The following is a 56,106-nucleotide window of genomic DNA, read 5'->3' as shown; positions in this document are numbered from 1 at the left end:
CCACCGTCCGGCTCGACGCCGAACAGTTCGGCGAACGCGGCATGCAAGCCCTCCTCGCCGTCCTGGAAGGCCGCGAGCCCGACGGCGGCGACATCCCGGTGGAACTCGTCGTCCGCGCCTCCACCGCCCCACCACGGGCCCACTAGACACCCACACACGCCGTGTGCCCCGGCCGCAACGGCGGCCGGGGCACACGAACAGAACAGAGCAGCGGACCACTCCCGGGCTACTCCTCCTCGGACTCCTCCGAGCCCTCCGCCTCCACCGCCGCACCGTCCGCCTCCAGCAGACGGCCCAGCCGACGCCCCACGATCCGCTTGAACTTGCGCTTCTGCGGACGCGTACGGTCCAGCACCGCCACCTCCAGGCGCTCCGCGGGGATCTCCCGCTCACTGCCGTTGGTGTCCCGGGACAGCGCCTGCACCGCCAGCTTCAGCGCCTCCGCCAGCGACATCCCGTCCCGATGACGCTGGTCCAGGAAACTGCTGATCTGCTCCGCATTGCCACCCACCGCGACCGAGCCGTGCTCGTCCACGATCGACCCGTCATGCGGCAGCCGGTAGATCTGGTCGCCCTCCGGGGTCTCCCCGACCTCGGCCACCACCAGCTCCACCTCGTACGGCTTCTCCGCGGCCGACGAGAAGATCGTGCCCAGCGTCTGCGCGTACACGTTCGCCAGACCCCGCGCGGTGACGTCATCACGGTCGTACGTGTAGCCACGCAGATCCGCGTAGCGCACACCACCGATCCGCAGATTCTCGTACTCGTTGTACTTACCGGCCGCGGCGAAACCGATCCGGTCATAGATCTCGCTGAACTTGTGCAGCGCACGGGACGGGTTCTCACCGACGAACACGATGCCGTCGGCATACTGCAGCACGACCAGGCTGCGGCCCCGGGCGATGCCCTTGCGGGCGTACTCCGCCCGGTCGGCCATGGCCTGCTGAGGTGAGACATAGAACGGCGTCGACACCGGTTATCCGTCCCTTTCTGTCATGGTCACTGGATCACCTTGAAAAGAACCGGGGGCCCGCCCTCAGAGCAGGGCGGCCTTCGGACCGTCGGGCTCCTCCAGACGCCGCTGGAGCACCGCACGCGACAGCTCGGAGGACTCCTCCTCCGTCAGCCGGCGGAAACCGTCCTCGGTGATCACGGTGATGATCGGGTAGATCCGGCGGGCGACATCGGGACCACCGGTCGCCGAGTCGTCGTCAGCCGCGTCGTACAGAGCCTGGACCACCAGCGTCGTGGCCTGCTCCTCGCTCAGATCCTCACGGAACAGCTTCTTCATCGCACCACGCGCGAAGATCGAGCCGGAACCCGTCGCCGCGAAGTTGTGCTCCTCCGAACGGCCGCCCGTGACGTCGTACGAGAAGATGCGCCCCCTCTCCCGGTCCACGTCGTACCCCGCGAACAGCGGCACCACGGCCAGACCCTGCATGGCCATGCCCAGGTTGGAACGGATCATCGTCGACAACCGGTTCGCCTTGCCCTCCAGGGACAGCTGAGCACCCTCGACCTTCTCGAAGTGCTCCAGCTCCAGCTGGAAGAGCTTGACCATCTCCACGGCCAGACCGGCGGTGCCGGCGATACCCACCGCCGAGTACTCGTCCGCCGGGAACACCTTCTCGATGTCCCGCTGGGCGATCATGTTGCCCATGGTGGCCCGACGGTCACCGGCGAGCACCACGCCCCCGGGGAACGTCACGGCCACGATGGTCGTGCCGTGCGGCGCCTCGATCACCCCCTGCGTGGGCGGAAGCTGCCGCTTGCCGGGCAGCAGCTCGGGCTGGTGCTCGGAGAGGAAGTCCATGAAGGAGGAGGATCCTGGCGTCAGGAAGGCAGCTGGTAGACGCCCGGTGCCACGAGTATTGGCTTCCACGAGTTTCCTTCCAGGTAAGAGGCGGCCCGGCGAACGGCGTCGGGATCGTCCCCCAACTTGCCGATGGCCGAATTGCAGTTGAAGCACAGTACGCCACGGACCCTACCCGTCTCGTGGCAGTGATCCACATGTACGGCCGGAGCATTCAGGCAGATCACACAGAGTCCGCGCTGGGCGGCGACCATGGCGTCACGCTCGGCTTCGGTGAGGCCGTAGTTCCGCTTCAGGTGATCGGCACGCCCCTGGGCCGCACGGCACGCCTTGCATCGCGTAGCGAGGCCGTCGGACGCCGTCGCGTTCTTGTGCCACTCGCTGTGAGGCTTGACCTCGCCGCACGTCCGACAGAGCTTGTGCCCGGCCGGGACGTCGACCTTCTCCCGGACCGGCTTACCCACGGTCTCCCGGCGGCGCCGGTAGTGCGCGGCGCTGTACGCCGCCACGCACTTCCGGCAGTACACCTGGAGGCCGTCACGCCGATTCCTGTCCCGCGCGAATGCCTCACGAGACTGGGCTCGCCCGCACTTGCCGCATTCCTTCGCGTCCGGTTCCTCAGCCACCGAATCCCCCCGCGACTTTCAATTCGAAGGCAAAGTGACCGATTCGCCTTTACTCCCCGCCTTTTTGCACGAATGAGCGCACGAAATCCTCGGCATTTTCCTCGAGTACGTCGTCGATCTCGTCCAGCACCGAGTCCACGTCGTCCGACAGCTTCTCGTGCCGTTCCTTCAGGTCCTCCGAGGCCTGCGCGTCCTGCGTCTGCTCCTCGACCTGTTCCGTCGAGTGCGTGGCCTTCTGCTGACCGCCGCCGGTGTCCTTGGTTGCCATAACCCTCACCCCGCTCAGTTCGCCTGCCGATCGGTGATGATCAGACCCTACAAGCCGGGTCCGACATCGGCCCCGCAGTTTCCTCAACCTGCGGGGGCCACCTCGATGATTCCCGGGCGGCGGGATTTCCACCCTGCCCGCCCGGGGCGGTACGAGTACCCGCTGATCGCGCTCATCCGCCCGACAGGACCCTGACCAGGTCTTCCGCGGTGCGGCAGCGGTCCAGCAGCTCCTTGACGTGATTTCGCGTTCCGCGTAGCGGTTCCAGGGTTGGGACGCGCTGGAGGGAGTCCCGGCCCGGGAGGTCGAAGATGACGGAGTCCCACGAGGCCGCGGCGACGTCGTCGGCGTACTGCTCCAGGCAGCGGCCGCGGAAGTACGCGCGGGTGTCCTCCGGTGGCTTCGTGCGGGCCCTGTCGACCTCGGACTCGTCCAGGAGGCGCTTGATGCGTCCGCGGGCCGCCAGGCGGTTGTAGAGGCCCTTCTCGGCGCGTACGTCGGCGTACTGGAGGTCGACGAGGTGGAGGCGGGCGGCGTCCCAGTCGAGGCCGTCGCGGCGGCGGTAGCCCTCCATGAGTTCCCGCTTGGCGACCCAGTCCAGTTCGCCGGCGAGGCTCATGGGGTCGTTCTCCAGGCGGGTGAGGGTGTCCTCCCAGCGGGTCAGGACGTCCTTGGTCTGGTCGTCGGCGTCGGCGCCGTAGCGCTCCTCGACGTACTTGCGGGCGAGCTCGAAGTACTCCATCTGCAGCTGGACGGCGGTGAGTGTGCGTCCGCTGCGGAGGGTGACGAGGCGCTGGAGGGAGGGGTCGTGGGAGACCTGGTGGAGGGTGCGGACGGGCTGGTCGACGGCGAGGTCCACGGCGATGAAGCCGTCCTCGATCATGGACAGGACCAGGGCGGTCGTGCCCAGCTTGAGGTAGGTGGAGATCTCGGAGAGGTTGGCGTCGCCGATGATCACGTGGAGGCGGCGGTACTTCTCGGCGTCGGCGTGGGGCTCGTCGCGGGTGTTGATGATGGGGCGCTTGAGGGTGGTCTCCAGGCCGACCTCGACCTCGAAGTAGTCCGCGCGCTGGCTGAGCTGGAAGCCGTGTTCGTGGCCGTCCTGGCCGATGCCGACGCGGCCTGCGCCGGCGAAGACCTGGCGGGAGACGAAGAAGGGCGTGAGGTGGCGCACGATGTCCGAGAAGGGGGTTTCCCGCTTCATCAGGTAGTTCTCGTGCGTGCCGTAGCTGGCGCCCTTGTTGTCGGTGTTGTTCTTGTAGAGGTGGATGGGCTGGGCGCCGGGGAGCTGGGCGGCGCGTTCGGCGGCCTCGGCCATGATGCGTTCGCCGGCCTTGTCCCAGAGGACGGCGTCGCGGGGGTTGGTGACCTCGGGGGCGCTGTATTCGGGGTGGGCGTGGTCGACGTAGAGTCGTGCGCCGTTGGTGAGGATGACGTTGGCGAGGCCGATGTCCTCGTCGGTGAGCTGGCTGGCGTCGGCGGCTTCCCGGGCGAGGTCGAAGCCTCGGGCGTCTCGCAGCGGGTTCTCTTCCTCGAAGTCCCAGCGGGCCCGGCGGGCCCGGTGCATCGCCGCCGCGTAGGCGTTGACGATCTGGGACGAGGTGAGCATGGCATTGGCGTTGGGGTGGCCGGGGACGGAGATCCCGTACTCCGTCTCGATGCCCATTACTCGCCGTACGGTCATGCGGCCCTCCTTGCCCGGCGGCACCCTCGGTCGTGGGCGCCGCTCGCGTACCGCTGGCGCTCCGGTGCGTGTGCGGTGCCCGTCCCCGCACTGCGCGTTTCGGCGGTAGGACGAGCCTAGAACGCCTTTGCGCTGGTGGGGAGATCATTTGCGTCATTGGCTGCTCCGGTCGTGGCCGGAAAAACAGTCGGCTGCGGGTACCCCGGTGAGGGCACCCGCAGCCGCCCTGCTTTTACAGGTACTGACCGGTGTTCGCCACCGTGTCGATGGAGCGTCCGGTGTCCGCGCCCTGCTTTCCGGTGATGAGGGTACGGATGTAGACGATCCGTTCGCCCTTCTTTCCGGAGATTCGGGCCCAGTCGTCCGGGTTGGTGGTGTTGGGGAGGTCCTCGTTCTCCTTGAACTCGTCCACGCAGGCCTGGAGGAGGTGGGAGACGCGGAGGCCCTTCTGGCTCTTTTCGAGGAAGTCCTTGATGGCCATCTTTTTGGCACGTCCGACGATGTTTTCGATCATGGCGCCGGAGTTGAAGTCCTTGAAGTAGAGGACTTCCTTGTCGCCGTTGGCGTAGGTGACCTCCAGGAAGCGGTTCTCCTCGGATTCGGCGTACATCTGCTCGACCGCGGTCTGGATCATGCCCTGGACCGTGGTGGACTTGTCGCCGCCGTGTTCGCCGAGGTCGTCGGCGTGCAGGGGGAGGCGTTCGGTGAGGTACTTGCCGAAGATGTCCTTGGCCGCTTCGGCGTCGGGACGCTCGATCTTGATCTTCACGTCGAGCCGGCCCGGGCGCAGGATGGCGGGGTCGATCATGTCCTCGCGGTTGGAGGCGCCGATGACGACCACGTTCTGCAGGCCTTCCACGCCGTCGATCTCGGCGAGGAGCTGGGGGACGATGGTGTTCTCCACGTCCGAGCTGACGCCGGATCCGCGGGTGCGGAAGAGGGATTCCATCTCGTCGAAGAAGACGATGACGGGGGTGCCTTCGCTGGCCTTCTCGCGGGCGCGCTGGAAGACGAGGCGGATCTGCCGCTCGGTCTCGCCGACGTACTTGTTGAGGAGCTCGGGGCCCTTGATGTTGAGGAAGAAGCTCTTGCCGGCGGCCTGGCCGGTGACCTCGGCGACCTTTTTGGCGAGCGAGTTCGCGACGGCCTTGGCGATGAGTGTCTTGCCGCAGCCGGGGGGGCCGTAGAGCAGGACGCCCTTGGGCGGGCGCAGCTCGTGCTCCCGGAACAGGTCGGGGTAGAGGTAGGGCAGCTCGACCGCGTCGCGGATGGCTTCGATCTGGTTGCCGAGGCCGCCGATCTGCTCGTAGCCGATGTCGGGGACTTCTTCGAGGACGAGTTCTTCGACCTCGCTCTTGGGGACGACCTCGTAGACGTAGCCGGAGCGGGGTTCGAGCAGGAGGGCGTCGCCGGGGCGGATGGTGACGTCCAGCAGCGGCTCGGCGAGCCGCACCACCCGCTCCTCGTCGGTGTGCCCGAGGACGAGGGCGCGCTCGCCGTCCTCGAGGATCTCCTTGAGGGTGACGATGTCGCCGACGCTCTCGTATTCCATGGCCTCGACCACGTTGAGCGCTTCGTTGAGCATGACTTCCTGGCCGCGCCGGAGGTCGTCGAGCTCGACGCTCGGGCTGACGTTCACCCGGAGTTTGCGTCCGCCGGTGAAGATGTCGGCGGTGCCGTCCTCGTTGGCCTGCAGGAAGACTCCGAAGCCGGCCGGTGGCTGGGCGAGCCGGTCGACTTCTTCCTTGAGGGCCACGATCTGGTCGCGGGCCTCGCGGAGGGTGTTGGCCAGTCGTTCGTTCTGGGCGGACACGCCGGCCAGGTTCGTCTGCAGCTCGACGATCCGCTCTTCGAGAATCCTCGTGTGTCGCGGAGAGTCGGCGAGCTTGCGGCGCAGGACGGCGATCTCCTGCTCAAGGTAGGCGATCTGCCCGGCCGGGTCGTCGGACCCGCGTCCCGGGCGGATGCCGCGGTTCATGTCGTCGTCGTGGGCTGCCACGGTCCTCACCTCCTCCAAGGGGAGCTGGACGCTTCCAGACCCTACCTGGGTGGGTGTCGATTGAAACCCCTAGATCACCAAGACTGTCAAGGTGTGTCGTCGGTCACCCGGTGCGCTCTCCCTCGCACGGAGGGAATACCCACTCAACGTCTTGCGGAAGCAGCTTGTTCCATGCATGGCGTGGTCGAATCCCTTCGGGAGTGGCCGGAGTTGTCGGTTCCGGGGTGCGGGGCCGGTGTGCGGGCAGCCCTGTGGGACGCTCGTGCGATCATCACGCAGAGCGATGGTTCGGGCGGCTTGTGTCACTCCGGGTGCGGCCGGTTCCGGTCGTCCGCGTGCCGGGTGCCCCCTGTTCCGGTCGAGCGCTCGTACCCGAGGGGGTGGGGGTGGAAACCCGGGAGCGGTCGAACGCGGGCGGAATGTGGGCGGAGGTAGGGTCGGGGGTGTTCAACCGCCGCTGGTGCGGACCCGGCTGGCCCGTGTGGCGCCGGGCCGTCCGGCGAACCGACGGCAGGAGAGGTGACCGTGCAGCAGGAGGCCCCGGGCGGCGAGGCGCTGGAGGTCTGGATCGACCAGGACCTGTGTACCGGCGACGGGATCTGTGCCCAGTACGCGCCGGAGGTGTTCGAGCTGGACATCGACGGGCTGGCCTATGTGAAGGGCGCGGACGACGAGCTGCTGCAGGCGGCGGGGGCGACGGCGCCGGTGCCGCTGCCGTTGCTGGCGGACGTGGTGGACTCGGCGAAGGAGTGTCCGGGTGAGTGCATTCATGTGCGCCGGATCGCGGACGGGGTAGAGGTGTACGGGCCCGACGCGGACTGAGTGCGTCGCGTCCCGGTCAGACGCTGTGGGTGTCGTCGGTGGTGGAGCGGAGGAATGCGGTGCCGTTCCATCGCCAGGTGACGGGTGTCTTCAGGTCGGGGCAGCAGTTGGGTACGGCGTCCGAGGAGTAGCCGAGCAGGGTTGCGTGGACCGTCTTGGCGCGGACGGTGAAGTCGGTGACGGTGAGCCGGTCCTTGGGGTCGACGAGGGTGGCGACGATGCGTGGGGTGCCGCCGTCGGTGGGGCGGGTGAGGATGTAGACGCCGTCGGGTGGGGTGCCCATGGCGGAGTCGCAGTGGACGATGGCGGCGGTTTCCGGTCGGCCGTCGCCGTCGAGGTCTCCGGTGGCTTTCTTCGCGACGACGGCTTTGACGGGTCCGCATTGCAGGGGGAAGGCCACGCCGGTGGTGCCGGGGGGTGCGACGGCGGCGGGGGCGGGGGTGGTGCGCGGGCCGGTGGCGGTCTGGGCGGCGGTGGCCGGGCTTGGCTGTACGACGGAGGAGAGGGCCACGACGCCGGCGACGGCGGTGGCGGTGGCGGTGGCGACCCAGTGGATGGGCCGGGTGTGGGTGTGGGCGAGCTCCGGAACGGCGGATTGCTGCACTAGGAGTTTCTCCTGTGAGGGCTGTGCCGGTGGGGTGGCCAGCATGGTGCCACACGTCACAGTGCGGGGGAACGGCGGGGTCCGGGATTTCCGCAGGCTGTGCGCCGTGTCGGGGTGTTCGGGAGCACGGGTGGGCGGGGTCCTGGTGCTCTGTCAACGGACGGGCGCCGTGCCCGGGTTCCCGTGGGGGGTGGGGAACTCGGGTACGGCGCCCGTGTGTTGTGTTCGGTGGGGGCCGGTCAGCGGCCGGCGCCGCCTTCGGCGTTGGGTCCGGCGTAGTCCTCGCCGTAGGCGCCCTTGGCGGGGCGGCGGCGGCGCATGGGCGGCTCGACGCCGTCGGCGAGGCGGCGGGCGGTGAGCAGGAAGCCGGTGTGGCCGATCATCCGGTGGTCGGGGCGGACGGCCAGGCCCTCGATGTGCCAGTTGCGGATCATGGTTTCCCAGGCGGTCGGCTCGTTGAAGCAGCCGATCTCGCGGATGGACTCGACGGTCCGGGCGAGCTGGGTGGTGGTGGCGACGTAGCAGCAGAGGATGCCGCCGGGGACGAGTGCCTTGGAGACGGCCTCGAGGCATTCCCAGGGGGCGAGCATGTCGAGGATGACGCGGTCGACGTCGGTGTCGGACAGGTTGTCCTGGAGGTCGCCGACGGTGAGCTGCCAGGCGGGGTGGGGGCCGCCGAAGTAGCGCTCGACGTTGGCTTGCGCGATCTCGGCGAAGTCCTCGCGGCGCTCGTAGGAGTGCAGCATGCCCTGGTCGCCGATGGCGCGCAGCAGGAAGCTGCTGAGCGAGCCGGAGCCGACGCCGGCCTCGACGACGCGGGCGCCGGGGAAGATGTCGGCGAAGGCGAGGATCTGCCCCGCGTCCTTGGGGTAGACGACGGCTGCCCCGCGGGGCATGGACAGGACGTAGTCGGGGAGCAGGGGGCGCAGCGCGAGGTAGGCGACGTTGCCGGTGGTGCGGACAACGCTGCCCTCGGGAGCGCCGATCAGTTCGTCGTGCGGGAAGGAGCCCTTGTGGGTGTGGAAGTTCTTCCCGGCTTCGAGCGTGAACGTGTAGTGGCGGCCCTTGGGGTCGGTCAGCTGTACCTGGTCCCCGACCTTGAAGGGCCCGCGCCTGCGGGCGGCACCGGTCGGTTCGGACATGTGACCAGCCTACCGGCAGCCGGGCGGGCCGCCGACCACTAGCTGGGGCGGGCCATGGCCCTCACGAAGGCGCGCTCGACGTCGGCGGCGGAGAGGACGCCGTAGATCTCGCCGGTCTCCTCGACCACCAGGTATTCGGTGGCGGGGGTGGCTCGCAGGGCGTCCAGCAGGTCTTCTCCGGCGAGCTCCGCGGAGACGCGCATGCCGTCGGTCAGTTCCTGGGCGAGGCCGCTGACGTCGACCCAGGGGCGGCGGTGCTCGGGCACGCCGACGATGGCGGATTCGCGGACGAGGGCGAGGGGGTGGCCTTCGGCGTCGACGACGACGAGGGCTCGGGCGCCGGCGGCGTTGGCGCGGCGCAGGGCTTCGGAGAGCGGGGTGTCGGTCTCTACGGGTACGGCGCGCCGGGTGAGGGTGCGGGCGCGCAGTTCGGGGAGGTGTTCGCGCAGCCGGGCCATGCGCAGGCTGTTGCCGGCGCCGGTCCAGATGATGGCGGCGAGGATGGCGGCGAGCAGGGCGTCGGTGACGGTGTCCATGCCGCCCGTGTCGGCGTTGTTGCCGCCGAGGGCGCCGGACTGGTTGAGCAGGGGCAGGCCGATGAGGACGGAGACGGCGAGGGCGCGGCCGACCCAGGCGGCGGCGACGGTGCCGCTCATCGGTTTGCCGGTGATCTTCCAGACGACGGCGCGGAGCATGCGGCCGCCGTCGAGGGGGAGGCCGGGCAGGAGGTTGAAGATCGCCACGATGAGGTTGGAGATCATCAGGCCGGCGAGGAGGACGCCGGGGACGGTGCCGGGCTCGACGGGTTTCATGGCGAGGTAGAAGAGGCCGGCGAGGACGAGGGAGAGCAGGGGGCCGACGAAGGCGAGCACGAATTCCCGGCCGGGTGTCTCGGCCTCCTTCTCGATCTCCGAGACGCCGCCGAAGAACTGCAGCTGGATGCGGCGGACGGGGAGCTTGAAGCGGATCGCGGCGACGGTGTGGGCCAGCTCGTGGACCAGGACGGAGGCGTAGAAGGCGACCGCGAAGAACAGGGAGACGAGGTAGCGGGCGGCGCCCAGTTCGGGCAGCACCCGGTCGAGCTGGCCGCCGAAGACCCAGGTGATCAGTGCGGCGACGAGGAACCAGCTGGGGGCCACGTAGACCGGTACGCCGAAGGGGCGGCCCATGAGGATGCCGCCGCCGGGTTCCCTGGGCCTGGGCTGCGGGGGTTCGCCTTTGGCGATGCCGGAGTGGGCGAGGGAGCGGTGTTCGTGTGCGGGTTCGTCCGGGGGCCGGTGTGCGGAGGGGGCGCGGTGGGGGGCGTCGGTGCCGGTGCCGGTGTCGTCGGTGTCCGGGGCGGGGTCGGTGTGGGGGGTGTCTTCGGGGGGTTCCGGGGTGTCGGGGGGCGTCGGCCCGGGATGGCCGGTGGGTCCGGTCGCCGGGGTCGTAGGACCTGCGGGGTGCTCGGCCGGCTCGTCGTTGCCGGACCGCGGCTGCCCGCTCCCGCCGCTCACGTCCACGGTGTCCCCTCGTTCGAAGCGTCTTCCGTGCCTGCCGGACGGAAGGGTCTCTGGTCGATGGTATGCGGCGGTGGTGGCGTGTTTCGCCCCGGCACCCCTTGTGTTCGCCCTGTGGTCGTGCGGTGGGTGCGGGCCGGGGACTGGGTGACTGTCAGTGGTGGGCCGTAAGGTCTGTGGTCATGGACAGCAGCATCGAGGACACGGAAGCCGTGGAGGACGGGGCCGGGCGGCCGGACCCGGCTGCCCGGCCGCAGCCGACTCCCTCAGGGCCGGTGTCGGTACCGGGCCCCTCGATGGCCGCGCCGACAGAGGTGGTCGAGCGGGGGGAGGCCGCTCCCGGAGCGGAGGGGCCGGCCCGCGGGGGGCGTGGCGCCGGTGCGCCCACCTCGCTCTCGCCCTCTCGGGCCAGTGACTTCATGCAGTGTCCGTTGCTGTACCGGTTCCGGGTGATCGACCGGCTGCCGGAGAAGCCGAGCGAGGCGGCGACCCGGGGCACGCTGGTGCACGCGGTGCTGGAGCGGCTGTTCGACGCGCCGGCCGGGGAGCGGACCGCGCCGCGGGCGAAGGCGCTGATCCCGGGGCAGTGGGACCGGCTGCGGGAGAGCAGGCCCGAGGTGGGCGAGCTGTTCGCCGACGATCCGGACGGTGAGCGGCTGGCCCGGTGGCTGACCGAGGCCGAACGGCTGGTCGAGCGGTGGTTCACGCTGGAGGATCCGACGCGTCTGGAGCCGGCCGAGCGGGAGCTGTTCGTCGAGGCGGAGCTGGAGTCGGGGCTGCGGCTGCGCGGGATCATCGACCGGGTGGACGTGGCGCCGACCGGCGAGGTGCGGATCGTCGACTACAAGACGGGCAAGGCGCCGCGGCCCGAGTACGCCGAGGGTGCGCTGTTCCAGATGAAGTTCTACGCCCTGGTCGTCTGGCGTCTGAAGCAGGTGATCCCGCGCCGGCTGCAGCTGGTCTACCTGGGCAGCGGGGACGTGCTGACGTACGACCCGGTCCCGGCCGATCTGGAGCGGGTGGAGCGCAAGCTGCACGCGCTGTGGCAGGCGATCGGGCAGGCGACGGAGAGCGGGGAGTGGCGGCCGCGGCCGACCAAGCTGTGCGGCTGGTGCGACCACCAGGCGCACTGCCCGGAGTTCGGCGGCACTCCCCCGCCCTATCCGCTGCCGGTGAGGGCGGCGGAGTCGGGCGGTGCGGCGCAGGGCAGAATGGGGCCGGACTAGCGAAGGAGTGTCACGTGGCCATCCGCGTCCTACTGGTCGACGACCAGCCCCTGCTACGTACGGGTTTCCGGATGATCCTGGAGGCGGAGCAGGACATCGCGGTCGTGGGCGAGGCCGGTGACGGCCTGCAGGCCCTCGATCAGGTACGGGCCCTGCAGCCGGACGTCGTCCTGATGGACATCCGTATGCCGCGGATGGACGGGGTGGAGGCAACCCGGCAGATCACCGGTCCGGACCGGTCGGGACCGGCGAAGGTGCTGGTGCTGACCACGTTCGACCTGGACGAGTACGTGGTGGAGGCGCTGCGGGCGGGGGCGAGCGGCTTCCTGCTGAAGGACGCGCCCGCCAATGAGCTGGTGCAGGCGATCCGGGTGGTCGCGGCGGGCGAGGCGATGCTGGCGCCGAGTATCACGCGTCGGCTGCTGGACAAGTACGCCACGCATCTGCCGTCCGGTGAGGAGCCGGTGCCGGACACGCTGAACACGCTCACCGACCGTGAGGTGGAGGTGCTGAAGCTGGTGGCGCGCGGGTTGTCGAACGCCGAGATCGCGGCGGATCTGTTCGTGAGTGAGACGACGGTGAAGACGCATGTGGGGCATGTGCTGACCAAGCTGGGGCTCCGCGACCGGGTGCAGGCGGCGGTGTACGCCTATGAGAGCGGTCTGGTGCGCCCCGGCGCGCAGTAGGCCGGGCCGGTACGGGCGAAGGGCGCCCCTCCCGCGTGGGAGGGGCGCCCTTCGCCGTCGTACGGGCCGGGCCGTGTCCGGTGTCAGCTCTTGCTGAGTTCCCAGAACCGGAACACCGTCGAGGCGTCCAGGCAGTACTCCAGGCCGTAGACGCCGTCGCGGGCGACCGCGTACTGCTTGGCCTGCCAGACCGGCAGGACGGGCAGTTCGGCGGCGACGATGTTCTGCAGCCGGCCGAAGTCCTTGTCGGTGGCGGCGCGGTCGCTCTGCGCGGCCGTGCCGGGGATGAGGGAGCCGGTGATGGTGCTGTTGCTGTAGCGGTTGTCCAGCACGTTGCCCTTGCCGAAGAAGGGGGCGGTGAAGTTGTCGGCGTCCGGGTAGTCGGGCACCCAGCCCTTGACGTACACGCCGTACTTGCCGGCCGCGATGTCCTTCTCGTACTGGTCGAAGGCGACGGACTTCACGTCGGCGTCGAACAGTCCACTGGCGTTGAGCTGGCCGGCGATGGCCTTCAGTTCCTCGTCGGTGGCGGGGCCGTAGCGGGACGGCGTGGACCACAGGGTGAGCTTGGCCTTGCCGGTGACGCCGTCGGCGCGCAGTGCGGCGGCGGCCTTGGCGCGGGAGGGGCGGGCGCCGTAGGTGTCGAAGAAGGCCGTGTTGTGGCCGACGATGCCCGCCGGGATGATCGAGTACAGCGGGGTGGCGGTGCCCTGGTAGACGTTCTTGATGAGGGCGTCGCGGTCGAGGAGATAGGCGATGGCCTTGCGGACGCCGAGCTTTCCGGCGACCGGGTCCTTCATGTTGAAGACCAGGTGCTGGACCTCGGCGCTGCTGCCCTCGATGACGTCGACGCCCTTGCTGTCGTCCTGCTTGTCGAGGCCGGCGATGTCGGAGGCGGACAGGCCTCGGTAGGCGATGTCGACGCTGCCGTCGAGGAGGGCCTTCTTCAGGGCGGTGCGGTCGCCGTGGAAGAACTTCAGGGTGACGCCGGAGTTCTTGACCTTGGCGGTGCCCTTGTAGTTGCCGTTGACCGAGAAGACGGCCTGGTCGTCGTCGAAGGAGTCCAGCTCGTAGGGGCCGGAGCCCACGGCCTTGTGGTCGGCGCGCAGGCCGTTCGCGTCGTACTGGCGGTGGTCCACGATGGAGCCGGCGCCGGAGGCGAGCTTGCTGGGGAAGGTGGCGTCGGGGACCTTCAGGTGGAAGACGACCGTCTTCGCGTCCGGTGTCGCGACGTCGCCGAGCATCGGGAACATGATCGCGGGCCCGGCGGGGTCGTTGATCTTCAGCATGCGGTCGAAGGAGAACTTGACGTCCGCGGAGGTGAGGGCGTCACCGTTGCTGAACTTCAGGCCGTCCTTCAGCTCGCACTGGTAGACCATGGCCCGGGTGTCGGTGAAGGTGCACTGCTTCGCCAGTTCGGGCTGGGGTTCGGTGCCGCCCTTGGGGAAGCTGAGCAGCGACTGGAAGACGTTGTCGAACAACAGCCAGGAGCCGGGGTCGTAGCCGGACGCCGGGTCCGTGGCGAGGACGTCGTCGGACATCCCCAGCACCACGGAGGAGCCGGTACCCCCGGAATCACCGGTCTCCGAGCCGCAGCCGGTCAACAGGCCGGAGGCCAGTCCCGCCACGATGGGCAGGACTGGCCACTGGTTGCGCATGTTCACTTGAAATGTGCCTTGTCGTCGGTTCGTCCTCCCGGGGCCACCGTCCTGGCCCCGGGTTCCGGGGCAGCCGTCCCTGTTCCCCGGATGAGAGAGCCGTCAGCCGCTCACACCGCGGCCGAGCTCCCACAGCTGAAGCGTCGAGGAGGAGTTGAGGGCGTAGGCGGTGCCCGTGATGTCGTCCCTGGCGGCGACGTACTGCTTGCCCTGCCACAGCGGCAGGACCGGGACGTCCTCTGCGACGGTGTCCTGGATGGCGGTCAGGCTCTTGGCGGCGCTGAGCCGGTCGGCCTCGCGGCGGGACTGCGGGATCAGCGTGCGCTGGATGGTGCTGTTGGAGTACGGCGAGCCGAGGAAGTTGTCCTTGTCGAGGAAGGGCGCGAGGAAGTTGTCGGCGTCCGGGAAGTCGGGGAACCAGCCCATGCCGTAGACGTCGTACTGGCCCTTCTGCTCGGCGGGCCGGAAGGTTTCCCAGGGGTGGCCCTGGATGGAGACGTCGAACAGGCCGCTGCCGTTGAGCTGCTTCTGCAGGATCTCGAACTCCTGCTTGGTGGCCGAGCCGTAGTGGTCGGTGGTGTAGTGCAGGGTCAGCTTCACCGGGGTGGTGATGCCGGCCTTGGTGAGCAGGTCCTTGGCCTTGGCGGCGCTGGGGTTGCCGTACTTGTTGAAGAACGAGTTGGAGTGGCCGGTGACCGTGGCCGGGACCAGCGAGTACAGCGCCTCGGCCTGGGTGCCGTAGACCTTGGAGACCAGTTCGCCGCGGTTGATGAGCTGGGCCATGGCCTGGCGCACGGCCTTGGACTTCACGGTGGGCGCGTTGGTGTTGAAGGCCAGGTAGCGGATCTCGAGGCCCGGCATGTCGACCAGGTCGGCGTTCTTGTCGGTGCCGGCGTCCAGCTTCTGGATCTGGGCGGGCGACATGGTGCGGGTCATCACGTCGATGTCGCCCTTGTCGATGGCGGTGCTCATGGCCTCGGCGCTGTCGAAGGAGCGCAGCACGACCTTGTCGTTGTTCACCGTCACGGAGCCCTTGTAGGAGGGGTTCTTCGTGAAGGTGGCGTCGACGATCGCGTTGCCCTTGACGTCCGCGTGGAAGGTGTAGGGGCCGGAGCCGTCCACGTCGAAGCCGTCGCGCAGCTTGTCCTTCTCGTAGTCCTGCGGGTCGATGATGCCCGCGACCGGAGTGGACAGCTTGTACGGGAAGGTGGCGTCGGCGGTCTTGAGGTGGAAGATGACCTCGCGGTCGCCCTGCGTCTCGATGGTGTCGATGGTGTTCAGCAGGGCCGACACGCCACTGTCGGCCTTGATGCGCAGGGCACGCTCGATGGAGAACTTGACGGCCTGCGCGGTCACCGCGTCACCGTTGGCGAACTTCAGTCCGTCGCGGAGCTTGCAGGCGTAGCGCTCGCTGCCGCTGTCGGTGAAGGAGCAGCTCTCGGCGGCGTCCGGGACGGGGTCGCCCTCGCCCTTGGGCTGGGCCATCAGGGTCTGCACGGTCTGGCGCAGGATGTTCCAGGTGCCGACGTCGTAGGCGTAGGCCGGGTCGACGGGCGCGGGGGCGTCCTGGGTGGCGGTGAACCGGTCCGTGGTACCGACGACGATGGCGTCGCCGCTCTTGCTCCCGCTGTCGGATCCGCCGCACGCGACGAGAACCGGGGTGAGCAGGCCGGCCACCGCCGGCAGCACCAAAGTCTTGCGGTTCATGCGGGAGTTTCTCCAGAGCTGTTCGGGTCCGTGTAACCGGCATGCAGGGGTGGTGCGGCGGCTCACGGGAGGTGCGGCGATGTTCTCGCGATGAGATTAGTCCGCGTCCGCAGGGGGGTTCACAGCCCCGTGAGTTGACCCCTCATCACGCAGAGAAACCGGTTGCGGACACACCGAAAACCCGACAGCGGCAGGATTAGTGCAGCATCCCACCAATCGGGACACAAGGATCCACCGATCCCGCACGAACGGGATGCTTCAGCACGCCCGGACCGGCCTTGTCGAGCCCGGTCGGCGTGGGAAACGTCACACTTCCAACTGTGCGGCCGGTCAGTGGAATTCGGCCGGGCGGCCCGCCGGGCATTTCCCCCGGGTGTACTTCCCCGGAAATGTGTCCGACTCCGCCGATGAACGCTTCGTACGCTGGGTGAACGGCTAGCCCATTTCCGTCATCAGGCCGCGCAGGAATGCCAGGTCGACCTCTTCCAGGGAGGTGACCACGGTGCGCCCGGCGGCCGGGCTGATGGGCGCAATGGAGGGGACGGCGACGACCCGGCAGCCCGCGGCCTCGGCGGCGGCGACGCCGGTCGCGGTGTCCTCGACGACGGCGCATCTGGCGGGGGCCGCACCGAGCTTGGCGGCGGCGAGGAGGTAGGGGTCGGGGAAGGGCTTGGTGCGTGAGACCTCGTCACCCGCGATGGAGAGGTCGAAGTGGTGGGGACCGAGCACGGTCAGCACACGGTCGATGATGCGCCGGTGGGAGGCGGAGACCAGGGCCGTGGGGATGGCGTGCTCGTGCAGCTCGGCGAGCAGCCTGGCGGCGCCCGGCATCAGCGGCAGGGCCCGGCCGATCCGGTCCTCGAACCCGTCGTTGAGCAGCACCGTGAGGTCGGCGAGGGTGATGTCGGCACCGGTGGCCTCGATGAGGAAGCCGGCGCTGCGGGTCATGGGGCCGCCGACCACGACGTGCCGCCAGGACTCGTCCAGGGCGTGGCCGAGCGCCCCGAAGACCTCGACCTCGACGTCCCACCAGAATCCCTCGGTGTCCACCAGGGTGCCGTCCATGTCGAGGAGCACCGCCTCCAGGGCGGAGCCTTCGGCCGTACGGGTTCCGAGCGCGGGGACCGTACTGGTCATCCGGGCGCACCTCCTCAAGGGACGACCAGGCCGGTTCCCGTGCGGGGAACCGGCCTGCAGTGGACCGACCAGTGTACGACGTCGCCGCCCGAAGCGCCTCGTTTATCACTCGCGCCCGGGGGTACCCCTTGGAACACCCCCGGCGCAGGCCAGAGGCGCGTCGGTGTGCCCCCGGGGCCCATGCCGTGAGGGCCCGGCACCGCGGACGGCGCCTCCGCCCCCCGAAGGGCTCAGAGGGCTCAGCGGGCGTTGAAGTACTTCGCCTCCGGGTGATGGATCACGATCGCGTCCGTGGACTGCTCCGGGTGCAGCTGGAACTCCTCCGAGAGGTGGACGCCGATCCGCTCCGGCTCCAGCAGCTCGGCGATCTTGGCCCGGTCCTCCAGGTCGGGGCAGGCGCCGTAGCCGAGGGAGAAGCGGGCGCCCCGGTACCTGAGGGCGAACATGTCCTCCATGTCGGCCGGGTCCTCGCCGCCGAAGCCCAGTTCGGCGCGGACGCGGGCGTGCCAGTACTCGGCGAGCGCCTCGGCCAACTGGACGGACAGGCCGTGGAGTTCGAGGTAGTCGCGGTAGGCGTTGGCCGCGAAGAGCTGCGCGGTCTCCTCGCCGATGCGCGAGCCGACGGTGACGACCTGGAGGCCGACCACGTCCGTCTCGCCCGACTCCTCCGGGCGGAAGAAGTCGGCCAGGCACAGCCGCCGGCCGCGGCGCTGGCGCGGGAAGGTGAACCGGGTGCGCTCGTTGCCCCGCTCGTCAAGGATGATCAGGTCGTCGTCCTTGGACACGCAGGGGAAGTAGCCGTAGACCACGGCGGCTTCGAGGAGGTTGTCGGTCTGCAGCCGGTCGAGCAGACCCCGCAGGCGCGGGCGCCCCTCGGTCTCCACCAGTTCCTCGTACGTGGGCCCCTCGCCGGTGCGGGCCTGCTTCAGCCCCCACTGGCCCTTGAAGAGGGCGCCTTCGTCCAGCCAGGACGCGTACTCCTTGAGCTGGATGCCCTTGACGATCCGGGTCTCCCAGAACGGCGGGACCGGCACCGGGTTGTCGACGGCGACGTCGGAGCGGACGTGTCCCTCCTCCGGGCGCTCCTCGATCTCGACCGTGGCCGCGGGCCGTACCCGGCGCTGCTTGAGTTCGGGCAGCTGCGCGCCGGGCACGCCGCGCTTGACGCCGATGAGGGCGTCCATCAGGCGCAGGCCCTCGAAGGCGTCGCGGGCGTAGCGGACCTCGCCCTCGTAGATCTCGTGCAGGTCCTGTTCGACGTAGGCGCGGGTGAGGGCGGCGCCGCCGAGGATGACCGGGAAGCGGGCGGCCAGGTTGCGCTGGTTGAGCTCCTCCAGGTTCTCCTTCATGATCACCGTGGACTTCACCAGCAGCCCGGACATGCCGATCACGTCGGCCCGGTGTTCCTCGGCGGCCTCCAGGATCGCCGAGACCGGCTGCTTGATGCCCAGGTTGACCACGTTGTAGCCGTTGTTGGACAGGATGATGTCGACCAGGTTCTTGCCGATGTCGTGCACGTCGCCGCGCACCGTGGCCAGCACGATCGTGCCCTTGCCCTCGGCGTCCGACTTCTCCATGTGCGGCTCGAGGTAGGCCACCGCGGCCTTCATCACCTCGGCCGACTGCAGGACGAACGGCAGCTGCATCTGGCCGGAGCCGAACAGCTCGCCGACCACCTTCATGCCGTCGAGCAGGGTGTCGTTGACGATGTCCAGGGCCGGACGGTCCTCAAGGGCCGCGTCGAGGTCGGCTTCGAGGCCGTTGCGCTCGCCGTCGATGATCCGCCGCTTCAGCCGCTCCTCCAGCGGCAGCGCCGCCAGTTCCTCGGCCTTGCCCGCCTTCAGCGACTTCGCCGTGGCGCCCTCGAACAGCTGCATCAGCTTCTGCAGCGGGTCGTAGCCCTCGCGGCGGCGGTCGTAGATCAGGTCGAGTGCGGTGGTGACCTCTTCGTCGCTGAACCGGGCGATGGGGAGGATCTTGGAGGCGTGGACGATCGCGGAGTCCAGGCCGGCCTTGACGCACTCCTCCAGGAACACGCTGTTGAGCAGGATGCGGGCGGCCGGGTTCAGGCCGAAGGAGATGTTCGACAGGCCCAGCGTGGTCTGCACCGCCGGGTGGCGGCGCTTGAGCTCGCGGATCGCCTCGATGGTGGCCAGGCCGTCCTTGCGGGACTCCTCCTGACCGGTGCAGATGGTGAAGGTCAGGGCGTCGATGAGGATGTCCTCCTCGCGGATGCCCCAGTTCCCGCTCAGGTCGGCGATCAGCCGCTCGGCGATCTCCACCTTCTTCTCCGGCGTGCGGGCCTGGCCCTCCTCGTCGATGGTCAGCGCGATCAGCGCCGCCCCGTGCTCCCGCGCCAGCCGCGTGACCTTGGCGAAACGGGAGTCGGGGCCGTCGCCGTCCTCGTAGTTCACCGAGTTGATCACCGCACGGCCGCCGAGCTTCTCCAGGCCCGCCTCGATGACGTCGACCTCGGTGGAGTCCAGGACGATCGGCAGCGTGGAGGCGGTCGCGAAACGCCCCGCCAGCTCCTCCATGTCGGCCACCCCGTCGCGGCCGACGTAGTCCACGCACAGGTCGAGCATGTGCGCGCCCTCGCGGATCTGCTCCCGGACCAGTTCCACGCAGTCGTCCCAGCGGCCCTCCAGCATGGCCTCGCGGAACTTCTTCGACCCGTTGGCGTTGGTGCGCTCGCCGATGGCCAGGTAGGAGGTGTCCTGCCGGAACGGCACCGACTGGTACAGCGACGCCGCCCCCGGCTCGGGCCGCGGGTCTCGCTCGCCCGGGGTCAGGTCCCGGACGCGCTCGACGACCTGGCGCAGGTGCTCGGGGGTCGTACCGCAGCAGCCGCCGACCAGCGACAGGCCGTACTCGCGGACGAAGGTCTCCTGGGCGTCGGCCAGCTCGGGCGCGGTCAGCGGGTAGTGGGCGCCGTCCTTGCCGAGGACCGGCAGGCCCGCGTTGGGCATGCAGGACAGGGGGATGCGGGCGTTGCGGGCGAGGTAGCGCAGGTGCTCGCTCATCTCGGCCGGGCCGGTGGCGCAGTTCAGGCCGATCATGTCGATGCCGAGCGGCTCCAGCGCGGTGAGCGCGGCACCGATCTCCGAGCCCAGCAGCATCGTGCCGGTGGTCTCGACGGTCACGGACACGATCACCGGCAGGTCCAGGCCGAGTGCGGCCAGGCCGCGCCGGGCGCCGAGCACGGCCGCCTTGGTCTGCAGCAGGTCCTGGGTGGTCTCGACGAGCAGTGCGTCGGCGCCGCCGGTGACCAGGCCTTCGGCGTTGCGCTGGTAGGCGTCGCGCAGGGTGGTGTAGGGGGCGTGGCCGAGGGTGGGCAGCTTGGTGCCGGGGCCGATGGAGCCGAGGACCCAGCGGGGGCGGCCGTCCTTCGCCGTGAACTCGTCGGCGACCTCGCGGGCGACCCGGGCGCCGGCCTCGGACAGCTCGTGCACCCGCTCGGGGATGTCGTACTCGCCGAGCGCGGAGTGGTTGGCCCCGAAGGTGTTGGTCTCGACGCAGTCGACGCCCACGGCGAAGTACGCCTCGTGGACGGAGCGCACGATGTCGGGGCGGGTGAGGTTGAGGATCTCGTTGCAGCCCTCGAGCTGCTGGAAGTCGTCGAGGGTGGGGTCCTGGGCCTGGAGCATGGTGCCCATGGCTCCGTCGGCCACCACCACTCGGGTGGCGAGTGCGTCTCGGAGCGCGGACACGCGGGTCCGGCTGTCGGTCGTGGGGGACGTGGGCAACGAGGCCATGAAGGGGCTCCCTGGGCTGCGACGGCTGTCGGCTATGCGGCTTCCCCGTCGGCCGGGGATGCCGCACGGCGCCAGAGTAACCGGGAGTCGGCTTGGATGGGCACCGGCGTCCACGAGGCGGACGGGGGTGGTCCGCGCGATCACCCGCCGGCGTGGCCCGGGGGTGGCCCGCGCGCCACGTCCGGGCCACGTGTGATGTAACAGGTGTCGTCCGACCATTAGCGGGAGGTCGGCATGGACCGGTAGTGTTCGACATTGCCGAACGGCGGGTAGCGGGACGCGGGACGGTGCACGACAGGGGTCGGCACCGGCGGGCGGCGCGCACCGGCGTTCGCCGGCAGTCGATGGAGCGGAGGCAGAACGGCGATGGCACGGAACATCCAGTCGCTCGAACGGGCGGCCGCGATGCTGCGGCTGCTCGCGGGCGGCGAGCGGCGGCTCGGCCTGTCGGACATCGCCTCCTCGCTCGGCCTCGCCAAGGGCACCGCCCACGGCATCCTGCGCACCCTCCAGCAGGAGGGGTTCGTGGAACAGGACGACGCCTCCGGCCGCTACCAGCTGGGCGCGGAGCTGCTCCGGCTCGGCACCACGTATCTGGACGTGCACGAGCTGCGCGCGCGGGCCCTGGTGTGGACCGACGACCTGGCCCGGTCCAGCGGGGAGAGCGTGTACCTGGGCGTGCTGCACCAGCAGGGCGTGCTGATCGTGCACCACGTCTTCCGGCCGGACGACAGCCGGCAGGTGCTGGAGATCGGGGCCATGCAGCCCCTGCACTCCACGGCGCTGGGCAAGGTGCTCTCCGCCTACGACCCGGTGGCGCACAGCGAGGTGATGGAGGCGGACCGCAAGCCCTTCACGGACCGCACGGTGTGCGACGCCGGGGACTTCGAGCACGTCCTGGACGTCACGCGCGCGCGTGGGTACGCGGCCGACGTGGAGGAGACCTATGAGGGCGTGGCGTCCATCGCCGCGCCGATCCACGACCGGCGCCGCATGCCGGTGGGCGCGGTCGGCATCTCCGGCGCCGTGGAGCGGCTGTGCCGCGACGGCGAGGTGCGCCCGGAGCTGATCGCGGCGGTGCGCGACTGCGCCCGCGCGGTGTCCAGGGACCTGGGCGCGGGGCGCTTCTGAGGCCTGTGGGGCCCCTTCGGGGGGCGACCGGGACGCCGGGCGGCGTTCCGGTTCTCGCCATACCCTGAAGTGGACATAACGGGCGAGTAGGTACGTCAGCGAGCGAAGAGTGATAACCGGCAGCGATCAATAACGATCCTGTTTTCGATAACAGAACCCTTGACGCATGCGTAACGCCGAAGCAAGACTCCCGTCCATCGGTCGGCATTGTCGAACACCTACCGGCAATACGCGCTAGAGTGTGACAACGCCAAGGGCCGGCCATCGCTCTCACCCCCGAGGGCAGCCAGAACCCCCGGCGGGACCCGGGGTTCGGTAACCCTGGACGAAGGACAAAGGAGTCGCGGGTGTCCAGCTCCGACATCTTCATCGGCGAGACCATCGGTACCGCCGTACTCATCCTGCTCGGCGGCGGCGTCTGCGCCGCCGTGACCCTGAAGGCCTCCAAGGCGCGCAACGCCGGCTGGCTCGCCATCGCCTTCGGGTGGGGCTTCGCCGTCATGACGGCCGTGTACATCTCCGGACCCCTGTCCGGTGCCCATCTCAACCCGGCCGTAACCGTCGCCCTCGCCATCAAGAACAGCGACTGGAGCAACGTTCCGGTCTACTTCGCCGGACAGCTCCTCGGCGCGATGATCGGCGCGGCCCTGGTGTGGGTGGCCTACTACGGCCAGTTCCACGCGCACCTGACTGACAAGGAGATCGTCGGCGGTCCGGGTGCGCAGGCCACGACGGCCAAGGCCGTCGAGGCCCAGGAGAAGGGGGCCGGCCCGGTCCTCGGCGTCTTCTCCACCGGCCCGGAGATCCGCAACGCGGTGCAGAACCTCGCCACGGAGATCATCGGCACCGTCGTGCTGATCCTCGCGGTCCTCACGCAGGGCCTGAACGACAAGGGCAACGGCCTCGGCATCCTCGGCGGTCTGGTCACCGCACTCGTGGTGGTGTCGATCGGTCTCTCCCTCGGCGGCCCGACGGGCTACGCGATCAACCCGGCCCGTGACCTGGGCCCGCGCATCGTGCACGCCCTGCTGCCGCTGCCCAACAAGGGCGGTTCCGACTGGGCTTACGCCTGGATCCCGGTGGTCGGCCCGCTGATCGGCGGCGCCATCGCGGCAGGCATATACAACGTCGCCTTCGCTTAGACAGCACTTCCGAGCACGCGCCGTACGTAAAGCCCCTCACCACGGATCTCTCAGGAGCACACAGTGACCGACGCCCACACCGCAGGCCCCTTCATCGCCGCGATCGACCAGGGCACCACCTCGTCCCGCTGCATCGTCTTCGACCGGGACGGCCGGATCGTCGCCGTCGACCAGAAGGAGCACGAGCAGATCTTCCCGAAGCCGGGCTGGGTCGAGCACAACGCGAACGAGATCTGGACCAACGTCCAGGAGGTCGTCGCCGGAGCCGTCCAGAAGGCCGGCATCACCCGGGACGACATCAAGGCCATCGGCATCACCAACCAGCGCGAGACCACCGTGCTGTGGGACAAGAACACCGGTGAGCCCGTCCACAACGCCATCGTGTGGCAGGACACCCGCACCGACGCCCTCTGCCGGGAGCTGGGCCGCAACGTCGGCCAGGACCGCTTCCGCCGCGAGACCGGTCTCCCCCTGGCCTCCTACTTCGCCGGGCCCAAGGCCCGCTGGCTCCTCGACAACGTCGACGGCCTCAAGGAGCGCGCCGAGGCGGGCGACATCCTCTTCGGCACCATGGACACCTGGGTCATCTGGAACCTGACGGGCGGTGTCAACGGCGGCAAGCACGTCACCGACGTCACCAACGCCTCCCGCACCCTCCTGATGAACCTGCACACGATGCAGTGGGACGACAAGATCGCCGAGTCCATCGGCGTGCCGCTGCAGATCCTGCCCGAGATCCGCTCCTCCGCCGAGGTCTACGGCGAGGTCACCGGCGGCAAGCTCGGCGAACTGCTCGGCGGCATCCCCGTCGCCTCCGCGCTCGGCGACCAGCAGGCGGCCCTGTTCGGCCAGTGCTGCTTCTCCGAGGGCGAGACGAAGTCCACCTACGGCACCGGCACCTTCATGGTGATGAACACCGGTGACAAGATCATCAACTCCTACGCCGGTCTGCTGACCACGGTCGGTTACAAGATCGGCGACCAGCCGACGGTCTTCGCCCTCGAGGGTTCGATCGCCGTCACGGGCTCCCTGGTGCAGTGGATGCGCGACCAGATGGGCCTGATCTCCACCGCCGCCGAGATCGAGACCCTCGCGCTCTCGGTCGAGGACAACGGCGGCGCCTACTTCGTGCCGGCCTTCTCCGGTCTGTTCGCCCCGCACTGGCGCTCCGACGCCCGCGGTGTGATCGCCGGCCTGACCCGGTACGTCACCAAGGCGCACCTCGCGCGCGCCGTCCTGGAGGCCACCGCCTGGCAGACGCGGGAGATCGCCGACGCCATGGTGAAGGACTCCGGTGACGAGCTGGTGGCGCTCAAGGTCGACGGCGGCATGACCGCCAACAACCTGCTGATGCAGACGCTCTCCGACGTCCTCGACGCGCCGGTGGTGCGCCCGATGGTCGCGGAGACCACCTGCCTCGGCGCCGCCTACGCCGCCGGCCTCGCCGTCGGCTTCTGGTCCAGCACCGACGAACTGCGCGCCAACTGGCGCCGGGCCGCCGAGTGGACCCCCCGCATGGACGCGGAGACCCGCGACCGTGAGTACAAGAGCTGGCTCAAGGCCGTCGACCGGACCATGGGCTGGATCGAGGACGAGAGCTGAGCGGTCCCACCGGCTCAGACATCTCTGACGAGGAGTAAGTACCCGACATGACCAGTCAGTCCACCCTGAGTTCCGTGCCTGCCCTGGGGACGCACCCGGCCTCCGGCTCGAACCCGAGCCGGGCCGAGACCAGGGAGCAGCTCTCCAAGGCGTCGTACGACCTTCTTGTGATCGGCGGCGGCATCCTGGGCATCTCCACCGCCTGGCACGCCGCGCAGTCCGGGCTCAGGGTGGCGCTGGTCGACGCCGGCGACTTCGCCGGCGCCACCTCCTCCGCCTCCTCCAAGCTGCTCCACGGCGGTCTGCGCTACCTGCAGACCGGCGCGGTCAAGCTGGTGGCGGAGAACCACTTCGAGCGCCGTGCGGTCTCCCGCCAGGTGGCCCCCCACCTGGCGAACCCGCTCACCTTCTACCTCCCCGTGTACAAGGGCGGGCCGCACGGCGCGGCGAAGCTCGGCGCGGGCGTCTTCGCCTACTCCGCGCTCTCCGCGTTCGGCGACGGCGTCGGCCACCTGCTCTCCCCCGCCAAGGCGGCGCAGGACGTGCCCGAGCTGCGCACCGAGAACCTCAAGGCCGTGGCCGTGTACGGCGACGACCAGATGAACGACGCGCGGATGGCGCTGATGACGGTCCGCGCGGCCGTCGAGGCGGGCGCGGTCGTCCTCAACCACGCCGAGGTCAGCGGGCTGCGCTTCACGAACGGCCGCGTCACCGGCGCCGACCTCAAGGACCGGGTCTCCGGCGAGGAGTTCGGGGTGAACGCCCGCCTGGTGCTGAACGCGACGGGCCCCTGGGTCGACCACCTGCGCCGGATGGAGGACCCGGACGCGGCGCCGTCCATCCGCCTGTCGAAGGGCGCGCACCTGGTCCTGAAGCGGACCTCCCCGTGGAAGGCCGCCCTGGCGACCCCCATCGACAAGTACCGCATCACCTTCGCCCTCCCCTGGGAGGACATGCTGCTGCTCGGCACCACCGACGAGGAGTTCGAGGGCGACCCGGCGGACGTGTCCGTCACCGAGAAGGACATAGCCCAGATCCTGGACGAGGCCGCGTTCTCCGTCCGGGACCAGCAGCTGAAGCGGGACCTCATCACCTACGCCTTCGCCGGTCTGCGGGTGCTGCCGGGCGGTCCCGGTGACACCGCCAAGGCCAAGCGCGAGACGGTCGTGACCGAGGGCAAGGGCGGCATGCTGTCCGTCGCGGGCGGCAAGTGGACCACCTTCCGGCACATCGGCCGTACGATCATGCAGAAGCTGGAGGCGCTGCCGGGTCACCCGCTCGGCGACGACTTCGAGCCCATCTCCTCGCTGCCGAAGAAGCTGCCGCTGCCCGGTGTCGCCAACCCGCGCGCGGTCGCGCACCGCCTGCTGGTGGACAACCCGGCGCCCGGCCCGCGCATGGCCGCCGACACCGCCAAGCACCTGGCCACCCACTACGGCTCGCTGGCCTTCGACATCGCCCGCCTGGCCAACGACGACCCGGGGCTGGCCGAGCGCGTCCACCCCGACGCCCCGGAGATCTGGGCGCAGGTCGTCTGGGCCCGTGACCACGAGTGGGCCGAGACCCCGGACGACGTGCTGCGCCGCCGCACGACGCTGACCATCCGGGGCCTGGCCACGGACGAGGTCCGGGCGAAGGTGCGGGACCTGCTCGACAAGAAGTAGACCCGTGCGGCGGCCGGCCCCTCCCCCTGACCGGGACCGGCACCGCCCGCACGCCGGAACCCGCCGCACCGGGTCCGGAACCGCGGAAGGGGCGGTCGTCGCCGGATGAGGCCGCCCCTTCCGCCTGCCCCGGGACCGTTGTCGGTGCCGGGTGCTTCCATGGGGTCATGAACGACGACCAGGCCGATCCGGCGGAACTCGCGCTGGTGCGGGAGGCGTTCGGTGTCGACGACGGGGGCGGTCCGGCGCTGGGCCGGGAGGCGGTGCGGGCCTTCGCGGCGGAGCACGGCGGGGTGCTGCCCGAGCCGTACCGCACGTGCGCGGCGGAGGTGACCGACGGCTCGTTCGAGGAGCCGCCCACGCAGGCCGGACACCCGCACCGCGGTCACCTGTGGATGATCACCGGCGAGGGCGCGGCCCTCTTCGGCTCGGAGGCCGGCGGACGGGGGTGGTTCGGCGAGCGGCAACCGGACGCGTCGTCCGACCGGTTGGACGCGCCCGTGGCCGAGCCGCCGGTGGAGGAACCGGCCGCCGCCGATCCGGAGCCCCCGGTGCCCAGTTCGCTGCTCGACGGCTCCCCGCGGACGGGGGGTGTCCCACGGTGGCGAACGGGGCAGTGATCCGGTCACTCCCCCGTGCAAGGGGGCTGCGGGCGCCCCCGCCGGACGCCGTAAGGTTGGTGAGTCAAGCGAGGGCACGTCGGAAGGAGGCACTGGGTGATCGAGCTGGAGGGGGTTCCCGAGCTGATCGACCCAGTCATGGTGGCCGCGTTCGAGGGCTGGAACGATGCCGGTGACGCCGCCTCCACGGCGGTCGCGCATCTGGAACGCGAGTGGAAGGGCGAGGTGTTCGCGGCGCTGGACGCCGAGGACTACTACGACTTCCAGGTGAACCGCCCGACCGTGTTCATGGACTCCGGTGTGCGCAAGATCACCTGGCCGACGACCCGGCTGTCGGTGGTCCGTGTCGGCGGCGAGAAGCCGCGCGATCTGGTGCTGGTCCGCGGGATCGAGCCGTCCATGCGCTGGCGCTCGTTCTGCAACGAACTGCTGGGTTTCGCGCACGAGCTGGGCGTGGAGCTGGTGGTCATCCTGGGCGCCCTGCTCGGTGACACCCCGCACACGCGACCGGTGCCGGTCAGCGGGGTCACGTCCGACGCGGACCTGGCCCAGCGGATGGACCTGGAGGAGACCAAGTACGAGGGTCCGACGGGCATCGTCGGCGTCCTGCAGGAGGCGTGCACGCACGCCGGTGTGCCGGCGGTGTCGCTGTGGGCGGCCGTGCCGCACTACGTCTCGCAGCCGCCCAACCCGAAGGCCACGCTGGCGCTGCTGAACCGCCTGGAGGACCTGCTCGACCTGCGCATCCCGCAGGGCGAGCTGCCCGAGGACGCGCGCGCCTGGCAGGTGGGCGTGGACCAGCTGGCCGCCGAGGACAGCGAGGTCGCCGAGTACGTGCAGACGCTGGAGGAGGCCCGGGACACCGCGGATCTGCCGGAGGCGTCGGGTGAGGCGATCGCCCGCGAGTTCGAGCGGTATCTGCGGCGCCGGGACGTGGGGCCTCCGGGCGGTAAGCAGAGGCCTCCGGCCGCCGGCGGGGGGCCCAGGGAGGACGACGAGGACGGCTCGTCGGAGGACTGAGGGTACGACGAAGGGGCGCCTCCCGTGACCGGAAGGCGCCCCTTCGTCCTGCTGTCGATGTGATGCGGCTGCGGCCGCCGCGGCGGCCGGTCGTGCCCACGCGGCGGCAGCCGTACGTCAGAAGCGAAGCGGCCCCGCGCGCGCTGCGACGGGGCCGCTTCCCGGCGCCTTAGAGGGCCACCCCGAGCAGCGCGTCCACCGCGCGGGTGACCACGCCCGGGGCGCCCGTGTCGGTGCCGCCCTGCTCCTCCTGGCGGGCCGCCCAGCGGTCCACCGCCGCGAGGGCCGCGGGGGCGTCCAGGTCGTTCGCCAGGGCCTCGCGGATCTCCTCCACGAGCGCGTCGGCGGACGGGCCGTCGGGCCGGGAGACGGCCGCGCGCCAGCGGCCGAGGCGGGCCACGGCGTCCGCGAGAACCTGGTCGGTCCACTCCCAGTCGGCACGGTAGTGGTGGGCGAGCAGCGTGAGCCGGACGGCGGCGGGGTCGACGCCGTCGCGGCGCAGCCGGGAGACGAAGACGAGGTTGCCCTTGGACTTCGACATCTTCTCGCCGTCCAGGGCGACCATGCCGGCGTGGACGTAGGCCTTGGCCATGGGGAACTCGCCGGTGAGCACCTGGGCGTGCGAGGCGCCCATCTCGTGGTGCGGGAAGGCCAGGTCGGAGCCGCCGCCCTGGACGTCGAAGCCCATGCCGAGGTGGTCGAGGGCGATGGCCACGCACTCGATGTGCCAGCCGGGGCGGCCCCGGCCGAGCGAACCGCCGTCCCAGCTGGGCTCGCCCTCACGGGCCGCCATCCACAGCATCGGGTCCAGCGGGTTCTTCTTGCCCGGGCGGTCCGGGTCGCCGCCGCGCTCGGCGGACAGCAGCCGCATCGCGGCCGCGTCGAGGTTCGAGACTCCGCCGAAGTGCGGGTCGGACTCGACGGAGAAGTAGATGTCGCCTTCCAGCTCGTAGGCCGCGCCGAGTTCGCGCAGCCGCTCCACGAGCGGGACGATGCCGGGTATCGCCTCGACGGCGCCTATGTAGTGCTGCGGCGGGAGCATCCGCAGGGCGGTCATGTCCTCGCGGAAGAGGGCCGTCTCCTTCTCGGCGAGGGCGACCCAGTCGACGCCGTCCCGCTCGGCCCGCTCCAGCAGCGGGTCGTCGACGTCGGTGACGTTCTGGACGTAGTGGACCTGCCGCTTGGTGTCGAGCCACACGCGCTGAACGAGGTCGAACGCGTTGTAGGTCGCCGCATGACCCATGTGGGTCGCGTCGTACGGCGTGATGCCGCAGACGTAGATGCGGGCGACGGGACCGGGGTCGAGGGTGACCAGGCCGCCGGTCGCGGTGTCGTGGATCCTCAGGTCGCGGCCCTGACCAGGCAGGGCGGGGACCTCGGAAGCGGGCCAGGCATGCATGTACATGAGCCTAACCGGCGTCGAGCTGCGGATACGAACGGGATCGCGCCGGATGGCCGGTCAGGCTCTCTTGTGGATCGCCGGCCGGTGTGCTCAGACCGGTGGCCAGGGGATCGCCGGCCACTCCCCGCCCGGCTCCGGGTGCAGGCCCGAGGTGAGCAGGGCGTCGACACGCGCGCGTGTGGCGTCGATCTCGCCCCGCGTGATGAGTGCGGCGAGCCGCTCGCCCAGCGCCCCGCCGAGGCCTTCCCGCAGCCCTTGGAGGGCGTCGACGGCCTCCGGCGTGAGCGGTTCCCCGGCCCAGCCCCACAGCAGGGTGCGCAGCTTGTCGTCGACGTGGAAGGTGACGCCGTGGTCGATGCCGTAGAGGCGGCCGTCGGCGGCGGGCAGCAGATGGCCGCCCTTGCGGTCGGCGTTGTTGATCACGGCGTCCAGGACGGCCATCCGACGGAGCCGCTCGTCGTCGGCATGCACCAGCAGTGCCGTACGCCCCTCGCCGACCTCGGCGAGGCCGATCGCCTTCCAGCCGGGCTCCGGTTCCTCGCCGTCGGTCAGGGCGAGCAGCTCGGCCTCGGCGAGGACGTCGATCCACAGCTGGCACATGCCCTCGCCGTACGGCCCCTCGCGCAGCACGGTCGGCGGTACGAGCCCCCAGCCGGTGGCCTCGGAGACCTGGTAGGCGGCCACCTCGCGGCCCGCGAGGGTGCCGTCGGGGAAGTCCCACAGCGGGCGTTCCCCGGCCACCGGCTTGTAGATGCAGGAGGCTTCCCGGCCGTCGTACGCGACCGTGCAGAACAGCGCCGCGTTGGACGCCTCGCGGATCCGGCCGCGCACGGTCAGCTCACCGTGCGCGAGCAGCTCGGCGGCTGCCGCGTCGGTGAGCGTCACGCTCCTCGGCGGTATCCGTTCTGGCGCGGACATACGTGTCCTTCCGGGTCGAGCGGGAGACTGCACAGCGGGCACGGCGGCCGCCCGGCGTTGACGATGTCGAGGGCGCGCTTGGCGAAGGCCCTGGCCTGCGCGCCGGTCAGCCGGACCCGCAGCATCGGGGGCCCGTTCTCCTCGTCCTGGAGCAGCCGCTCCTCGGCCTCGGCGAGGTCCTCCTCGGTGTCGGCCTCCAGCTCCACCAGGGCCTGCGCCTCGACGATCATGCGCTGTTCCTCGCCGTCCCAGGCCAGCGCCATGGTGCCGACCCGGAACTCCTCCTCGATGGGGGTCTCGAGGGGGGCGCTGTCGGAGATCTCCGTGGGCGCCACGGCGGGGACGGCCGCGCTGCCGCCGCTGCGCCGTACGACCTCGTCGAGCAGTTCGTCCATGCGCTCGGCGAGCGCGGCGACCTGGGTCTTCTCCAGGACCACGCTGGTCACCCGGGGGCCTGCGGTGGCCTGGAGGAAGAACGTACGGCGCCCGGGCAGTCCGACCGTGCCGGCGACGAAACGGTCCGGCTGGTCGTAGAGGAACACCTGACGGGACACGTCCTGTCTCCATTGGATTCGAGAGTCTGTGCGGTGCGGGCCATGCTGGTACGCCACGGGGTGGACCGCTTCACCCTACTGCGGGCGACGATCACGGTGCGCCCGCACCACCCCCGACCGGTGCGTCGCCCTCGCCGGGTTCCTCGCGCGGGGCGAGCGAAGCGAAATCGCCGGTGTCGCCGAGGCGAACGAGAAAAGGCCGCAGACGGGTGTAACGGATCGCGGTGACGGAACACGGCTCCACGGAGATCCGCTGGAAGAGGTCGAGATGGAGTCCGAGGGCGTCGGCGACGAGGGACTTGATGATGTCCCCGTGGGAGCACATGAGGTAGACGGCGTCGGCGCCGTGGTCGCGCTCCACGCGCGCGTTCCACTCGCGTACGGCCTCGGCGGCGCGGGTCTGCATGGCCCGCATGGACTCCCCGCCCGGGAAGGCGGCGGCCGAGGGGTGCGCCTGCACGACGTCCATCAGCGGCTCGTCCTTCAGCTCGGCGAGCTTGCGGCCGGACCAGTCGCCGTAGTGGCACTCCCCGATCCGCTCGTCGGTGTGGACGCGCAGGTCCGGGCGGGCCTCGAGCAAGGGGCGTACGGTCTCCTGGCAGCGCTGCAGGGGGCTGGTGACGACCTCGGAGAGCGGCAGGCCCGCGAGCCGGCCGGGCAGCGAGGCGGCCTGAGCGGCGCCGCGATCGTCCAGGGCGACGCCCGGCGTCCAGCCGGCGAGCACGCCCGAGGTGTTGGCGGTGGAACGTCCGTGCCTTACGAGGATCAGCGTGGGCATGCGGCCCAGGGTAGGCGTATCGAGGAATGCACCGGTGAACGGGCGAAAGGAGAAAGCGCTCTGTGATCGTGGACTGCGCCATCTACCGGCATGGCCATCGCACCGAGGGACCCGAGGACCTGTCCGACGCGCTCGCCGAGGCGCGGGCGGCGGGCGGGTTCGTGTGGATCGGGCTGCACGAGCCGTCGGAAAGGGAGTTCGACCTGGTCACCCGGGAGTTCGGGCTGCATCCGCTGGCGGTCGAGGACGCGCTCAAGGCGCATCAGCGGCCCAAGCTGGAGGTGTACGACGACTCGCTGTTCGTGGTGCTCAAGCCCGTCGTGTACGAGCCGGAGAGCGACACCGTGTCGGCCGGCGAGGTCATGGTGTTCACCGGCGACTCCTTCGTGGTGACCGTCCGGCACGGCGAGGGGTCACCGCTGGCGGCCGTACGGCGACGGCTGGAGGACGAGCCGGAGATGCTGGACAAGGGGCCGACCGCCGTGCTGTACGCGATCTCCGACGCCATCGTGGACCACTATCTGGAGGTGGCGACGGAGCTGGGGACGGACCTGGAGGAACTGGAGGCCGAGGTGTTCCGGCCGGAGGGCGGCGGCTCGCGGAACACCGCGTCGCGGATCTACGGCTTCAAGCGGCAGGTCCTGGAGTTCCGCCGGGCCACCGTCCCGCTGGCGCTGCCGCTGACCCGGCTGGCGGGGAGCGGCCCGACGGGCGGCGGGGTGCCGTTCGTGCACGACAAGGCGCGGCCGTTCTTCCGGGACGTGGGCGACCACCTCATGCGGGTCAACGAGTCCGTGGAGGCCCTGGACCGGCTGGTGTCGGACATCCTGTCGGCGCATCTGGCGCAGATGAGCGTGCGGCAGAACGACGACATGCGGAAGATCTCCGCGTGGGCGGCGATGGCCGCCGTGCCCACGATGATCGCGGGGATCTACGGCATGAACTTCGACCACATGCCGGAGCTGCACTGGCTGTGGTCGTACCCGGCGGCGATCCTGCTGATGGCGCTGCTGGAGGTGCTGCTGTACCGGCTGTTCAAGCAGCGCGGCTGGCTGTGAGGAGGCATACCGGCGGTCCGTTATCCGCGACATACCGCAGAGACCGGGTCGAATGCGGACGGGGAAGGGGCGCGACAGGGGTGCGGGCCGGCTCGGCCGAAAGAGGGAAGGGCGGGGTCGTAACCCCGGGGCCGCCGGAGCGTTGTTCCCCGTGACGGCCGTGGCGGGGAAGACCCCCCGAGCCCCCACCACGGCCGCAGGACTTCCTTCTTCCTCAGGCGAGCCCGGCACGCTCCAGGGCCTCGCTGCCGGCCCGCAGGGAGGCGATCCGCTCCTCCAGCGTGAAGCCGGCCGGGGCCAGACTGAGGGTGGTGACCCCGGCTGCGGCGTAGGCCTTCATCCGGTCGGCGATGCGGTCGACGGAGCCGAGCAGCGCGGTCTTGTCGATGAGGTCCTGCGGGATCGCGGCGGCGGCGCCCTGCTTGTCGCCGGCCAGGTACTTCTGCTGGATGTCGGCGGCCTCCTTCTCGTACCCCATGCGCTGGGCGAGCTGGTTGTAGAAGTTCTGCTTGGCGCTGCCCATGCCGCCGACGTACAGGGCGGTGTAGGGGCGGAAGGTGTCCGCGAGCCGGGCGACGTCCTTGTCGTCGCCGACGGCGAGCGGCAGCGTCGGGCACACGTCGAACCCGTCGAGGGTCAGGCCCGCCTTCTCGCGGCCCGCACGCAGGTACTTCAGGGTCGTCTCCTCCAGGTGCTCGGCGGAGGGGAAGATCAGCAGCGCGCCGTCGGCGATCTCGCCGGTCTGCTCCAGGTTCTTCGGGCCGATCGCGGCGATGTACAGCGGGATGTGCTCGCGCTGCGGGTGCACGGTCAGCTTGATCGGCTTGCCCGGGCCGCCGGGCAGCGGCAGGGTCCAGTGCGCGCCCTCGTACGACAGCCGCTCCCGGGTCATCGCCTTGCGGACGATCTCCACGTACTCACGCGTGCGTGCCAGCGGCTTGTCGAACTTGACGCCGTACCAGCCCTCGGAGACCTGCGGGCCGGAGACGCCGAGGCCGAGCCGGAAGCGGCCCCCGGAGAGGGAGTCCAGCGTCGCCGCGGTCATCGCGGTCATCGCGGGCTGCCGGGCCGGGATCTGGAAGATGGCGGAGCCGACGTCGATGCGCTCGGTCTGCGCGGCGACCCAGCTGAGCACGGTCGCCGCGTCGGAGCCGTACGCCTCGGCCGCCCAGCACACGGAGAAGCCGAGCCGGTCGGCCTCCTGCGCGACGGCCAGATTGTCCCCGTCCATTCCGGCACCCCAGTAGCCGAGGTTGAGTCCGAGCTTCATGGCCGAATCCCCTTACCCGTGAGTAACGTCGCTGTCGGGGCTGACCATAGCGCGGATACGCGGCCACGGCAGTTATCCACAGGCAACCCACCGCACCGGCTCTGGCCAGTAATCTCGCCCGCATGGAGCAGAGGCATCTCGGCCGTACCGGCCTGCGTGTGTCCCGGATCGGACTCGGCACCCTCACCTGGGGCCGGGACACCGACGAGCACGACGCCGCGGACATGCTCAAGGCGTTCTGGGAAGCCGGCGGGACCCTGGTCGACACGGCGGACGTGTACGCCGATGGCGAGGCGGAGTACCTGCTCGGACAGCTCATGGACGGGCTGGTCCCGCGCCGCGACCTCGTCATCTCGACGAAGGCGGGCAGCGTCCCGGACCCCGAGCGCCGCGTCGACGGCTCGCGCGGCCATCTGCTCGCCGCGCTCGACGCCTCCCTGGCCCGCCTGGGCACCGACCACGTCGACCTGTGGCACGTCCACGCCTACGACCCCGGGACCCCGCTGGAGGAGACGCTCCAGGCCCTCGACATAGCGGTGAGCAGCGGGCGCGCCCGCTATGCCGGTGTCTCCAACTTCTGTGGCTGGCAGCTCGCGAAGGCGGCCACCTGGCAGCTCGCGGCGCCGGGCACCCGCACCCGGCTGGCCGGCACGCAGCTGGAGTACTCGCTGCTCCAGCGCGGCGCCGAGCGTGAGGTGCTGCCGGCCGCGCTCGACCTCGGCGTCGGCCTGCTGCCCTCCTCCCCGCTCGGCCGGGGCGTGCTCACCGGCAAGTACCGGCACACCACTCCCCCGGACTCGCGCGGTGCCTCCGAACACCTGGCGCCGTTCGTCGAGCCGTACCTGGACGACACGGCGACCCGCATCGTGGACGCGGTGACGACGGCCGCCGACGGGCTCGCCGTCACCCCGCTCCAGGTGGCCCTCGCCTGGGTCCGGGACCGGCCCGGGGTGACCGCGCCGATCGTCGGCGCGCGCAACGCGCAGCAGCTCACGGCAGCGTTGTCAGTGGAGGCCCTTAGTCTTCCTGACGAGATCTGCCGGGCGCTGGACGATGTGTCGGCGCCCGTGCACCGCTATCCCGATCACGACTGGAGCACGCTGTGAGCACGGAGCCGGAGACCACGGAGGAAGCCGGGCCGGGGACGCCGGACACACCCGAGGCGCCCGCGCGCGACACCGCACCCGAGGAGGGCCGGGCGGACGGCAGCGCCGCGCCGGAGGGGACCGAGGAGCGCGACGGCACCGGGGACGAGGCCGAGGCGGGCGGCGACGAGCACGCTGCCACCGAAGGCGGCGACGGCGACGGCGACGGCGACGGCGACGGCGACGGGGCGAGTCTCTCCGAGGCGCAGGCCGAGCTGGCCGCGCAGCGGGTCGAGCGGGAGCGGATCGAGCGGCGCAAGGCCGAGCGGCACGGCCCGATCGCGAGCGGCACCAAGCTCAGCGGCACGGCGGCCGATCTGCTCGCGGCGGTACGGGCCGTGGAGAGCGGCGAGAAGCCGACGGCCACGGCGTTCGACGAGCCGGCGCCGGCCCCGCGCCGACCGGCGCCCGAGCCGGTCCGGCGACCGCAGCCCGCCCCCGCCCCGGCCCCGGTCGCGGCCGGCGTTCCCGCGCCGGAGGCCGTCGCCGCCGTCCGCCAGGCGCTGACCGAGGGCGGCGCGCCCGAGGCCCTGGCCCCGCAGGTGGCCGAGGCGCTCGGTGAAGGCGCCGACGGCGCGCTCCGCGACGACCCCTGGCAGCTGCTCAGGGTCCCCGGCGTACGGCCCGAGCAGGCGGACGGCTTCGCCCGGGCCCTGCTCGGCGCGGACTGCGGCCCGGACGACGAACGGCGCGCCCGTGCGCTGACCGTCTGGCTGCTGGAGCAGGCGGCGTCGGCGGGACACACCGCGCTGGAACTGGCCACGCTCACCACGGCACTGGCCCGGCAGTCCGTGCCGGACCCGGACGCGGCGGTGCAGAGCGCCCTCGCGGAGGGTGAGGCACTGATGTTCCAGGACGCCCTGGAGGAGCCCGGGGCCGCTGCCCCGCGGGCGGCGGAGGACGCCGAGGACGAGGACGAGGGCGAGGAGGAGCGGCCGGTCCGCGTCCTCGTCGGCCTGGAGCGGTACGCGCTGGCCGAGGAGAGCCTCGCCGACGGACTGGCCCGGCTGGTCAACTCCCTGTCCAAGGAGACCGATCAGGCCTGGCAGACGGCCGCCGCCGCACTGAAGGGCGGGGCGGCCGAGCTGGCCCGCGCGGTCGCCGGGCACGGCCTGGTGCTGCACACCGGCGGGGAGGCGGCCCGGGCCGAACCGGCCGCGCTGCTCGGTGCCGCCCGAGCCGCCGGCCTGCGCGCCTTCGCCGTCTGCCACACGGCCGACGGACGGCACCGGCTCGCCGCGCTCGCGGACGCCGGACCGGCGGAGCGGAGCGTGGGCACGGTCGCCGGTCTGCTGGCGGGCGCCGAAGGTCCGGACCGGGACGCGGACGGCGCCCTGGAGCTGGACCTGCTGATCGTGCCGGACGCCCCGCAGCTCGACGTGGAGAGCGCCGCGATGCTGGTGGAGTCGCTGCCCGACGGGGCCCGGCTGGTGTTCAGCGGCGACCCGGCGGTGCTGTGGTCGGCAGGTCCGGGCCGGGTCTTCGCCGACCTGCTCGCGGCCCGCGCCTGCCCGCAGGTCGCCTCGCGCCTACCCGACCCCGGCCCGATCGGCGAGCTGGTCTCCGGCATCGGCATCGGCGAGCTGAACCAGGTCGAGGCACCCGGCAAGGAGATCGTCATCGTCCCGGTGCGGGACGCGGGCGAGGCCGTGCACCGGACCGTGCAGCTGGTCGCGGACTCGGTGCCGCGGGCGATCGGCGTCCCGGCCGGCCAGACCGTGGTGATCACTCCGGGCCACGGCGGCGCCGCGGGCACCCGCGCCCTCAACTCCGCGCTGAAGGAACGCCTCAACCCCGGTCCCGGCCGGTTCGGCGGCTTCGACCCCGGCGACCGGGTCGCCTACTCCCCCGCTCCGGGCCGCACGGTACCGGGCGAGGTGGTGAAGGCCGACGCCGAGGGGCTGCACCTGTCGTGCGCGGGCGCCGCCGTCGTCGTGCCCCGGGAGCGGGTGGAGAGCCGGGTGCGGCACGGCTGGGCCCTGACCGCGCACCAGGCGGTGGGCACCCGCTGGCCCGCGGCGGTCGTGGTGCTGCCCGGCGATGCCGCTCAGGCGCTGAGCAGGCCCTGGGTGTACACGGCGTTCGGCCGGGCGGAGCGGCACCTGTCCGTCGTGCACGGCGTGGAGCAGGCGCTCCCGAGGGCGGTGGCGGAGACCACGGCCAAACCCCGCACCACCCGCCTGCAGACCCTGCTGCGCACCCTGGTGCCGGCGTAGGCGGAATCCGGCGGTGCCGTACCGGCCCCGGGCCCGCACGGCACCGCCGGCCACCTCACTTCTCGGCGTCCATCGGCTCCAGGTCGTCGTCCTCCTCGACGAACTCGAGATCGTCCTCCTCGTCGGAGTCGTCCTCGTCGTCGAAGACGGCACTGACGTCGAACCGGCACACCACCTGCTGCGGATCGATGTGCTCGAACGGCGTCTCCAGCCACTCCCCCGCCTCGGGGGCCTCGTCCGCCGCGGTGACCCAGAGCGTGGAGTCGCCCTCCTCCAGGCCGAACTCCTTGTGCCGGGAGGCGATCTCGTCGGGTTCGAACTCGCCGAAGAGCACGCCGAGCGCCCCGGGGACCGTGGCGGCCGCGCCCTCGCCCGCGCCGGCGTCCTCCTCGTACTCCGCCGCCTCGACCCGCTGGGCCTGCGCCAGCAGCCGCTGGGGTTCGGCCACGGCGTAGTCGCGGCGGATCAGGACGCTGATCGCGTTCGGTTCCTCGGGCCCGGCGTACGGCGGCAGCGCGTCCTCCGCGCCGGGGATCTCGAAGGGCGTGACCTCGTCGTAGCGGTCGTAGAGCAGCTCGTCGTACACCTCGGCGACCGCGGCCAGCTGGTTGAACGCCTCGAAGACGGCCGGATCGTCGTCTCCGGACCTGCGTTCGACCGCCGCGAGATGACGGTCGAGCGCGGTCTTGACCGCCTCGGCGGCGGCGCGTACCTCGGCAGCGGTGGGCTGCGCAGCATCAGACATAGTGCAGACGCTATCCGTACCGGGCACCAGCCCGCACAATAGATGCGATGCCGGAATACGAATTTGTCGACGTGTACGTGCCTCGCGGGGTCTCCCGCAAGGAGGCCACACGTCTGCTGACGGACCATGCCGAGTACGGACACTGGGAGTTGGACCGACTGAGCCTGCTGCGCGACGGCAGCCGCAGGGTGCGGTTGCGCCGGCGGATCATCCGTCAAGTGCGGGCCACGTGGTGAGACAGGACAACTGAACGGAGCGGGCCCGCCGGCATGGCAGGGCCCGCTCCGCTCACGGCCGGCGGTCCGCCCGGTTACGCCGCGGCCCGTGCCTTGCGGTAGAGCACGGCGCCCGCGAGCAGTGCACCCGCACCGACGGGCAGCGCGAGGCCGATCGGCAGGTCACTGCCGGTGTGCGCGAGCTGCGCGGTGCCGGGCGCCTGGCCGGAGCGGCCGCCCTGCTGCCCGACCTGGGCGCCGCCGTGCGGCGTGTGCCCGCCCCGGGTGGGCGGCGTGGTCGGAGTTCCCGGGTGCCCCGGCTTGCCCGGCTTGCCCGGCTGACCCGGCTTGCCCGGCTGACCGGGGTGCCCAGGCTGACCCGGGTGACCAGGGTGGCCCGGGTGACCGGGGTGACCGGGGTGGCCCGGGTGGCCCGGGTGACCAGGGTGACCCGGGTGACCGGGCTGGCCCGGGTTGCCGTGCTGACCGCCGCCGTTGGCGCAGTCGTTGCCGGTGGTGGCGTTGCCGATGCCGATGACGTTGACGCTGTTGCCGCACACGTTCACCGGGACGTCGATCGGCGCCTGCACGGTGTTGCCGGAGCCCACACCCGGCGAGCCGCCGGTGTGGCCGCCCGCGTGCGAGCCGCCGGAGCCGGTGTGGCCGCCCGGCCTTCCGCCCGAGTCGTTGGCGCACTTGTTGCCCGCCGCCGGGTTGAGCAGCCCGACGACATTCACGGTGTTGCCGCAGATGTTCACCGGCACGTGCACCGGCGCCTGTACGGTGTTGCCGGAGAGCACACCGGGTGAACCGGTTGCGGCTCCGGCCGCGCCTGCATCGGCGTGGGCGTAGCCGCTCGCGGCGGCGATCACACCGGTCGCTGCGGCCATGGTGATCAGGCCCTTACGGGTGCCCTGTCGCATGGTGAGTTCCCCCCTGCCTTCGGTTTCCGAGGTAAAGACCGGTCGGCCCCGGAGCGCATGGCGCGCGCTCCGAGGCCGACGGCTCGTAAAAGACGCCCCCTCAGGGCAGCCGCCCCTCCAGGGGCGGGCGTCACTTGTTGACGCAGGCGTTGCCGAAGGCGGGGTTCAGGAGCCCGATCACGTTGATCGTGTTGCCGCACACGTTCACCGGGACGTGCACGGGCACCTGGATGACGTTGCCGGAGACGACGCCCGGCGAGTGCACGGCGGCACCCTGGGCACCGGAGTCGGCGACGGCCAGGCCCGCGCCCGCGAGAACCAGCCCACCCGTGGCAGCCGCGGCGGCGACGACCTTCTTGATCATTGTTCCTCCTCGTTGGCAATGCGATCCCAATGTGCGGTGATCGCATCACCTGTAACGAGGAGGGAGTAATGGAGCTACGAGCTTATGGTCCGATTCACCCTTCTCAGTCGATCTCGTACGCGCGCCCGATTACTCCAGGGGAAAGCCTCACGACGCGTCGATGAAGCGGTCCAGCACCCGCACGCCGAACTGCAGCCCGTCCACGGGCACCCGCTCGTCCACGCCGTGGAACATGCCGGCGAAGTCCAGCTCCGGCGGCAGCTTCAGCGGGGCGAAGCCGAAGCCGCGGATGCCGAGGTCGTCGAAGGACTTGGCGTCGGTGCCGCCGGAGAGCATGTAGGGGATCGCCTTGGCGGTGGGGTCCTCGGCCAGCAGCGCGGACTGCATGGCCTCCACCAGCGCGCCGTCGAAGGTGGTCTCGACGGCCTTGTCGGCGTGCACGTCCTCGCGGCGGACGTTCGGTCCGAGTAGCCGGTCGAGATCGCCGAGGAACTCCTCCTCGTGGCCCGGCAGGAACCGCCCGTCGATGTGCGCGGTGGCCTCGCCCGGAATGACGTTGACCTTGTAACCGGCGTTCAGCTGGGTGGGGTTGGCGGTATTGCTCAGGGTCGCGCCGATCAGCTTGGCGATGCCGCCGAGCTTGGCGAGGGTGGACTCCATGTCCTCCGGGTCCAGCTGCGTGCCGAGGGCGTCGCCCAGCTCGTCGAGGAAGGCCCGGGTGGTCTTGGTGACCCGCACCGGGAACGTGTGCCGGCCGACCCGGGCCACGGCCTCGGACAGCTCGGTGATGGCGTTGTCCCGGTGGATCATCGAACCGTGCCCGGCGGTGCCGGCGACGGTCAGCTTCATCCAGTGCATGCCCTTCTCGGCCGTCTGGATCAGATAGAGCCGCCGCTGCTCGTTCACGGTGAAGGAGAAGCCGCCGACCTCGCTGATCGCCTCGGTGACGCCTTCGAACAGCTCGGGGTGGTGGTCGACCAGGTACCGGGCGCCGTACGTGCCGCCCGCCTCCTCGTCGGCGAGGAAGGCGACCACGATGTCCCGCGGGGGCCGCCGCCCGCTCCTGAGCCGGTCGCGCACGACCGCGAGGGTCATGGCGTCCATGTCCTTCATGTCGACGGCTCCGCGCCCCCACACGCACCCGTCGGCGACCTCGCCGGAGAAGGGGTGGTGGGTCCAGTCGCCGGCGTTGGCCGGTACGACGTCGAGGTGGCCGTGGATCAGCAGGGCCGGCCGGGACGGGTCCTCGCCCTCGATGCGGGCCACCGTGGAGGCGCGTCCCGGGTGCGACTCGAAGATCTTCGGCTCCAGCCCGACCTCGGCGAGCTTTTCGGCGACCCACTCGGCGGACTTCCGCTCGCCGGGTCCGGAGTGGTCGCCGTAATTGCTGGTGTCGAACCGGATCAGCTCGCGGCAGAGGTCCACGACCTCGTCCTCACCGGTGACGCTCCTGGCCGTGTCCGTGTCGCTCACGCTGCTTCCTCCCGCTGTCACTGCTGGTGGTTCCCTTCATCCTCTCTCCGTCCCGCCCCGCGCCCAAGAGCGGTCCCGGCCCGTCACACGCCGTTCACGCGCCGCGGCCCCCGGGACGGGGGGTGATCAGCCACCCCCGAAAGCCTGGTAATGTTTCCTTCGTCGCCGCGAGGGAAACCCCGCCGAAAGGCTGGACTCGCACGACAGACACCTTGTCCGGGTGGCGGAATGGCAGACGCGCTAGCTTGAGGTGCTAGTGCCCTTTATCGGGCGTGGGGGTTCAAGTCCCCCCTCGGACACCAGCGAGGCCCCTGCTCAGCAGGGGCCTTTTGCATGCCCCGTCGGCCGGTGCTTCCTACACTTGAGGGGTGGCCCGGCCCAACGACGAGGTCGAGGCGCTCCTGCGGGAGTACGCGGACCTCATCGCGATCACGGGAGGCGACGCCTTCAAGGCGCGCGCCTACGAGAAGGCGGCGCGCGCGATCGGCGGGTATCCGGCCGACATCTCCCGGCTGGACGCGGACGGGCTGCGGGAGATCCCGAACGTGGGCCGGTCGATCGCCGACAAGGTCACCGAGTACCTGCGCACCGGGAAGCTGGCGGTGGTCGAGGAGCGCCGGGCGAAGATCCCCGCCGGGGTGCGGGAGCTGATCACGATCCCCACGCTGGGCCCGAAGAAGGCGCTGCGGCTCTACGAGGAGCTGCACATCTCGTCGGTGAGCGAGCTGGCCTCGGCGGTCGAGGCGGACGCGCTGGCCGATCTGAAGGGCTTCGGCGAGCGGACGCAGGAGAACATCCGGCACGGCATCGAGCTGCTGCAGCGGGCGGGGGGCCGGGTGCCGCTGCCGCTGGCCCTGGACACCGCCGAGAGAATCGTCGCGGAGCTGTCCCGGGTGCCGGGCTGCACGCGCTGCGCGTACGCCGGTTCGCTGCGGAGGATGCGGGAGACGATCGGGGATCTGGACGTGCTGGTGGCGGCGCGGCGGTCGGAGCCGTTCATGGCGGCGCTGTGCGAGCTGCCGGCCACGGCCGAGGTGATCGCGCGGGGGGCGAAGAAGACGTCGGTGCGCACCGCCAAGGGGCTTCAGGTGGACCTGCGGGTGCTGCCGGCCAGGTCGTGGGGCGCGGGGCTGCAGTACTTCACCGGTTCCAAGGCGCACAACATCCGGACCCGGACGATCGCCGTGCACCAGGGGCTGAAGCTGTCGGAGTACGGCCTGTTCGACGGCGAGAGCGGGGAGTCGGTGGCGTCGCGGACCGAGGAGGAGGTGTACGCGCGGCTCGGGCTGCCGTGGATCCCGCCGACGCTGCGGGAGGACCGGGGGGAGATCGAGGCGGCCCTGCGCGGGGAGCTGCCCGAGGTGGTGAGCGAGCGGGACATCCGGGGTGACCTGCACACCCACACCGATCTCACGGACGGCCTGGCCCCGCTGGAGGAGATGGTGGAGGCCGCGGCCGGCCGGGGTTACGCGTACTACGCGGTCACCGACCACGCGCCCGACCTGTACATGCAGCGGATGACGGACGAGAAGATCCTGGCCCAGCGGGAGCGGCTGCGGGAGCTGGACGGCACCCGGCGCGGGATGCGGCTGCTGCACGGCACGGAGCTGAACATCGGCCCGGAGGGCGAGGTCGACTGGCCGGACGCGTTCCTGGCCGGGTTCGATCTGTGCGTGGCGTCGCTGCACTCGCACTTCGACCAGGGCCGCGCGGCGATGACCCGGCGGCTGGTGCGGGCCTGCGAGAACCGTCACGTCCATGTCATCGGGCATCCGACGACCCGGCTGATCGGGCGGCGGCCCGGGGTGGACGCCGACTGGGACGAGGTGTTCGAGGCGTGCGCGCGCACCGGCACCGCGCTGGAGGTCAACGCCCAGCCGGACCGGCTGGACCTGTGCGACGAGGACATCCTGCGCGCCGCGGAGCACGGTGTGAAGTTCGCGGTGAACACCGACGCCCACGCGGTCCCGCACCTCGCGCAGATGCGGTTCGGCGTCGGTACCGCGCAGCGCGGCCGGCTCACCCGGGACGACGTGATCAACACCTGGCCGCTGACCCGGCTGCGCCGCTTCCTGCGCAAGGCCAGGAGGTGACCGGGCGCTGGACCGTTCCCGGGTGAGGGGGTGCCAGCCCCGGGCGCGGGGCGTCAGTCCCGGGGCAGGGGTGTCAGTCCCGGGTGAGGGGGTGTCAGCCCCGGGTGAGGGGGTGTCAGCCCCGGGTACGGGGCTCATTCCCGGGTGCGGGGTGTCAGTCGCGGGGCAGGGGTGTCAGTCCCGGGTGAGGGGCCCGATCCCGGGCGCGGGGCTCATTCCCGGCGGGGGCGCTCATCCCCGGGCGCGGGCGCTGATCCCTGGGTGCGGGGCCCGATCCCGGGCGCGGGCGCTCACCCCCGGGCGCGGGGCTCATTCCCGGGTGCGGGCGCTCATCCCTGGGTGCAGGCGCTCATCCCTGGGTGCGGGGCCCGATTCCGGGCGCGGGGCTCGATCCCGAGCGCGGGACCCGATCCCGAGCGCGGGCGCTCATCCCCGAGCGCGGGGCTCATTCCCGGGCGCGGGACCCAATCCCGAGCGCGGGCGCTCATCCCCAAGTGCGGGGCTCAGTCCCGGGCGCGGCACCCAATCCCGGGCGCGGGCGCTCATCCCCAAGTGCGGGGCTCAGTCCCCGGTGCGGGGCCCAGTCCCAGGCGCGGGACCCAATCCCGGGCGCGGGACCCAATCCCGGGGCGCGGGACCCAATCCCGGGGCGCGGGACCCAATCCCGGGGCGCGGGACCCAGTCCCGGGCGCGGGACCCAGTCCCGCGTGCAGGCGCTCAGCCCCTGGCGCGGCGGTTCATTCCCGGGTGAGCCAGAGCGGTGCCGGGGACGTGTCCGTGTCGGCCGCCCCGGTCGCCTTCATGTCGCCGTCGGCGGCGCGCAGCAGCATGCGGCCCATGGCGATGAGCGCGCGTCCGGCGGCGAGTTCGTCGCCGATGTCGGGCATCGCCGGGTCGTAGGGGTTGCGGCGGGCCTCCGCGTGGCTCTCCAGGACGCCGTCGCCGGTGTCCAGCACGATCCGGGCGGTGGTGTCCGGGTCGTGCTCGGAGAGGTACAGGTTCAGCCGCCACTCCTTGACGGCCGAAGGACGGCTGCGGACGGGTTCGGTCATCGTCCGTCTCTCCTCACTGCGCTGTGAGTCGGCCTTGCCCCTCCACTGTGCACCCCGGCAGGAGCGGGCGCCTCCCCTCGCCGGGCAGAATGTGGCCCATGACCTCGCGCACCTGCCCCTGTGGACTGCCCCGGCCCTACGACGCCTGCTGCGGCCGGTTCCACACGGGCCCGGCGGCGGCGCCGACCGCGGAGCTGCTGATGCGCTCGCGGTACAGCGCGTTCGTGCGGGGGGACGCGGGATATCTGCTGCGGACCTGGCATCCCCGGACCCGGCCCGAGCGGCTGGACCTCGATCCCCGGATGCGGTGGACCGGTCTGGAGATCCTCGGTGCCACCGACGGGTCCGCCTTCCACACCACCGGGACGGTGACCTTCCGCGCCTCCTACCGGGGCGGCTCGTTGCACGAGCGCAGCCGGTTCGAGCGGGTGGACGGGGCGTGGGTGTACGTGGACGGGGAGTTCCTGGAGCAGGGCTGACTAGGGCGCCAGGATGTCCAGTTCCTGGAGGGCGCCCACGGTGATCTCTCTGGTCAGTTCCTCGGCGCGGGTCGCGTCGCCCGCGCGGACCGCCTCGGCCACCTGCACGTGCAGGGTCACGGCCGCCGGGTCGGGGTCCTCGAACATGACCTCGTGATGGGTGCGGCCGGCCAGCACCTCCGCGACGACGTCGCCGAGCCGGGCGAACATCTCGTTGCCCGAGGCGCCGAGAATGACGCGGTGGAAGGCGACGTCGTGGATCAGGTACTGCTGCAGTCTGTGGCCGCGCGAGTTGGCCACCATGCCGAGCGCGCACTCGGTGAGTTCGGCGCACTGTTCGGCCGTGGCGTGCCTGGCGGCGAGGCCTGCCGCGACCGGTTCGACCGCGGAGCGCAGCACGGTCAGGGAGCGCAGCTGGTGCGGGCGGTCGGCGCCCGCGAGGCGCCAGCGGATGACCTGGGGGTCGTAGACGTTCCACTCGGGCTTAGGACGGACGGTCACGCCCACCCGGCGGCGGGACTCGACCAGGTGCATCGACTCCAGCACGCGGACCGCCTCGCGCATCACGGAGCGTGAGACCTCGAAGTGCTGTGCGAGTTCGTCCGTGCGCAGAACACTGCCCGGCGGGTACTCGCCCGCGGTGATCGCGGGGCCGAGGGTGTCGAGTACATGGCCGTGCAGCCCCCGGCCCGGAGTGGTCATGCACTCAGCGTACGGCCTGGATCACGGACACAAAAAGTCAGACTTATACATCACACACTCTTGAATTCGTCGTACCTAATGGGTTTCAGTGTGGCGACGCCGATGTGGCGTCGGATGTCGAGGAAGACAGCGAGGCAGTGATGCGTACCCCCCAGGTCGTCGTCGTGATGGGCGTCGCGGGGACGGGCAAGACCACGATCGGTCCCTTGCTCGCCGCGCGACTGGGCGTCCCGTACGCCGAGGGCGACGACTTCCACCCGCAGGCCAACATCGACAAGATGTCGGCGGGTGTCCCGCTCGACGACGCCGACCGCTGGCCCTGGCTGGACGCCATCGGCCACTGGGCGCACGGCCGGGCCGGACTGGGCGGGGTGGTGAGCAGCTCGGCGCTGAAGCGGGCGTACCGCGACCGGCTCAGGGCCGTCGCTCCGGGGATCGTCTTCGTGCACCTCACGGGCGACCGGCAGCTGATCGAGGACCGGATGACACAGCGGCAGGGGCACTTCATGCCGACCGCGCTGCTGGACTCCCAGTTCGCCACGCTGCAGCCCCTGGGGCCGGACGAGGCGGGAGTCGCCGTCGACGTCAGCGGCGGCCCCCAGGAGATCACCGAGCGCGCCGTGCGGGCACTGGACGCGCTTCCCGCGGCATCCGCGTAGCACCCCCCGTAACCGTCCCCACGTCACCTCAAGGGAACCCCCGTGACCAGACTCAGCGTCGAGATGCTGGCAGCGGACGCACCTCCGCCGATCACCTCCGCAGGACACGCCCAGCTGGGCATCGCCGCCCTGGTGGGCATCGTCGTGATCGTCCTGCTCATCACCAAGTTCAAGCTCCATGCCTTCCTGGCGCTGACCATCGGGTCGCTGGCGCTCGGGGCGGCGGCGGGTGCGCCGCTCGACAAGGCGATCACCAGCTTCACCACCGGACTCGGCACCACGGTGGCCGGCGTCGGCGTCCTGATCGCGCTCGGGGCGATCCTGGGCAAGCTGCTCGCCGACTCCGGCGGCGCCGACCAGATCGTGGACACGATCCTCGCCAAGGCGGGCGGGCGCGCCATGCCCTGGGCGATGGTGCTGATCGCCTCCGTGATCGGTCTGCCGCTGTTCTTCGAGGTCGGCATCGTGCTGCTGATCCCGGTCGTCCTGATGGTCGCCAAGCGCGGCAACTACTCCCTGATGCGGATCGGCATCCCGGCGCTCGCCGGTCTGTCCGTGATGCACGGCCTGATCCCGCCGCACCCCGGCCCGCTGGTCGCCATCGACGCCCTCCACGCCAACCTGGGCGTGACGCTGGCGTTCGGCATCCTCGTCGCCATACCGACCGTGATCGTCGCCGGTCCGCTGTTCTCGAAGGTGGCGGCCCGCTGGGTGGACGTCCAGGCTCCCGACCGGATGCTGCCCCAGCGTCCCTCCGAGGAGCTGGAGCGCCGCCCCGGCTTCGGCGCGACGCTGTCGACCGTGCTGCTGCCGGTGGTGCTGATGCTGGTCAAGGCGCTGGTGGACATCGCCGTCGACGACCCCGCGAACACGACCCAGCGCGTCTTCGACGTCATCGGCTCCCCGCTGATCGCCCTGCTCGCCGCCGTGATCGTCGGCTTCTTCACGCTGGGCCGGCCCGCCGGGTTCAGCAAGGAGCGGCTGCAGCAGACGGTCGACAAGGGCCTGATGCCCATCGCGGGCATCCTGCTGATCGTCGGTGCGGGCGGCGGCTTCAAGCAGACGCTGATCGACTGCGGTGTCGGCCAGATGATCCTGGACGTCTCCAAGAACTGGTCGATCCCGGCGGTGCTGCTGGCCTGGCTGATCGCGGTGGTGATCCGGCTGGCGACCGGTTCGGCGACGGTGGCGACGGTGTCCGCGGCCGGTCTGGTCGCGCCCCTCGCGGCCGGTATGTCGACCGCCGACACGGCCCTCCTCGTCCTGGCGATCGGCGCCGGCTCGCTCTTCTTCAGCTTCGTCAACGACGCCGGCTTCTGGCTGGTGAAGGAGTACTTCGGGCTGACCGTCGGGCAGACCGTGAAGACCTGGTCGATCATGGAGACGATCCTGTCGGTGGTCGGCGGCGGTCTGGTCCTGCTCCTGTCACTGATCATCTAGGGGTACGGGATGAGCCACCCGCTCTTCGACATCAGCGGCCGTACGGCCCTGGTCACGGGCTCCGGCCGGGGCATCGGCCTCGCGCTGGCCCGGGGCCTGGCCGAGGCGGGCTGCACGGTGGTCCTCAACGGGCGCGACCCCGGCCGGCTGGCCGAGGCGGCGTCCGGACTGCCCGGCGACCGGGTCCGTACGGCGGTGTTCGACGTGACCGACGGCCGCGCCGTGGCCGCCGGCATCGCGGACGTCGAGGAGCGGGTGGGCCCGCTCGACATCCTGGTGAACAACGCGGGCATGCAACTGCGCGCCCCCCTCCTGGAGTTCGCGGACGCCGACTGGCACCGCATCCTGGACACCAACCTCACCAGCGCCTTCCTGGTCGGCCGGGAGGCGGCCCGCCGGATGACGGAACGCGGCCACGGCAAGATCGTCAACGTCTGCTCGCTGCAGAGCGAGGTCGTCCGCCCCGGCATCGCGCCGTACGCGGCGACCAAGGGCGCGCTGAAGATGCTCACCAAGGGCATGTGCGCGGACTGGGGGCCGTACGGTGTCCAGGTCAACGGGCTCGGCCCCGGCTACATCGAGACCGAGCTGACCCGGCCGCTCGTCGAGGACGAGGAGTTCAGCGCCTGGGTCCGCGGGCGCACCCCGGCCGGCCGCTGGGGCCTGCCCGAGGACCTGGTGGGCGGTCTGCTCTTCCTCGCCTCCCCCGCCGCCGACTTCGTCAGCGGGCAGATCCTGTACGTCGACGGCGGTATGACGAGCGTGCTCTGAAAGGGGCTGCGGCGATGCTGGGTTGTGTGATCCACGGGGCGGGTGACCTGCGGATCGAGGAGTTGCCGGAGCCCGAACCCGGGCCCGGGCAGGCGCTGGTGGCCGTGCGGTACGGCGGGGTGTGCGGGTCCGATCTGCACTACTGGCGGCACGGCGGGGTCGGTGACTTCCGGTTGCGGGAGCCGATGGTGCCCGGGCACGAGATGGTGGGGACGGTGGTGGCCTACGGGGCGGACGCCTCGGGGCCCGCTCCGGGTACGGACGTCGCCGTGCACCCCGCCACACCGTGCGGCACCTGCCCGGAGTGCGCCGACGGGCGGGCGAACGTCTGCCGGGACACCCGGTACCTGGGCAGCGCGGCCCGCTTTCCGCATGTGCAGGGTGCCTTAGCGGCGCGGGTGGCCGTACCGGCCGGGCAGTTGAGGGCTCTCCCGGACGGGCTCGGGCCGCGCCGGGCCGCGCTCGCGGAGCCGCTGTCGGTCGCGCTGCACGCCGTGCGCCGGGCCGGGGAGGTGGCCGGCCGGCATGTGCTGGTGACCGGGGCCGGGCCGATCGGGTGCCTGGTGGTGGCCGCGGCGAAGGCGGCCGGTGCGGCGCGGGTGACGGTGACCGACCTGGTGCCGGAGGCGCTGCGGTACGCGGCCGTCGCCGGGGCCGACACGCTCGTACGGGCCGACGATCCGGCGGATGCCGGGTGGCCCGGGGAGGTGGACCTGGCCGTCGAGGCGTCGGGGGTGCCGGCCGGCCTGGACACCTGTGTGCGGCTGGTGCGGCGCGGGGGCGCGGTCGTCCAGCTGGGGATGCTGCCGCCGGGGCACAGCCCGTTCGCCGGGAACCTGGTGGTGAGCCGGGAGATCGAGCTGCGCGGGGCGTTCCGGTTCGACGCCGAGTTCGACGAGGCGCTGGAACTGCTGGCGGCCCGCGGGGAGTTCGACGGGCTGATCAGTGCCGTCGTGCCCGTGGCGGCGGCCGGGGCCGCGTTCGCGCTGGCCGCGGACCGGGAGCGGTCCTGCAAGGTCCTGCTGGACTTCACCGGCTGAGCGGCGCCCGCCGGTGCGTCCAGGCATCCAGGGGTCCAGCGGTCCAGGCCTCCAGGGCCGTTCCCCGGATCAGGCCCTAGTGGACGATGCGGGCGACCGCCCCGTGCTCGGGGTCGCCGTACTCCGAGATGAGCTGTGCGTCGCTCATGCGGTCGACCTCGTCGGTGCGCTGGACGGGGAAGATCACGTGGGTGTCCCGGTCCGTCCAGTACTCCACGACGCGGAGGGTGTCGGTGGCTCGGCTCATCGTGCTGCTCCCTTGGTGCGGGTGGGGTTCAGGGTGCGTCGCGGCACGTCGTGAGGTCAACAGGAATCGGGGCTTCCATTTTGGTTTTCGGAAGCATAGATTCCGGTTACCCCGCGTCGGCGCCCCAGAGGCGCCGTCGGCCCGCCGGTCCCGGGACGGCGGGCCGCGCGGGGGCCAAGCACCGGCGGCTCAGGCCGGTCCCCGTGAGCGGGGTCCGCGCGTGGCCGAGAGCCCTCCGCTCACGGTCAGGGGCGCCACAGCGGGTGCTCCCGCTTCGCCCACTCCCCGCTCACCGAGCCCGTGCGCAGCCCCCTCCTGGCCTCGGGGTCGCCCAGGGCCATGCCGATGTGGCCCGCGAGGACCACGCCGATGGTGAGGGCCAGCCAGTCGTGGACGAAGGTGGCCGAGGTGCGCCACATCAGCGGGGTCAGGTGGGTGAACCACATCATGAGCCCGGTGCCGAGCATCACGAGCGTGGCGCCGGCGATCCAGGCCGCGTAGACCTTCTGCCCCGCGTTGAACTTGCCCGCCGGGCGCGAGGACCGGCGCCTGTCACGGCTCAGCGCGGCCCACAGCCACACCCGGTCGTGGGGGCCGAAGCGGTTGAGGAAGCGCAGGTCGGCGCGGAAGGCGCGGGAGGCGAGGCCGAGCAGGACCGGCACCGGCAGGGCGAGGCCCGCGCACTCGTGGACGCGGACGACCAGTTCGCGGCGGCCGACCGCGACCGCCAGCTGCGGGATGTAGAGGACGGCCGCCGTCAGGACGCAGACGCCCATCAGCACGGCCGTCGCGCGGTGCACCCACCGCTCGGCCCGGCTGAACCTGCGGATCCGGGCACCGGGCGGGGCCGGGGTCTCAGCTCGTAGGGTCATCGGTCCGTCCGTTCGAGCGGCCGACCCAGGCGTCGACGTCGTAGCCGAGGTGCTCCCAGTAGCCGGGCTCGACCCGGTCGGTGACGGTGATGCCGGAGAGCCACTTGGCCGACTTGTAGAAGTACATGGGGGCCACGTAGAGGCGGACCGGGCCGCCGTGGTCGTGGCCGATGTCCTTGTCCTGCATGCGCAGGGCGACCAGGACGTCCGCCCGGCGGGCCTGGGCGAGGGTGAGGCTCTCGCTGTAGGTGCCGTCGAAGCAGGTGAAACGGACGGCCCGGGCGGAGGAGCCGACTCCGGCGAGGTCCAGCAGGCGGGAGAGGCGGACGCCCTCGAAGGGGGTGCCGGGCACCCGCCAGCCGGTGACGCACTGGACGTCCCTGACCAGCCGGGTCTGCGGCAGGGCGCGCAGGTCGGCCAGGGTGTAGGTGTGCGGCCGGTCGACCAGTCCGTCGACCTTCAGCCGGTAGTCCGCGGCGGTCCGGTGCGGCACCGACGCGGCGACGGAGTAGTACCGGAAGCCGCCGCCGTTGGGCAGCAGGCCGGTCAGGCCCGTGGGGTCCTTGCCGGCGACGGCTTCCAGCCCGCGCTGGAGCACGGGCGCGGCGGCGACGCCGAGCGCGCCGAGGCCGAGGGTGCCGAGGAAGACGCGGCGGCCGATGGGCCTGCCGTCCCGCTCCTCGGATGGTTCAGCGTTCACGTCTTCATTCGAGCACTCGGGGGCTCGCGGAGCCAGGGAATCGGGTCGGTGGTCAGACTTCCGTAAGCACTTCTCACATGGGTCTTGGACACTCGTACGGCCGGCGGGCCCCGGTCGTTCAGTCTCCCAGGGCGCGCGTGCGGGCCGCGCGGAAGGCCGCCCCCGGGTCACGGCGGCCGTAGGACCAGGGCGCCGGCGTGGCGTACCGGCCGATGCGCTGGAACAGGGCCGCCGCCTCGGCCGGACGGCCGGCGCAGGTCAGGGCGAAGGCGAGGTGGTTGAGGTCGAGGTGACGGCGGGGGTGGTCGTCGTGCTCCCACTCCAGCCACCAGTCGAAGCAGGCGCTGAGGATCCGGCGGGCGCGCGGCCCGGACCAGTGCCCGCAGGCGGCCGGGTCGGCCGGGGCGAGGCCGGTGGCGGCGAGCGCCCGGTAGCGCTCCGCGTAGGCCACGACCGGCAGCACGGCGAGCGGGGAGTCGGCGGGGGCCCCGGCCGCGGCCAGCTCGGCGAGGTCGTACACCTCGTGGGACTCCGTCCGGCCGCCCGCGGGCCGCTCGGCGAGGCGGGCGACGAGCAGGTGGTGGGCGTGGTGGTGCTCGGGGTGGCGCCGGCGCAGTTCGGCGAAGGCGGCGAGCAGGTCCCGCTCGGGACCGAGGCCGCGGGCCAGCAGGAGCAGGCCGAGCCAGGGGGTGGGGTCGGCGGGGGCGAGACCGGCGGCCGCGGCGCAGGCCTCGCGGGCCCGGTCGGGGTCCTCCTTGCCGCGCAGGGCGCGGTGGACGAGGGCCAGGGCGAGCAGCGTGGCGACGTCGGCGGAGCCGGGCTCGGCGTGCAGCCAGTCGCGGGCCCAGGCGGCGGCGTACGGCTCCTGGGCGAGCACGGTGAGGCGGTGGCCCCGGCGGTCCCAGTCGTCGCCGGTGTGCAGCAGCAGCGAACGGGCGGCCTGCCGCCGGCCCTGGGCCAAGGCGGCCCGGGCGGTGCGCAGTTCGGAGTCGTCGAGGGCGTCGTCGAAGGTGCCGTCGAAGGCGTCGTGGAAGGCTCCGGAGTCGTCCGGGGCGGTGTCGCCGGACGGGTGAGCGGGGGCCCGGCGGTCGCCGAGCAGGGGTGGGAGAGGGGGCACCGCGGGACTTCCTGTTTCTCGGGCTGCCATCGACCGATCACGGACAGCAAACCCCCCGCCAAGGGTGACGTCAAGCGGAATGCCGCTGTTGCTGGGTTCAACTAGCGTGACGCGATGGGAACTTGAGGTGCTCCGCACCGGCCGGCCCGACCGTGGGCGTCGACACACCGGCGGATTTGTGTGGCGTACGCCATGGCGCCCGGCGGTCCGGCCGCGGAGCATGGCGGGTCAACCGCCCGGTCGAGGGTACTTCCGGGTCAATGCCGTGTCCGGGGCGCTACAGTCGGCCACTACGCGTCCGTGGTCCGGCCGGATGATCGAGGTACGCAGCGTGTCCGTTCTGGTTCTTGTTCTCGCCGTGAGTGCCGCCTGCTGTCTGGGCTTCGGGTTCGTGCTCCAGCAGGACGCCGCGCAGAAGGCACCGCTGAGCGACTTCCTGTCCTTCCGGCTGCTGCTGGACCTGATGCGGGTGCCGCGCTGGCTCGGCGGGCTCGGCCTGATGGTGGCCGGCATGGTGCTGGGCGCGGTGGCCCTCGGCAAGGGCGAGATCTCCCTGGTCGAGCCGCTGCTCGCCACCAACCTGCTGTTCGCGCTCGCGCTCTCCCGCTACCGGACGAGGCAGTCCCTGGGCCGCCAGGGGTGGGCGGGGCTGGCCCTGCTCGCGGGCGGGGTGAGCGCGTTCATCGTGGCGGGCGAGCCCCGCGGCGGCCACGCGATCGCCGATCCGCTGCGGCACTGGCTGATCATCGGCGCGATGGTGGGCGCGGCGCTGGTGCTCACGGCGTACGGCAAGCGGTCCCGGCTGAGCTGGGGCCCCGTGCTGCTGGCCACCGCCGCCGGGCTGCTGTACGGCGTGCAGGACGCGCTGACCCGGGTGAGCGGCACCCTCTTCTCCGAGGGCGGCTTCGCGGAGCTGTTCACCGGCTGGCAGCCGTACGGAGTGCTGGCCTGCGGGGTGACCGGGCTGGTCCTGGTGCAGAGCGCCTTCGAGACGGCCCCGCTGCGCATGTCGCTGCCCGCGCTCACCGCCGCCGAGCCGCTGGCCGGCATCCTGTGCGGGGTGGGCTTCCTCGGCGACCGGCTGCGCACCGACACCGGGGCGCTGGCCTGGGAGGCGAGCGGGCTCGCGGCGGTGGTCGTGGGCATCGTGCTGCTCGGGCTGCACCCGGCGATGCCGTGCGGCGCGGCGGAAGCGGAACCTCCGGCGCGAGACCTCCAGCGGCGCTGAACGCGGCTGCTTGGATGGGGGCATGAACCCTGCTGACGAGATCCTCGACATCGTCGACGCGCACGACCGGGTCGTCGACCGGCGCCCGCGCGGTGAGGCGTACGCCCTCGGGCTGCGTCACCGCTGCGTGTTCATCCAGGCCCGGGACACGGCGGGCCGGCTCTTCGTCCACCGCCGCACGGCGACCAAGCTGGTGTTCCCCTCCCTGTACGACATGTTCGTCGGCGGGGTCGTCGGGGCGGGCGAGTCCTACGACGGGGCGGCCCTGCGGGAGGCGGAGGAGGAGCTGGGCGTCACGGGGCTGGCGCAGCCGGAGTTCCTCTTCAAGTTCCTGTACGACGACGGGGCCGGGCGCAGCTGGTGGTCGGCGGTCTACGAGGTCCGCTGCGAGCTGCCCGTACGACCTCAGGTGGAGGAGGTCCAGTGGCACGCCTTCCTGCCCGAGGAGGAGGTCGAGCAGCGGCTCGGCGCGTGGGAGTGGGTGCCGGACGGGCTGGCGGCGTACGAGCGGCTGAGGGCGTTCCGGGTGGGGCGGTGAGGCGCCGGTAGGGTCGGTTGCGTGAGCGAATTCGTGAGGAACATCCGGCTGTGGTTCGCGCCTGAGCTGGTGCGCGACGAGGGCGGCACGCCCGACTACCGGTTCTCGCTGGCCAACGAGCGCACCTTCCTCGCCTGGCTGCGGACCTCGCTCGCGCTGATCGGCGGCGGGTTCGCGGTGGACCAGTTCCTGCCGGACCTGCGCCGGGCGTGGCGGATCGGTCTCGCGCTGGCGCTGCTGGGGGCCGGGGTACTGTGCGCCCTGCGGGCGTTGAACCACTGGGTGCGCTGCGAGCGGGCGATGCGGCGCGGCGAGGACCTGCCCGCGTCCCGGTTCCCGGCGCTGCTGAGCCTGGTGGTCGCGGTGGTGGCCGTCGCGATGGTCGTGGTGGTGCTGCTCGGGTGGGAGGGGTGACCGCGGGGGCGGGCCCGGACGGCCGGGACCCGGGGCTGCAGCCCGAGCGGACCCGGCTGGCGTGGCGGCGGACGACGCTGTCGGCCGCCGTGGCCGCCGTGCTCGCGGTGAAGACCTCGCTGCACGGCGGGCCGTCGGCCACCGGAGTGGTGCTGGGCGCGGTGTGCTGCGCGCTGTGGCTGGGGTTTCTGTGGGTGGCCCACCACCGGATCCGGGCCCTCTCGGCCGGCGCGCGCCCGCCGGCGCTGGCGCCCCGGCACGCTACGGCGGCGGTGCTGTGCGCGGTGGCGACGGCCGTGTGCGCGGCCGCGCTGGTCGTCTGACCCGCACGGCCCACCCCCCACGTCCCCGGCGACCACGCCCGACCGCCTCCCGTGACCTACCCCGTCCGGCCGGCCCACGTCGGCCAGCGCCCCCCACCACCGGCCCACCTCGCCCGGCCACCTCATCCCGCCCGGCCCACCTCGACCAGCCCGGCTCGACCAGCCGACCTCGGCCGATCGGCTCGGCCGGCCGGCCCACGTCCTCCAGCCGCCACGCCCCAAGTCGGCCGACCACTCAGCCGGCCCACCGGGCTCGCCCGGCCCACCTCGCTGAGCCCAGCCCGGCCCACCTCGCTCAGCCCAGCCCGGCTCGCCCGACTCGCCCGGCCCTCTCCGCTCGTCGGCTACTCCGTCTCCGGCTCCGTCTCCCAGTCCACCGTGACCACGAGCTTTCCGCGGGTGCGGCCCTCCTGGCTCGCGCGTTGGGCGTCCGCCGTCCGTTCCAGCGGGAAGGTCTCCTGGACGTGCACCGACACGGCTCCCTCCTCCGCCAGCCGGGCGAGTTCCGTCAGGTCCTCGGCGTCCGGGCGGACGAAGCAGTAGCGGCCGCCGTGGCCGACCACCTCCGGGTCGGCGATCGAGGCCATCCGGCCCTCCGGGGCGAGCAGGTTGGCGGAGGTCTTCAGCGTGTCGCCGCCGACGGTGTCGAAGACCGCGTCGACGCCCTCGGGGGCGAGCGCGCGCACCCGTTCGGCCAGGCCCTCGCCGTACGCCACCGGCTCGCCGCCGAGGCCGCGGACGTAGTCGTGGTTGCGTTCGCTCGCCGTGCCGATGACCCGGGCGCCGAGATGGACGGCGATCTGGACGGCGAGCGAGCCGACCCCGCCGGCCGCCGCGTGCACCAGCACGGTCTCGCCGCGCTTGATCTCCAGCGCCTTGACCAGCACCTGGTAGGCGGTGAGCCCGGCCAGCGGGAGCCCGGCGGCCTCCTCGAAGGAGAGGTTGCGCGGCTTGCGGGCCAGCGTGCGCACGGGCGCGGCGACGTACTCGGCGAAGGTTCCCCGGGAGAGGAAGTCCTCGCGCACGTAGCCGATCACCTCGTCGCCCACGGAGAACTCCGTGACCGCGGCTCCGGGCCGGACGACCACCCCGCTCACGTCCCAGCCGGGGATCACCGGGAAGACGGCGTCGAGGAGGGCGTCGAGATGGCCCTCACGGCACTTCCAGTCGACCGGGTTGACGGCCGCGGCGCGCACCTTGACCAGCACCTGGTCGGGGCCGACCTTGGGGTCGCGCACCTCGCCGTACTCCAGCACCTCGGGTCCGCCGTAGCGGCTGTAGCTGATGCCCTTCATGTTTTCCGACCCTCCGGGGTACTCGTGCGCCGCGCAACCCGGATGCACCGTCGTGCACCGATCCGCGCGCGCAGTCATTCCGTCGCCGAGACCCCGTACCCCCCGAGGTGAGCACCATGACCCTCGTTCACCGGGAACACACCGCGCACGGGACACTCCGGCACGCCGCACACGGGGGGGCACCGGGACGACCACTGAACCGGCCGCGACCGCGGCCGGGGGGGGGGGGGGGCGGGCGCGGGGCCGCGGGGCGGGGGGGCCGGGGCGGGG

53 protein-coding genes and 1 tRNA gene (1 of these 54 running past the window's edge) are annotated in these 56,106 nt (G+C 71.6%); 25 read left to right on the top strand and 29 right to left on the bottom strand.

Annotation, left to right across the window (positions count from 1 at the left end; genetic code table 11):
- Positions 1-146: the 3' portion of a LacI family DNA-binding transcriptional regulator gene (locus AB0N17_RS11825; protein ID WP_366011041.1), read on the top strand. It extends 871 nt beyond the left edge of the window; only the last 146 of its 1,017 coding nucleotides appear in the window; its start codon lies beyond the left edge, outside the window; it ends in the stop codon at positions 144-146.
- A gap of 80 nt (positions 147-226) precedes the next feature.
- Here AB0N17_RS11825 and prcA read toward each other — a convergent pair whose 3' ends face one another.
- From prcA to arc, 6 genes are all read right to left on the bottom strand, one after another.
- On the bottom strand, positions 227-973 hold the full coding sequence (prcA, locus tag AB0N17_RS11820; RefSeq protein WP_366011039.1) for a proteasome subunit alpha: 747 nt from the start codon (positions 971-973) through the stop codon (positions 227-229).
- Between the two features lie 63 nt (positions 974-1,036).
- Entirely contained in the window at positions 1,037-1,882 is an 846-nt protein-coding gene (gene prcB, locus AB0N17_RS11815) for a proteasome subunit beta (RefSeq protein WP_366011038.1), read from the bottom strand.
- Positions 1,834-2,439: an endonuclease VII domain-containing protein gene (locus AB0N17_RS11810; protein ID WP_366011037.1), complete on the bottom strand. Its 606-nt coding sequence runs from the start codon at positions 2,437-2,439 to the stop codon at positions 1,834-1,836. The genes prcB and AB0N17_RS11810 overlap by 49 nt, the downstream gene beginning before the upstream one ends.
- Positions 2,440-2,488: 49 nt before the next feature.
- Positions 2,489-2,707, bottom strand: a complete 219-nt coding sequence (locus tag AB0N17_RS11805; RefSeq protein ID WP_366011036.1) for a ubiquitin-like protein Pup — start codon at positions 2,705-2,707, stop codon at positions 2,489-2,491.
- A 172-nt stretch (positions 2,708-2,879) separates the two neighbouring features.
- Complete coding sequence (dop, locus tag AB0N17_RS11800) at positions 2,880-4,391, bottom strand: depupylase/deamidase Dop (RefSeq protein WP_366011035.1); 1,512 nt, start codon at positions 4,389-4,391, stop codon at positions 2,880-2,882.
- 232 nt (positions 4,392-4,623) lie between these two features.
- On the bottom strand, positions 4,624-6,390 hold the full coding sequence (arc, locus tag AB0N17_RS11795; RefSeq protein ID WP_366011034.1) for a proteasome ATPase: 1,767 nt from the start codon (positions 6,388-6,390) through the stop codon (positions 4,624-4,626).
- A 519-nt stretch (positions 6,391-6,909) separates the two neighbouring features.
- On the opposite strand from arc, the gene AB0N17_RS11790 reads away from it, so the two are divergent.
- Positions 6,910-7,212 (top strand): ferredoxin, encoded by a 303-nt coding sequence (locus AB0N17_RS11790; protein ID WP_366011033.1) that lies wholly within the window; start codon positions 6,910-6,912, stop codon positions 7,210-7,212.
- A 16-nt stretch (positions 7,213-7,228) separates the two neighbouring features.
- On the opposite strand, the gene AB0N17_RS11785 is transcribed toward AB0N17_RS11790, so the two are convergent.
- From AB0N17_RS11785 to AB0N17_RS11775, 3 genes are all read right to left on the bottom strand, one after another.
- Positions 7,229-7,816, bottom strand: coding sequence for a hypothetical protein (locus tag AB0N17_RS11785; RefSeq protein ID WP_366011032.1), 588 nt, complete (start codon positions 7,814-7,816; stop codon positions 7,229-7,231).
- A gap of 239 nt (positions 7,817-8,055) precedes the next feature.
- Positions 8,056-8,958, bottom strand: a complete 903-nt coding sequence (locus AB0N17_RS11780; protein ID WP_366011030.1) for a tRNA (adenine-N1)-methyltransferase — start codon at positions 8,956-8,958, stop codon at positions 8,056-8,058.
- Positions 8,959-8,996: 38 nt separating this feature from the next.
- Positions 8,997-10,460: a site-2 protease family protein gene (locus AB0N17_RS11775; RefSeq protein WP_366011029.1), complete on the bottom strand. Its 1,464-nt coding sequence runs from the start codon at positions 10,458-10,460 to the stop codon at positions 8,997-8,999.
- Positions 10,461-10,639: 179 nt separating this feature from the next.
- Here AB0N17_RS11775 and AB0N17_RS11770 point away from each other — a divergent pair, with 179 nt between their 5' ends.
- Positions 10,640-11,683 (top strand): RecB family exonuclease, encoded by a 1,044-nt coding sequence (locus tag AB0N17_RS11770; RefSeq protein ID WP_366011028.1) that lies wholly within the window; start codon positions 10,640-10,642, stop codon positions 11,681-11,683.
- Between the two features lie 14 nt (positions 11,684-11,697).
- Positions 11,698-12,369 carry a response regulator transcription factor gene (locus tag AB0N17_RS11765; RefSeq protein ID WP_228618649.1) on the top strand — a complete coding sequence of 224 codons (672 nt, stop codon included), beginning with the start codon at positions 11,698-11,700 and terminating at the stop codon, positions 12,367-12,369.
- Positions 12,370-12,452: 83 nt separating this feature from the next.
- On the opposite strand, the gene AB0N17_RS11760 is transcribed toward AB0N17_RS11765, so the two are convergent.
- The 4 genes from AB0N17_RS11760 to metH form a co-directional block, all read right to left on the bottom strand.
- A complete protein-coding gene (locus tag AB0N17_RS11760; RefSeq protein ID WP_366011027.1) occupies positions 12,453-14,033 on the bottom strand; it encodes an ABC transporter substrate-binding protein in 1,581 nt (526 codons plus the stop codon).
- Between the two features lie 96 nt (positions 14,034-14,129).
- On the bottom strand, positions 14,130-15,734 hold the full coding sequence (locus AB0N17_RS11755) for an ABC transporter substrate-binding protein (protein ID WP_366011026.1): 1,605 nt from the start codon (positions 15,732-15,734) through the stop codon (positions 14,130-14,132).
- A 435-nt stretch (positions 15,735-16,169) separates the two neighbouring features.
- A complete protein-coding gene (locus tag AB0N17_RS11750) occupies positions 16,170-16,871 on the bottom strand; it encodes an HAD family phosphatase (protein WP_366011025.1) in 702 nt (233 codons plus the stop codon).
- A 239-nt stretch (positions 16,872-17,110) separates the two neighbouring features.
- A complete protein-coding gene (gene metH / locus AB0N17_RS11745) occupies positions 17,111-20,626 on the bottom strand; it encodes a methionine synthase (protein ID WP_366011024.1) in 3,516 nt (1,171 codons plus the stop codon).
- A 366-nt stretch (positions 20,627-20,992) separates the two neighbouring features.
- Here metH and AB0N17_RS11740 point away from each other — a divergent pair, with 366 nt between their 5' ends.
- From AB0N17_RS11740 to AB0N17_RS11715, 6 genes are all read left to right on the top strand, one after another.
- The gene (locus tag AB0N17_RS11740; RefSeq protein WP_366011023.1) at positions 20,993-21,757 is read left to right on the top strand and encodes an IclR family transcriptional regulator; all 765 of its coding nucleotides are present in this window, start codon (positions 20,993-20,995) and stop codon (positions 21,755-21,757) included.
- Positions 21,758-22,104: 347 nt separating this feature from the next.
- Positions 22,105-22,899 carry an MIP/aquaporin family protein gene (locus AB0N17_RS11735; RefSeq protein WP_366011022.1) on the top strand — a complete coding sequence of 265 codons (795 nt, stop codon included), beginning with the start codon at positions 22,105-22,107 and terminating at the stop codon, positions 22,897-22,899.
- 63 nt (positions 22,900-22,962) lie between these two features.
- Positions 22,963-24,501 carry a glycerol kinase GlpK gene (gene glpK / locus AB0N17_RS11730; RefSeq protein ID WP_366011020.1) on the top strand — a complete coding sequence of 513 codons (1,539 nt, stop codon included), beginning with the start codon at positions 22,963-22,965 and terminating at the stop codon, positions 24,499-24,501.
- A gap of 47 nt (positions 24,502-24,548) precedes the next feature.
- Entirely contained in the window at positions 24,549-26,165 is a 1,617-nt protein-coding gene (locus tag AB0N17_RS11725) for a glycerol-3-phosphate dehydrogenase/oxidase (protein WP_366011019.1), read from the top strand.
- A gap of 167 nt (positions 26,166-26,332) precedes the next feature.
- Positions 26,333-26,785, top strand: coding sequence for a hypothetical protein (locus tag AB0N17_RS11720; protein WP_366011018.1), 453 nt, complete (start codon positions 26,333-26,335; stop codon positions 26,783-26,785).
- Between the two features lie 96 nt (positions 26,786-26,881).
- Complete coding sequence (locus tag AB0N17_RS11715; RefSeq protein ID WP_366011017.1) at positions 26,882-27,805, top strand: PAC2 family protein; 924 nt, start codon at positions 26,882-26,884, stop codon at positions 27,803-27,805.
- Between the two features lie 169 nt (positions 27,806-27,974).
- Here the strand turns inward: AB0N17_RS11715 and mshC are convergent, their stop codons facing one another.
- From mshC to AB0N17_RS11695, 4 genes are all read right to left on the bottom strand, one after another.
- Positions 27,975-29,204 carry a cysteine--1-D-myo-inosityl 2-amino-2-deoxy-alpha-D-glucopyranoside ligase gene (gene mshC / locus AB0N17_RS11710; RefSeq protein WP_366011016.1) on the bottom strand — a complete coding sequence of 410 codons (1,230 nt, stop codon included), beginning with the start codon at positions 29,202-29,204 and terminating at the stop codon, positions 27,975-27,977.
- 93 nt (positions 29,205-29,297) lie between these two features.
- Positions 29,298-30,125 (bottom strand): SCO1664 family protein, encoded by an 828-nt coding sequence (locus AB0N17_RS11705; RefSeq protein WP_366011015.1) that lies wholly within the window; start codon positions 30,123-30,125, stop codon positions 29,298-29,300.
- Entirely contained in the window at positions 30,089-30,679 is a 591-nt protein-coding gene (locus tag AB0N17_RS11700; protein WP_366011014.1) for a DUF3090 domain-containing protein, read from the bottom strand. Before AB0N17_RS11700 ends, AB0N17_RS11705 begins: the two co-directional genes overlap by 37 nt.
- A gap of 91 nt (positions 30,680-30,770) precedes the next feature.
- Positions 30,771-31,457: a histidine phosphatase family protein gene (locus AB0N17_RS11695; RefSeq protein WP_366011013.1), complete on the bottom strand. Its 687-nt coding sequence runs from the start codon at positions 31,455-31,457 to the stop codon at positions 30,771-30,773.
- A gap of 62 nt (positions 31,458-31,519) precedes the next feature.
- Between AB0N17_RS11695 and corA the strand changes: the two genes are divergently transcribed.
- Entirely contained in the window at positions 31,520-32,515 is a 996-nt protein-coding gene (corA, locus tag AB0N17_RS11690) for a magnesium/cobalt transporter CorA (protein ID WP_366011012.1), read from the top strand.
- Positions 32,516-32,729: 214 nt separating this feature from the next.
- On the opposite strand, the gene AB0N17_RS11685 is transcribed toward corA, so the two are convergent.
- On the bottom strand, positions 32,730-33,785 hold the full coding sequence (locus tag AB0N17_RS11685; RefSeq protein ID WP_366011011.1) for an LLM class F420-dependent oxidoreductase: 1,056 nt from the start codon (positions 33,783-33,785) through the stop codon (positions 32,730-32,732).
- A 122-nt stretch (positions 33,786-33,907) separates the two neighbouring features.
- Between AB0N17_RS11685 and AB0N17_RS11680 the strand changes: the two genes are divergently transcribed.
- Positions 33,908-34,891 carry an aldo/keto reductase gene (locus AB0N17_RS11680; RefSeq protein ID WP_366011010.1) on the top strand — a complete coding sequence of 328 codons (984 nt, stop codon included), beginning with the start codon at positions 33,908-33,910 and terminating at the stop codon, positions 34,889-34,891.
- Positions 34,888-37,146: a helix-hairpin-helix domain-containing protein gene (locus AB0N17_RS11675; protein ID WP_366011009.1), complete on the top strand. Its 2,259-nt coding sequence runs from the start codon at positions 34,888-34,890 to the stop codon at positions 37,144-37,146. Before AB0N17_RS11680 ends, AB0N17_RS11675 begins: the two co-directional genes overlap by 4 nt.
- Before the next feature lie 55 nt (positions 37,147-37,201).
- On the opposite strand, the gene AB0N17_RS11670 is transcribed toward AB0N17_RS11675, so the two are convergent.
- Positions 37,202-37,891 carry a hypothetical protein gene (locus AB0N17_RS11670; protein WP_366011008.1) on the bottom strand — a complete coding sequence of 230 codons (690 nt, stop codon included), beginning with the start codon at positions 37,889-37,891 and terminating at the stop codon, positions 37,202-37,204.
- A gap of 47 nt (positions 37,892-37,938) precedes the next feature.
- On the opposite strand from AB0N17_RS11670, the gene AB0N17_RS11665 reads away from it, so the two are divergent.
- Positions 37,939-38,127 carry a DUF5703 family protein gene (locus tag AB0N17_RS11665; protein WP_014671721.1) on the top strand — a complete coding sequence of 63 codons (189 nt, stop codon included), beginning with the start codon at positions 37,939-37,941 and terminating at the stop codon, positions 38,125-38,127.
- A gap of 74 nt (positions 38,128-38,201) precedes the next feature.
- Here AB0N17_RS11665 and AB0N17_RS11660 read toward each other — a convergent pair whose 3' ends face one another.
- From AB0N17_RS11660 to AB0N17_RS11650, 3 genes are all read right to left on the bottom strand, one after another.
- A complete protein-coding gene (locus tag AB0N17_RS11660) occupies positions 38,202-39,029 on the bottom strand; it encodes a chaplin (RefSeq protein ID WP_366011007.1) in 828 nt (275 codons plus the stop codon).
- A 130-nt stretch (positions 39,030-39,159) separates the two neighbouring features.
- A complete protein-coding gene (gene chpH / locus AB0N17_RS11655; RefSeq protein WP_014671723.1) occupies positions 39,160-39,393 on the bottom strand; it encodes a chaplin ChpH in 234 nt (77 codons plus the stop codon).
- A gap of 147 nt (positions 39,394-39,540) precedes the next feature.
- A complete protein-coding gene (locus tag AB0N17_RS11650) occupies positions 39,541-40,866 on the bottom strand; it encodes a M20/M25/M40 family metallo-hydrolase (protein WP_366011006.1) in 1,326 nt (441 codons plus the stop codon).
- Positions 40,867-41,080: 214 nt separating this feature from the next.
- On the opposite strand from AB0N17_RS11650, the gene AB0N17_RS11645 reads away from it, so the two are divergent.
- Positions 41,081-41,168 (top strand) — tRNA-Leu (locus AB0N17_RS11645).
- A gap of 66 nt (positions 41,169-41,234) precedes the next feature.
- A complete protein-coding gene (gene polX / locus AB0N17_RS11640; protein ID WP_366011005.1) occupies positions 41,235-42,959 on the top strand; it encodes a DNA polymerase/3'-5' exonuclease PolX in 1,725 nt (574 codons plus the stop codon).
- Positions 42,960-43,696: 737 nt separating this feature from the next.
- On the opposite strand, the gene AB0N17_RS11635 is transcribed toward polX, so the two are convergent.
- Positions 43,697-44,011 (bottom strand): dsRBD fold-containing protein, encoded by a 315-nt coding sequence (locus tag AB0N17_RS11635; RefSeq protein ID WP_366011004.1) that lies wholly within the window; start codon positions 44,009-44,011, stop codon positions 43,697-43,699.
- Between the two features lie 98 nt (positions 44,012-44,109).
- On the opposite strand from AB0N17_RS11635, the gene AB0N17_RS11630 reads away from it, so the two are divergent.
- A complete protein-coding gene (locus AB0N17_RS11630; protein ID WP_366011003.1) occupies positions 44,110-44,490 on the top strand; it encodes a YchJ family protein in 381 nt (126 codons plus the stop codon).
- Here AB0N17_RS11630 and AB0N17_RS11625 read toward each other — a convergent pair whose 3' ends face one another.
- On the bottom strand, positions 44,491-45,192 hold the full coding sequence (locus tag AB0N17_RS11625) for a FadR/GntR family transcriptional regulator (protein ID WP_366011002.1): 702 nt from the start codon (positions 45,190-45,192) through the stop codon (positions 44,491-44,493). It abuts the gene before it with no gap.
- A gap of 140 nt (positions 45,193-45,332) precedes the next feature.
- Between AB0N17_RS11625 and AB0N17_RS11620 the strand changes: the two genes are divergently transcribed.
- From AB0N17_RS11620 to AB0N17_RS11605, 4 genes are read left to right on the top strand one after another with little or no spacing between them, the layout of a single operon-like run.
- Positions 45,333-45,851 carry a gluconokinase gene (locus tag AB0N17_RS11620; RefSeq protein WP_366011001.1) on the top strand — a complete coding sequence of 173 codons (519 nt, stop codon included), beginning with the start codon at positions 45,333-45,335 and terminating at the stop codon, positions 45,849-45,851.
- Positions 45,852-45,893: 42 nt separating this feature from the next.
- Complete coding sequence (locus tag AB0N17_RS11615; protein ID WP_366011000.1) at positions 45,894-47,291, top strand: gluconate:H+ symporter; 1,398 nt, start codon at positions 45,894-45,896, stop codon at positions 47,289-47,291.
- Between the two features lie 9 nt (positions 47,292-47,300).
- Positions 47,301-48,062, top strand: coding sequence for an SDR family oxidoreductase (locus AB0N17_RS11610; protein ID WP_366010999.1), 762 nt, complete (start codon positions 47,301-47,303; stop codon positions 48,060-48,062).
- Between the two features lie 14 nt (positions 48,063-48,076).
- On the top strand, positions 48,077-49,102 hold the full coding sequence (locus AB0N17_RS11605) for an L-idonate 5-dehydrogenase (protein WP_366010998.1): 1,026 nt from the start codon (positions 48,077-48,079) through the stop codon (positions 49,100-49,102).
- A gap of 76 nt (positions 49,103-49,178) precedes the next feature.
- Here AB0N17_RS11605 and AB0N17_RS11600 read toward each other — a convergent pair whose 3' ends face one another.
- The 4 genes from AB0N17_RS11600 to AB0N17_RS11585 all read right to left on the bottom strand — a co-directional run bounded on the left by AB0N17_RS11600 (position 49,179) and on the right by AB0N17_RS11585 (position 52,038).
- Positions 49,179-49,349 carry a hypothetical protein gene (locus tag AB0N17_RS11600; protein WP_366010997.1) on the bottom strand — a complete coding sequence of 57 codons (171 nt, stop codon included), beginning with the start codon at positions 49,347-49,349 and terminating at the stop codon, positions 49,179-49,181.
- Between the two features lie 245 nt (positions 49,350-49,594).
- Complete coding sequence (locus AB0N17_RS11595) at positions 49,595-50,221, bottom strand: cytochrome b/b6 domain-containing protein (RefSeq protein WP_366010996.1); 627 nt, start codon at positions 50,219-50,221, stop codon at positions 49,595-49,597.
- A complete protein-coding gene (locus AB0N17_RS11590; protein WP_366010995.1) occupies positions 50,205-50,921 on the bottom strand; it encodes a molybdopterin-dependent oxidoreductase in 717 nt (238 codons plus the stop codon). Before AB0N17_RS11590 ends, AB0N17_RS11595 begins: the two co-directional genes overlap by 17 nt.
- A gap of 118 nt (positions 50,922-51,039) precedes the next feature.
- The gene (locus tag AB0N17_RS11585) at positions 51,040-52,038 is read right to left on the bottom strand and encodes a hypothetical protein (RefSeq protein ID WP_366010994.1); all 999 of its coding nucleotides are present in this window, start codon (positions 52,036-52,038) and stop codon (positions 51,040-51,042) included.
- 331 nt (positions 52,039-52,369) lie between these two features.
- On the opposite strand from AB0N17_RS11585, the gene AB0N17_RS11580 reads away from it, so the two are divergent.
- Genes AB0N17_RS11580 through AB0N17_RS11565 form a run of 4 tightly spaced genes read left to right on the top strand, consistent with a single transcriptional unit; the run spans position 52,370 to position 54,541 of the window.
- Positions 52,370-53,266, top strand: coding sequence for a DMT family transporter (locus AB0N17_RS11580; RefSeq protein WP_366010993.1), 897 nt, complete (start codon positions 52,370-52,372; stop codon positions 53,264-53,266).
- Positions 53,267-53,288: 22 nt separating this feature from the next.
- On the top strand, positions 53,289-53,804 hold the full coding sequence (locus AB0N17_RS11575; protein ID WP_366010992.1) for an NUDIX domain-containing protein: 516 nt from the start codon (positions 53,289-53,291) through the stop codon (positions 53,802-53,804).
- A gap of 21 nt (positions 53,805-53,825) precedes the next feature.
- Positions 53,826-54,218 carry a DUF202 domain-containing protein gene (locus AB0N17_RS11570; RefSeq protein WP_366010991.1) on the top strand — a complete coding sequence of 131 codons (393 nt, stop codon included), beginning with the start codon at positions 53,826-53,828 and terminating at the stop codon, positions 54,216-54,218.
- Complete coding sequence (locus AB0N17_RS11565; protein WP_366010990.1) at positions 54,215-54,541, top strand: DUF202 domain-containing protein; 327 nt, start codon at positions 54,215-54,217, stop codon at positions 54,539-54,541. Before AB0N17_RS11570 ends, AB0N17_RS11565 begins: the two co-directional genes overlap by 4 nt.
- Positions 54,542-54,885: 344 nt before the next feature.
- On the opposite strand, the gene AB0N17_RS11560 is transcribed toward AB0N17_RS11565, so the two are convergent.
- Complete coding sequence (locus tag AB0N17_RS11560) at positions 54,886-55,836, bottom strand: NADP-dependent oxidoreductase (RefSeq protein WP_366010989.1); 951 nt, start codon at positions 55,834-55,836, stop codon at positions 54,886-54,888.
- Positions 55,837-56,106: the final 270 nt, after the last annotated feature.

This window comes from Streptomyces sp. NPDC051133, from assembly GCF_040682635.1.
GTDB lineage: Bacteria > Actinomycetota > Actinomycetes > Streptomycetales > Streptomycetaceae > Streptomyces.
Note: the sequence above shows the minus strand (reverse complement) of the source record. Positions and strands in the feature narration are given on the sequence as shown.

What these genes read in the sequence shown, in the direction of transcription:
- AB0N17_RS11805 (WP_366011036.1), bottom strand. Translation starts at nt 2,707, where the DNA reads ATGGCAACCAAGGACACCGGCGGCGGTCAGCAGAAGGCCACGCACTCG.
- dop (WP_366011035.1), bottom strand. Translation starts at nt 4,391, where the DNA reads ATGACCGTACGGCGAGTAATGGGCATCGAGACGGAGTACGGGATCTCC.
- AB0N17_RS11780 (WP_366011030.1), bottom strand. Translation starts at nt 8,958, where the DNA reads ATGTCCGAACCGACCGGTGCCGCCCGCAGGCGCGGGCCCTTCAAGGTC.
- AB0N17_RS11770 (WP_366011028.1), top strand. Translation starts at nt 10,640, where the DNA reads ATGGACAGCAGCATCGAGGACACGGAAGCCGTGGAGGACGGGGCCGGG.
- AB0N17_RS11755 (WP_366011026.1), bottom strand. Translation starts at nt 15,734, where the DNA reads ATGAACCGCAAGACTTTGGTGCTGCCGGCGGTGGCCGGCCTGCTCACC.
- AB0N17_RS11750 (WP_366011025.1), bottom strand. Translation starts at nt 16,871, where the DNA reads ATGACCAGTACGGTCCCCGCGCTCGGAACCCGTACGGCCGAAGGCTCC.
- metH (WP_366011024.1), bottom strand. Translation starts at nt 20,626, where the DNA reads ATGGCCTCGTTGCCCACGTCCCCCACGACCGACAGCCGGACCCGCGTG.
- AB0N17_RS11740 (WP_366011023.1), top strand. Translation starts at nt 20,993, where the DNA reads ATGGCACGGAACATCCAGTCGCTCGAACGGGCGGCCGCGATGCTGCGG.
- AB0N17_RS11725 (WP_366011019.1), top strand. Translation starts at nt 24,549, where the DNA reads ATGACCAGTCAGTCCACCCTGAGTTCCGTGCCTGCCCTGGGGACGCAC.
- AB0N17_RS11720 (WP_366011018.1), top strand. Translation starts at nt 26,333, where the DNA reads ATGAACGACGACCAGGCCGATCCGGCGGAACTCGCGCTGGTGCGGGAG.
- mshC (WP_366011016.1), bottom strand. Translation starts at nt 29,204, where the DNA reads ATGCATGCCTGGCCCGCTTCCGAGGTCCCCGCCCTGCCTGGTCAGGGC.
- AB0N17_RS11705 (WP_366011015.1), bottom strand. Translation starts at nt 30,125, where the DNA reads ATGTCCGCGCCAGAACGGATACCGCCGAGGAGCGTGACGCTCACCGAC.
- AB0N17_RS11695 (WP_366011013.1), bottom strand. Translation starts at nt 31,457, where the DNA reads ATGCCCACGCTGATCCTCGTAAGGCACGGACGTTCCACCGCCAACACC.
- AB0N17_RS11685 (WP_366011011.1), bottom strand. Translation starts at nt 33,785, where the DNA reads ATGAAGCTCGGACTCAACCTCGGCTACTGGGGTGCCGGAATGGACGGG.
- AB0N17_RS11680 (WP_366011010.1), top strand. Translation starts at nt 33,908, where the DNA reads ATGGAGCAGAGGCATCTCGGCCGTACCGGCCTGCGTGTGTCCCGGATC.
- AB0N17_RS11670 (WP_366011008.1), bottom strand. Translation starts at nt 37,891, where the DNA reads ATGTCTGATGCTGCGCAGCCCACCGCTGCCGAGGTACGCGCCGCCGCC.
- AB0N17_RS11665 (WP_014671721.1), top strand. Translation starts at nt 37,939, where the DNA reads ATGCCGGAATACGAATTTGTCGACGTGTACGTGCCTCGCGGGGTCTCC.
- AB0N17_RS11660 (WP_366011007.1), bottom strand. Translation starts at nt 39,029, where the DNA reads ATGCGACAGGGCACCCGTAAGGGCCTGATCACCATGGCCGCAGCGACC.
- chpH (WP_014671723.1), bottom strand. Translation starts at nt 39,393, where the DNA reads ATGATCAAGAAGGTCGTCGCCGCCGCGGCTGCCACGGGTGGGCTGGTT.
- AB0N17_RS11635 (WP_366011004.1), bottom strand. Translation starts at nt 44,011, where the DNA reads ATGACCGAACCCGTCCGCAGCCGTCCTTCGGCCGTCAAGGAGTGGCGG.
- AB0N17_RS11630 (WP_366011003.1), top strand. Translation starts at nt 44,110, where the DNA reads ATGACCTCGCGCACCTGCCCCTGTGGACTGCCCCGGCCCTACGACGCC.
- AB0N17_RS11625 (WP_366011002.1), bottom strand. Translation starts at nt 45,192, where the DNA reads ATGACCACTCCGGGCCGGGGGCTGCACGGCCATGTACTCGACACCCTC.
- AB0N17_RS11620 (WP_366011001.1), top strand. Translation starts at nt 45,333, where the DNA reads ATGCGTACCCCCCAGGTCGTCGTCGTGATGGGCGTCGCGGGGACGGGC.
- AB0N17_RS11610 (WP_366010999.1), top strand. Translation starts at nt 47,301, where the DNA reads ATGAGCCACCCGCTCTTCGACATCAGCGGCCGTACGGCCCTGGTCACG.
- AB0N17_RS11605 (WP_366010998.1), top strand. Translation starts at nt 48,077, where the DNA reads ATGCTGGGTTGTGTGATCCACGGGGCGGGTGACCTGCGGATCGAGGAG.
- AB0N17_RS11600 (WP_366010997.1), bottom strand. Translation starts at nt 49,349, where the DNA reads ATGAGCCGAGCCACCGACACCCTCCGCGTCGTGGAGTACTGGACGGAC.
- AB0N17_RS11595 (WP_366010996.1), bottom strand. Translation starts at nt 50,221, where the DNA reads ATGACCCTACGAGCTGAGACCCCGGCCCCGCCCGGTGCCCGGATCCGC.
- AB0N17_RS11575 (WP_366010992.1), top strand. Translation starts at nt 53,289, where the DNA reads ATGAACCCTGCTGACGAGATCCTCGACATCGTCGACGCGCACGACCGG.
- AB0N17_RS11560 (WP_366010989.1), bottom strand. Translation starts at nt 55,836, where the DNA reads ATGAAGGGCATCAGCTACAGCCGCTACGGCGGACCCGAGGTGCTGGAG.